The following is a 57,457-nucleotide window of genomic DNA, read 5'->3' as shown; positions in this document are numbered from 1 at the left end:
ACCAAAGACGATCACGCGCGCGCCTTTACCGCCATTCGCGCGCTCGAGCGCGAATTCGGCCGACCCATCGGCGTGCTACAAGATCTGCAAGGCCCGAAGCTGCGCATCGGTTCGCTTGAAGAGGGTGAGCTCACGCTGCAGGCCGGCGAAACGGTCCGCTTTGTTCTGGACGGAGCAAGAGGCGGAAAGCAGGCGATCCCTCTGCCACATCCGGAGATCTTTGTAGCTGCGTATCCAGGTCAAAATCTGCTCATCGATGACGGCCGTGTTCGCCTAAGCCTCGAAAAGCCAGGCGATGGCGACATGATAGCGCGCGTCATTGTCGGTGGAACGATCCGCGATCAAAAAGGCGTAAACGTGCCGGGAGCGTTGCTTGATATCTACCCCCTGACCAAGAAGGATCGTGACGATCTCGTCTTCGGCCTAGAGCTGGGCGTCGACTGGGTTGCCTTGTCCTTTGTTCAGAAGCCTTCAGACCTGATTGAGGCACGAGCTCTAATCGGTGAGGCAGCCGGCCTCGTCGCCAAAATCGAAACGCCAATGGCGCTTGATCACATCGATGATATCATCAAATTGTCCGACGCCCTCATGGTCGCCCGCGGCGATCTTGGGGTCGAGATTCCCCCGGAAAACGTGCCTGGCCGACAAAAAGAGCTCATTCGTGCTTGCCGAATGGCCGCAAAGCCCGTGATCGTCGCAACCCAAATGCTTGATTCCATGGTGGCAGCGCCGACGCCGACGCGCGCGGAAGCCTCCGATGTTGCGACCGCCATCTATGATGGAGCCGATGCTGTGATGCTATCAGCCGAAACGGCAAACGGCGCTTATCCGGCCGAAGCCGTCGCCATGATGGATCGTATCATCCGGAGTACGGAGCAACATCGTCTCTATCGCTCCTTGATCAGGGCTGCGCAAGTCGACGAAGAGATTACCCCTCCACACGCTGTCGCAGCGGCAGGCGCAGATCTTGCCGCCACGATCGAGGCCAAAGCCATCATCGGCTTCACGGCGAGCGGGACGACCGCAGCCCGCATTTCGCGCAAACGACCACCGATCCCCGTTCTTGCTCTGACGCCAGACGACATTGTGGCGCGACGCATGTGCCTGTTGTGGGGCGTCCATAGTGTCGTGGCCAGCGATCCCTCCGGCCATGAAGAAATAACCCGGATCGCGGCCGTGGCAGCGCAACGGGAAGGCTATGTGCGGTCCGGCGACTTGGCCGTCGTGGTCTTTGGCCTCCCATTCGGACAAATAGGCGCGACAAACAACGTACGCGTTGCTGTCTGCTAGAACAGTCCGTTCGCCCTGAAACGTCTGTCGAGCCATCTTGATGTCGATCCGGACTGCGGCGAGGCTCTACGCATGGTCGTGCACGAGATGCTCCAAGCCCGGCTGCAACTCCGGCCAGGAGCTTACATTGCCTGACGACCACGAGGCAGCTCTGCGCGGATGGGCGGTTTCGGTCGAAACCGCACAGCCTTTTTAGTCGAATGCCGCTTGCAGCGAGCAGACGGGCTGTATCGCTGGCATGAGGGCCTCAGCGGCAGGCATCTGCGTGCCGCCCGCGGCCTGTTGAACTGGTCCGTCAAGGAAGTGGCCCAGCGGGTGTGCGTCTCCACGGCGATCATCTGGCGGATCGAGGAGTACAGCGACACACCAATGTCCGACGCGCAGAGGGAAAGCTTGAGAAAGACCTTTGTCGATGCAGGAATCAAAGTTACCCTTCCGGTCGTAGGCAAGCCCCGGTGTTCAGCCGCGATGACGCTCCATCGGCAAATCGAGATGGCTATCAATCGTTATCTTTTTTGCAGCGCAGGAGGGCAGCGCCGGTCTCAAGAATCAACAAAATTGAGCTTCCGGCAGCTTCTCCTCGTGTGAAAGTGCTACTCAGGTGCCCCATGCTGGCAAGTCTCGGTCTTATCCTCCTCTGCCAATTGATCGGAGAGGCCATTACGCGCGGGTTCGGCCTGCTGCTGCCTGGTCCGGTCGTCGGGCTCCTGCTGCTGTTGATTTTGCTGCTCGTCCGTGACCGTTTCGCAATCATCGCTCAAGGACCGCTGCGAAACGGCGGCGTTGAGACTGCCAGCAGGGGGCTGCTCAACAATCTGTCTCTCCTGTTTGTCCCGGCCGGCGTGGGTGTCGTGGAAAAACTCGATCTCATTTATGCTCATGGGATAGCAATTGTGTTGATTCTTGCCCTTTCCGTCGTAGTGACCCTTCTCGCGACCGTGCTAACGTTTCGCCTGGTCAGCCGGCTGTTCGGTCATGAGGCGCCATGAAGGACCATGCATTCTCGCTCTGGGTCTATCTGTCGCAATCGCCTCTGCTTTGGCTGACGATCACCTTACTGGTTTATGCAGTCTCGGAAGCGCTGTCGCTTGCCCTCCACCGACATCCGCTCGCCAATCCTGTTCTCCACGCGGTCTGGATCATCGGCGTGTTTCTGTTCGTGACCAGCACGCCATATCCGGTCTATTTTAGCGGAGCGCAGTTCGTACATTTCTTGCTCGGCCCAGCCACAGTCGCGCTCGCTATCCCGCTCTACGAGAACCGCAGGATCGTCCTTGCCTCGATCGTGCCAATGCTGGCAGCCCTCGTTGTGGGCTCGGTCACAGCGGCCGCGTCGATTGTGCTGCTTGCGAAAGCTGCAGGCTTGCCGCGCGATGTTGTACTGTCCCTTGCGCCTAAGTCCGTGACAGCCGCGGTCGCAATGGGGATCAGCGAAACACTGCACGCCGACCCTTCTCTGACCGCCGTCGCGGTGATCCTCACGGGGATCATGGGAGCGATCATTGTCACGCCATTGATGAATTGGAGTGGTATCATTGATTTTCGTGCGCGTGGTTTTGCCGCGGGCATCGCCGCGCACGGCATTGGTACCGCGCGAGCGTTTCAGGTGGACGAGGTTGCGGGCGTGTTCTCGGGGATTGCGATGAGCCTGAACGCGCTGGTTACGTCTTTGCTCGTCCCTCTCGCAGTCACACAATTGTTGCGATAAGCCACCGCGCATGGCCGTTCTGACGAGGCCCATCCTCACTTTTTCGGATAGCCAAACCATCGCGGCAACGAGCGATACTTACTGGGAGGAAAGGCTAGCTTCGCCTCCGAGCTGGGCGACGATCCAATCGGCAAAAGCGCGCACCGCCGAGCGTTGCCGGCTGGCGCGCGGATAAATTAGCCTGTGACCGACGTATCGAATATCGGTTGCGCGGCCGGCCAATGGAGCAACCAGTCGTCCGCTAGCCAATTCGCGCTCCGCTAGAAGCGTTGATTCCAAGGCTACTCCCAGTCCTTCGGCGGCGGTTGCAATCGCCAGGAAACTTCGATCGAATCTCATGCCGTGAATCGCTGGAGCTTCCAATCCATTGGCGGCGAACCACTGATGCCATTGAACTTGCTTCACGTCTGAACGGATCAATGTCTGATCCAGGAGGTCGATCGGCTTCTTGATTGATTTTGCAAGCTTCCGGGAGCATAGGGGAGTGACTGTTTCCTCTGGCAGAGGAACAATCTCGACGCCCTCCGCCCTCGGCGGACCGTAAACGATGTCGACATCGAAATCATCGTTACTGAAACGCGCATAGTCTGTGCTGGCAGCCAAGCGAACTTCTAGCTTCGGATGGGCTGCAAGAAACTGCGCCAGTCGTGGCGTTAGCCATTGCGCTGCAAAGCTCGGAGCGGAGTGAACCCGCACCAACTGCGGACCACGAGCAGCGACTTCCTCCAAGCCGCGGCGGAGCTGATCGAATGCAGCGCCGGTATGTCGCATCAGGTTCTCGCCGGCCGGCGTGAGCCGCACCGCGCGTGCACTGCGCTCGAAGAGAACGGTCCGGAGCGTGTCCTCCAGCTTACGGATTGCATGACTGACTGCACTTGGCGTCAGGTGAAGCTCATTCGCCGCATCGCGAAACGATCCGGTGCGGGCCGCCGCCTCAAAGGCGCGAATTGCCGATATCGGAACATTCGAGAGCATCGCATAAGTGAACCAGATTCATCGACCCATGACAACTGTGCGCTTGTCGGCGCGGAGAGCGAGGGTCATTCCTAGCATTGTCAAGGAAAACAATTTGCGGGAGGAACTGATGCTGCTCAGCGGGAAGACAGCCATCATTTCGGGCGCGGCCTCGCCGCGGGGGATCGGGCTCGCCACCGCCCGGCGGTTTGCCTCCGAGGGCGCTCGGGTCGCAATCCTCGATATCGATGCCGGAGCCGCGGCAGGGGCAGCAGCCACTCTTGGCAAGGAACACCTCGGTTTGCGCTGCGACGTCGCTGACAAATCGTCCTGCGAGCGGGCAGTTGCAAGCGCGGTCGAGGCATTCGGTGGTATCGATATACTGATCAACAATGCCGGCATTACCCAGCCGGTGAAGCTCCTGGACATATCAGCCGCCGATTGGGATCGCATTCAAGACGTCAATCTCAAAGGCGTTCTCTTCCTCTCCCAGGCCGTGATCCCGCATATGCGTGCGCGGAAGTCCGGATCGATCGCATGCATGTCGTCGGTGTCGGCCCAGCGTGGCGGCGGAATTTTTGGGGGACCACACTATTCGGCAGCGAAAGCCGGCGTTCTTGGTTTAGCCAAGGCCATGGCTCGCGAGTTCGGTCCTGACAACATCCGCGTCAACTGCGTCACGCCTGGCCTGATCGGCACCGATATCACGGCCGGCAAGCTGACTGATGAAATGCGTGCGAAAATTCTGGAAGGCATTCCACTCAATCGTCTCGGCACCGCAGAAGATGTCGCCGGCATCTACACTTTTCTGGCCTCCGATCTCTCCGCGTACGTCACTGGTGCCGTGATCGACGTCAATGGCGGCATGCTCATCCACTGAGCCAGCAAGAGAAGGTCCAGATCGATGGAAGCGCCGACCAAAACGTTGACCAACACGCCCAAGCTGGCGGACCGCGCCTATAACATTCGCCGCAATGCGCTGCGCATGGGGGAAGTTCAGGGCCAAGGCTATATCGCTCAGGCGCTCGATATCTCCGACGTTCTCGCCGTGGCTTACTTTCACGCGATGCGCTATCGGCCGGAGGATCCGACCTGGGAGGAACGCGATCGCTTCCTGCTCTCAAACGGGCACTACGCTATTGCGCTTTATGCGGCTTTGATAGAAGCGGGGATCGTCCCCGAGGAAGAGCTTGAGACCTATGGCAGTGACGAGAGCCGCTTGCCAATGTCGGGCATGGCCTCCTACACGCCCGGAATGGAAATGTCGGGTGGCTCGCTCGGCCTCGGGCTCAGCATTGCTGTCGGCATGGGCCTTGGCCTCAAACGCAAAAGGTCCGAGGCGCGGGTATACACCTTGTTCTCCGACGGCGAGCTCGACGAGGGCTCCGTGTGGGAGGCCATCCAGTCGGCGGCCCACTACAAGCTGGACAACCTGATCGGCATTGTCGATGTCAACAACCAGCAGGCCGACGGTCCCTCGACGCAAGTCATGGCCTTCGAACCCTTGGTCGACAAGCTCCAGGCATTCGGCTGGTTCGTACAACGTATCGATGGCAATGATCTCGATGCCGTGCTCGCAGCATTCGACCGTGCAAAGTCGCATCCCGAGCCGAAGCCGCGAATGATCGTCGCCGACACCCTCATGGGGAAGGGCGTTCCTTTCCTCGAGCAGCGCGAGAAGAACCATTTCATTCGCGTCGAGCAGCACGAATGGCAACTTGCCCTTGCCGCGCTGGAAGCCGGGAGGCAGGCATGAAGACCGTCAGATCAGCACCGCAAGCGGGCAAGCCGCGCCTAACCACCTCTGCCATGATCGCCTCGATTGCGGCCGAGGGCCAAAAGACGAAGCCAGCGCCGTTCGGACATGCACTCGTCGAACTGGCACGGAGCCGGCCAGAGGTGGTCGGCATGACCGCCGATCTCGGCAAATACACCGACCTGCACATCTTCGCCAAGGAATTTCCAGACCGCTATTACCAGATGGGCATGGCCGAGCAACTTTTGTTCGGAGCAGCCTCCGGACTCGCCGCAGAGGGCTTCATGCCCTTTGCGACGACATATGCCGTGTTCGCATCGCGGCGCGCCTACGATTTCATTCATCAGACCATTGCGGAGGAAGACCGCAACGTGAAAATCGTCTGCGCCTTGCCCGGCCTGACCTCGGGCTATGGCCCAAGTCATCAAGCCGCCGAGGATCTCGCGTTGTTTCGGGCCATGCCAAATATGACGGTGATCGACCCCTGCGATGCCAGTGAAATCGAGCAGGTGGTGCCAGCCATAGCCGCGCATCAAGGTCCAGTCTACATGCGCCTGCTGCGCGGCCAGGTGCCTGTCGTTCTGGATGAATACGACTATAAGTTCGAGCTTGGAAAGGCCAAGCTGATCCGTGATGGCAAGGACGTCCTGATCATCTCGTCCGGCATCATGACCATGCGGGCACTCGAGGCCGTCCAAGCTTTGAAGGATGACCGCGTGGATGCAGCGGTGCTGCATGTTCCAACCATCAAGCCCCTCGACGCAGAGACTATCCTGCGTGAGGCCAGCAAGCCGGCACGGCTTGTCGTCGTTGCCGAAAATCACACGACCATTGGTGGCCTCGGCGAAGCAATTGCCGCACTCCTCTTGCGTTCTGGGGCACATCCGCCTTTCCGCCAGATCGCATTGCCGGACGAATTTCTCGACGCCGGCGCGCTTCCAACGCTGCACGACCGTTACGGGATTTCCACCGCAGAGGTCGCAAGGCAAATCAAACAGTGGCTTTAGCGCCGCTGGGCTGAGGTCCAACAAGCTGTACTCAACGTTGCCCGCCGCACCTTGCAGCGGCGAACGCTGGCTTTTGCCCAAATGCCGGCACTCAAGACGCGGGCACACGAATGAGCGGAACGGCTGCGCCGCCTGCGCTGAGATCGCCACCGCTAGGTAAATAGAACGAGGAGGAAGACATGAGCGTATCGAAACGCAGAGATATCAGCCGGCGTTCCCTGTTGAAAGCTGCAACGGCCGTACCTCTCTGCGCAATTCTCACTCGACCGGCATCTGCGGCCGAATTCGTTTATAAATTTGCAACCGGCCAGGATCCGACGCATCCGGTGAACGTCCGCGCGCAGGAAGCCATCCAACGCATTCTAGAGGCTACCAGTGGCCGGCTCGAGATCAGGCTGTTTCCGGCCAACCAGCTCGGGTCCGACACCGAGCTCATGACCCAGGTCCGCAGCGGCGGCGTCGAATTCTTTAATCAGTCCTCTTCGATCCTCGCCACCCTGGTCCCAAGTGCGGGCCTGGTGAACACCGGCTTCGCGTTTACTGACTACGATAGCGTTTGGAAAGCTATGGACGGAGATCTCGGAACCTACATCCGGACGCAGATTGCCAAAACTCCGATCATGGCGGTTTCCAAAGCGTGGGATAACGGCTTTCGTCAGGTGACTTCTTCCGGACGTGAGATCCGCAGCCCTGACGATCTAAAGAATTTCCAGATCCGCGTCCCCCCGGCGCCGCTTTTGACCTCGCTTTTCAAGGCGCTTGGAGCCGGCCCGACGCCTATTAACTTCAACGAGGTCTACTCCGCGTTACAGACCAAAGTCGTGGACGGCCAGGAGAATCCGTTGCCGATCATTGCAACCGCCCGCCTCTACGAAGTGCAAAGCACGTGCAGCCTGACCGGGCACGTTTGGGACGGATACTGGATCCTCGCCAACAAGCGCGCATTCGAGCGCTTACCGAAGGATGTTCAGGAGGTCGTGACCCGCGAACTAGATCGCTCCGCCGTCGATCAGCGGGCTGATATCGCAAAGCTCAGCCAGTCCTTGCGCACCGATCTGTCGGCCAAAGGTCTCAAATTTATCGAAGTCGATCGCGCCGCCTTCCGACAAGCCTTGTCCAAGACTAGCTTCTACTCCGACTGGAAGGGCAAATTCGGCGAGGAGGCGTGGTCGCAGCTCGAAAAAGCGGCGGGTCAGCTGTCATGAGCAGCGTGAGCCACGCTCCACATGCTGATGACGGTGGAGCGACCGCCTCGACTGAACGGGGTCCCCGACATTGGGCGGTAACAGCGAACACGATGTTGGGCCACCTCGTCGCGGTCCCAGCCGCGCTACTCGTCCTGGCCGAAGTCGCAATCCTGGCCGCAGGAATCGTAGGCAGATACGTATTCCGCTCCCCCATCGTCTGGTCCGACGAACTCGCCGGTATTCTCTTCCTTTGGCTTGCCATGCTCGGCTCCGTCATTGCTTTCCAGCGCGGCGAGCACATGCGTATGACAGCCATCGTCGGCGTGCTCAGTGCCCAGGTGCGTGCGTTTTTGGACGTGGTGGCGGCCGCAGCCTCGCTGGCGTTTCTTTTGCTCGTCGTTTGGCCGGCCTATGAATTTGCCGCCGACGAGGCCTTCGTCACCACGCCGGCGCTGGAGATCATCAACACTTGGCGTGCGGCGGCGCTACCGATCGGAATTGGGCTGATGCTGATCGCCGCGGCCCTCCGGCTCTGCCGAATTGCCAATCTACGCAGCTTGTTGGCCTCTCTAGCGATCGTCGCCGGTCTCATCCTTGCGTTCGTGCTGCTCGCGCCGGTTTTTAAGCCGCTCGGCAATCTGAACCTTCTGATCTTCTTCGTCTTTGTTGTCGGTGCGATGGTCTTTGCCGCCGTTCCGATTGCCTTTGCATTCGGTCTCGCCACCGTGGGTTATCTCACGCTTACGACGAGCACGCCGGACGTAGTGATGATCGGGCGGATGGATGAAGGGATGAGCCATCTGATCCTGCTCGCCGTGCCTCTTTTCGTCTTCCTGGGCCTGCTGATCGAGATGACGGGCATGGCTCGCGCAATGGTCGGTTTCCTCGCAAGTCTCCTCGGCCACGTCCGCGGCGGGCTGCACTACGTCCTGGTCGGGGCTATGTATCTGGTCTCCGGTATCTCAGGGTCCAAGGCGGCAGATATGGCGGCCGTGGCCCCTGTGCTGTTTCCCGAGATGCGGCAGCGTGGCGCCAAACCCGGCGACCTCGTTGCGTTGCTGGCCGCCACGGGGGCGCAAACCGAAACGATTCCGCCGTCGCTGGTTCTGATCACGATCGGCTCGGTGACGGGCGTGTCGATCTCCGCGCTATTCACCGGCGGATTGCTCCCGGGCGTGGTGCTCGCAGTTATGCTCGGGGCGATCGTGTGGTGGCGCTACCGGCGCGAGGACCTCTCTCACGTCAAAAGGGCGACTGGGCGGGAGATCGGCCGAGCCTTTGTCATTGCTCTTCCTGCGATCGCCTTGCCTTTCGTGATCCGGACCGCCGTCGTCGAAGGCGTTGCAACGGCAACGGAGGTCTCGACCATCGGCATCTTGTACTCGGCCTGCGCCGGTCTCCTCATTTACCGCCAGTTCGACTGGCGACGCATCTATCCTATGCTGGTCGAGACGGCCTCCCTGTCGGGCGCGATTCTGCTCATCATCGGCGCCGCGACAGGAATGGCCTGGGCGCTGACCCAGTCGGGATTTTCAGCCTCGCTTGCCAAGTTCATGACCAGCCTTCCCGGCGGTGTCCCCGTCTTCCTAGCGGTGACGATCGTAACTTTCGTGATTCTAGGCAGCGTGCTGGAGGGGATCCCAGCCATCGTCTTGTTCGGTCCGCTCCTGTTCCCGATCGCGCGGCAGGTTGGGGTCCACGATGTCCATTACGCAATGGTCGTGGTTCTCGCGATGGGCATCGGCCTGTTCGCACCGCCGTTTGGGGTCGGCTACTACGCGGCCTGCGCTATCAGCCGCATTAACCCGGACGACGGTATGAGACCAATCGTGGGATACATGATTGCGCTGCTCATTGGCACGCTGATCGTCGCCGCGGTGCCCTGGCTGTCTATCGGCTTCCTGAAATAAGACTATCCGGTCCCGTGACCGGACCGCGATCGGCTGCCACCTTAAGTGACGCGAGCGGATAGAACTTGCTGGCACCGGCAGCAGTTTATAACGCTGGCGAAGCGAAGCGCCCCGATCAGCGTGTGAACTGGTTCATATGCGCGGCGTGCAGCCTTGGATAACCAACAGAGCGAAGCAGGCTCCGGCTCGGCTGAGGCGGTACGTCAGCCGTTCGTCTTCTGATGAACGCTTGGCCCGCGCTTTGCAGGTGATTCATTGCGCCTAAAGCAGCAAAGTAGGCTGCCATGACGTGGATAGAAGCTTGTGGCTATCTGGCCTCTTCGCTCGTCCTCGTGACATTCTGCATGCACACCATGCTGACTCTGCGGGCCGTCGCCATCTGCAGCAATCTCGCATTCATCGTCTATGCCACTGGCGCCGGTATCTACCCTGTGCTGATTCTGCACTTTATTTTGCTTCCACTAAACGCTGCCTACTTCGTCCGCATGGTCTTGGTACTACGCCGCGCCAAGCTCGCCGCTAATACAGATCTTTCTCCGAACTGGCTTCAGCCGTTCATGCACACACAGCGGATCAAGGCTGGAGAGACAATCTTCGAGAAAGGGGATCACGCCGATGCACTCTATCTCATCGGATCAGGACAAGTCGAGCTTCCCGAAATAGACAAGCTCTTGTATCCAGGAGAGGTTTTTGGTGAGGTTGGGCTGTTCGCCGTGGATCGACGCCGCCGCACGCAATCTGCTCGAGCGGCCAGCGATTTGGAGCTTTTCTGGATCAAGGCCGACGCATTAAAGAGGATTTGCGAACGGAACCCTGGCCTCTCGCTGTACTTTCTTCGTCCTGTAGCCACTCGGCTTAGCTCAAATGCTTCCGAGCGAACAGAGCCCCGGCAAGCCCCGTCCGCGCGTTGCGCTGGGGACATTAGATGAACCGCATACGCTCTCGCTGACACCGCGGTGGCGGGCGTTGCGTAGCTTCTTTGATCTCTACGCTTTGTGGTGAGCGATATTGTAATCTCCCGGCATGCATTTGTGCCGCTGAATATGCCAAGTATCTGAGCGGTAAATTGGATGCGCTTCTTTCCACTGGGCCAGCCCTGTCTGGCCGTTCATAACGCAGCCCTGGAAAGTAAGCGTGCTGTCGAATGCAGAGCTCGTCACGATCTTATCAACGCAATCGGCGGATGCAAATTGGCAAAGCACGGCAACCATCGTCACGAACAAATCGTCCTCGAAATGAAACTCTTCAAAAACAAACTATGGACCTATGGACTGCAATTACCACAAGAGCTGCTCTCGTGCTAGCTGATGGTGGCTTTTTGACCAGCTCATAAAGCAAAGACGGGAAGCGGAGTCAGCAAATCGGCCAACTGGTGGAGGAGCATCGAATATCCAGGCTCAAAGTCTTTTGGGTACGTATGCATCCCTGGGGCTGATAATCGATCGGAATGCAGCGACACTTCCAGCTCCATCCTCCTCCTTGTTGATTGTCTCCTTGGTTTGAGATTTGATGCGAAATCATTTCAGATGAGGTCCTATGAGCGTCAAGGCCGTGATGGCAACAATCCTGCAGCACGAGCTCGCCTCCCGTGGCGTGAACTCACTCACGCGTTCTGATTACGAGGCGGTTATTGAGCAGCTGATCAAAAAGCTGACAGAGCTAGAGTTTGAGCTCCGCTCGCGATCAACTAACGGCTCGCAAGGAGTTCCGACCTAACCAATCACTCAACTCGCGTCGTAGCCGGACGAGTAATTGCCCAACTTCCGTTCGCGGCTCCGCGACATAGGCCGTCCTGGTGGGCGACGATCACGGCACTTCAACTGGCGGCACCGCCATGCTGACCAAAACAAAACATAACATCACCTCGCGCCCTGCCATTTACGTTAACTGCAGCCGAGATTTGCGGAGGAGCCGCCGCCGGGCCATCTCGTGCCTGTCAGCTATCGCTACTGCACCTGGGGCAGGGCAATTTCAAGTAGCTGACGCCGGGGCCGGTGGCCATAATCCTCGGCAAGCCAGCGGCCCCACTTGTCTTAGCTCCTGTTTTGAACTGTTCATGCTCGTATGTATCCGCCCCAGGCGCGCCGTCGCGAAATGCTAAGACCGCGAGCTGCCGCCAACTCATCTGCGGCCTGCACCAGCTAGTTGCTCTGTGCCAAGTGCCGCGTGCCGACCGGAAACGAGTTTCCAACCTTAACCGAATTTAGGCAGATGTAGAGGCACCCCTTCGCAGGGCACATCGAGCTCTTCAACCTGGCCCTTGCCGACCTCTGTCACGCGCAACTTCTTGCCTTCAATCGTGAAGGCGCAATTTGTCGGTTGCGGCCCATCCAGCATGAGCCGGTCCACGACGTTGCCGCCGCGGTCGAGCACAGTGACGTTCTTCTGATTATAGACTGTGCAATAGAGCCGGCCGTCGGTGCCAAAAGCCATCCCGTCGGGCCCCTTGAAGTCAGGATTGGAGTCGGGCTGCAGCACATTGCCGAAAACAACACGTTCAGGCATTGGCTTGCCGAGTACGTCATAGCGGTAGATTTCGCCTGTGAACGATGCGTTGGCATAGAGATGGTCGTCGGGCCCGAAAGCAATCCCGTTGGTGAATCGGATCTTGCGATCGAGGACGCGAAGGACCTTCATGGCCGCGGGATCGATTTCGTAGACGCGGCCGTCCCAATCAAGGTCCATATAGCCCTCGACGAAGGCCTGCCCGTTGATGAAATCCTCAGCCGCCATGCCTGAATCAGTCATGTAGAGTAGTCCGTTGGGGCCGAAGCAGAGGTCATTCGGAAATAGAAAGCGATCGGCGCCTTCGCCCTGCATGCGCCGGATCTCGTTTCCGGCTTGGTCGATGCAAATCAGCGCCCGCAGGCCCGCTTCCGCGATCCAGATGCGGCCGTGGCCGTCCGTCGTCAGTCCGTTCGGGCGGCCGCCCGTCGCGCGAACCACTCTGCGATTGCCTCGCTGATCGAGCCGCGTGATGCACAACGTCGATGCGGACATCTCCGTGACATACATCGATCCGTCGGGGAGGCAGATTGGCCCCTCGGGCGCTCCGATTCCGCTAGCAAAAAGTCTCGATGCCATGCTTTTCCCCCTGCATCCCGTTGTTGGGTTTGCGAACTCTTGCGCTTAGGCGATGACCGAGCCTGTGGCCGGATCGATCAGCACCATCCGATTGAGGTCGATGGCGAGCTGGATTCGCTCGCCATGGCTCTGAACATCATGTGCTTGCAGCTCCGCGACTGCGTCTACTCCGCCGATCTTGATGGTCGTGAAGGTACGAGTACCTGTAGGCTGGATGAGATCGGCGACCGCTGAATAGGGCACCACCCCATCGCGCAATGGTCCGTCGCCGGCTCGGCCGAAATGCTGAGGCCGAATGCCGACAATGACCTCACGTCCCGCCACGCTAGAAAGGGCAGTGGCCTTCGCAGGCGGCACAGTCAGGGACTCTCCGGAACCGAAAACGACAGAAAGCCCGCCATTCATCGCCGTCAGGGTTGCCGGTATGAGATTGATCGAAGGAGAGCCGAGGAAGCCCGCCACGAAGCCCGTTCGCGGCCGCTCGAACAGTTCGAGTGGAGCTCCCTGCTGCTCTATTTTTCCATCGCGTAGCAGCACGATACGATCCGCCAGCGTCATCGCCTCGACCTGATCGTGTGTAACGTAGATCATTGTGGTGGTGATCTCGTGATGCAGACGCTTGATCTCGGTTCGCATTTCGTCACGCAATTGGGCGTCCAGATTCGAGAGCGGCTCGTCAAACAAGAAAAGATCCGCCTTGCGAACGATGGCCCGTCCGATCGCGACGCGTTGACGCTGTCCACCGGAGAGCTGACGTGGATAACGCTGGAGGAGATTGCCGATGCCGAGCATCTCGGCGGCTTCGCTGACCCGCTTCCTGATCTCGATTTCTGGCGTCTTGCGGGCGCGCAGGCCGAACGCGATATTCTCATTGACGGTTAAATAGGGATAGAGTGCGTAGTTCTGAAAGACCATCGCAATGTTGCGTTCGCGCGGACGCAGATCGTTGACGATAGCGCCGCCAATCGCGATCGTGCCGTCGTCCGGATCTTCGAGACCGGCGATCGTCCGCAAAAGCGTGCTCTTGCCGCAGCCTGACGGACCCACGAGCACAGCGAATTCGCCATCGCTGATGGTTAAGTCTAGTCCCCGAACGGCATGCACGTTACCGTAGTATTTGTGCACTCCGGTCAACTTGACGTCGGCCACTCTAATCTCCTCAACCTTTGACGGCGCCGAGCGAGATGCCGCGCACGAGATAGCGCTGCATTACCGTAACTGCGACGAAGATCGGCAAAGTCCCCAGGACGGACATCGCCGCGATTTTGGCCCAGAAGTTCGACTGGCCACCGAAATAGTGCGTCAGCATGACCGGAAAAGTGATCACTTCGGTACGCGTGAGCACCAGCGCGAAGAGGAAGTCGTTCCAGGCGAACACGAAAGTAAAGACCGAAGTCGCCATGAGCCCCGGGCGCACCATCGGGAAGACGACTTTCCAGATGACCTGCCATCGGTTCAGTCCGTCGACGAGGGCGCTTTCCTCCAGCTCGAGCGGAACATCAACGATATAACCCCGCATCATCCAGATGACATAGGGCAGATTGAACGCGGTATAGAGCACGATCAGGCCGAAGTAGCCGTCAACCAAACCGAAATAGACGTAGATGAGGAAGATCGGGAAGACGACCGCAATCGGCGGGATCATGCGCTGGGAAATGATCCACATCGCAAGGTTCTCGCCACCCGTGCCGAAGCGGGCGAGGCTGTAGGCGCATAGGGTACCAAGAATGATGGCAATGGCGGAGCTAACGCCGGCGACGATCAGGCTGTTCAGGATGGCCATGACGTCACCATCCTTGAATAGGACATAATAATTCGAGAACTGGATCTGCCCAGGCATCCACAATGGCGGCACGTGATAGATCTCGTCCGGCGTCTTGAACGAAATCATAAACAGCCAATAAACCGGAAATAGAAACAGCAAAGTGACGACGCCGGCGCCGATATAGCGTAGCACCAGAACGCGCCCCTTCCTGGTGGGCAGCTTCATCAGCCTCATCGCGCAATCTCCATGCGCTTGAGGACAAGCGTGGTAATGAGAGTGAGCAGCGCAATCACCAGGAAGGAGATCGCGGCGGTGTAGCTGGTTTCGAATTGCGAGAAGCCCTGCACATAGGTGTAGAGTGAAATCGTCTCGGTCATCGAGCCCGGCCCGCCTTCGGTGAGGGCCCAGATGATGTCGAAGATGCGCACGAGGTCGAGGCCGCGGATAAGGCATGCAACAGCTATCACGGGCGCGATCGCCGGCAGAATGATCGCGCGAAGCACGCGCAGATACGATGCCCCATCGATCTCAGCAGCCTCCAGTTGAGACTGATCGACATTGGACAACGCAGCGAGCAGCAGCAGAAACATGAACGGCGACCACTGCCAAACTTCGCAGATGATGATCGCCGGATAGACGTAAGCAGGGTTGACGGTCCACAGGATCCGGATCGGTTCGCCGGCGAAAAAGCTGAGTATCTCACCGATGGGACCAAAGCGGACGTCGAACAACAGGCGCCAGGTCGCACCAGCAACAATCGGAGAGATCACCGTCGGCAGCACCAAGAGCGCGACGAAGAGCTGGCGCCCGGGCATGCGGTCGATGAAGAGCTGCGCCATCAGGAAGCCGATCAGTAGCTCGAGAGGCAGGGCGATTGCTGTGATGATCGCGGTGTGGCCGAGCGATGCCCACAAACGGGTATCTCTGAACAACTCCGCATAGTTCAGCAAGCCGGCGAAAGACGTATCATTGTCCGTCATCGTGATGCGCTGGAAGCTCACGATCAACGAGTAGATGAGGGGAAAGAGGCCGACGAGGAGAAGAACCAATATTGCGGGCGCAACGATGAGATAGGGTAGGCGGTCCTCGAGCACACGCCCGAGCCGGCTCGGGCGGCGATGTTCAGTGCCATTAAAGCTTAAAGAGAACGTCATCATCAATCCAGGAATCGCGCCGCACGGGAGGCGGTGCCTCCCGCGCGCCCTCCAAGCCAACTATTGCGGATAAGCGCCTGGTTTTGCTGCCCAGACCTTATAAACCGCCTTCTGGTTTTCAATGCCCACCTTCTCGGTGATGGCATCAAACTGCTGCGCCATGCGGTCGAGAATGGTCTTCGGATCTTCGCCGGCCCAGAGGCTCGAAATGGCCTTGGTCATCGCCTCGTCGTACTTGTCCTGCTGCAGCAGGGAGAGATCGAGCAGGCCCTTCTCGCCAGATGTCTTGATCGTGTCGAGATAGGCAGGAGCATCAGGCCAGAGCGCACGGTATTTCTCGCTCGCGTAGTGCGACAGGCGGAAGGGATCGCGGAGCGTATAGGGGAGCTGCACGCGCTCAAGGCTGGTCTTCTTGCTGTTCAGCCATTGGATGAAGAGATAAGCGGCCTCCTTGTTCTTGCTCGTGGCCGAGACGGACAGGTCGAAACCGACGCCAAGCTCCGGGCGACCGAGGGGCGTGAGCGCATACCCGACCTTGCCGGCGACTTGCGATTTGGGTACCCATTTCAGCGCTTCCTCGCCCGAGCCGTAGCCGGCGGCCCAACGCCCATAAGGGGGCCAGGAGATCGTCATGGCGGTGGTGCCCTGGAGGAACGCGGCCAAGTTGTCGACGAAATTCCATTGCTCCACGCCTGGTGGCATGAACTTGTTCTCGGCCAACATCTGCTTGAAGACCTTCAGGCCGACATCGCTGTTCACCGTCGATTTCATCGTATCGGCATTGAAGAACTTGCCGCCCTCCATGCGGAAACGTTCCTGGAACATGTATTGCGGATAAGGCGCAGTTCGGAAGAAGCCGGCGCCATAGACCTTGGGCGCCATCTTGTCAGTGATGAACTGTCCGATGTCGTCAAGCTGCTTCCAATCCTTGGGCGGAGCGAGCTCGTAGCCGAACTTGGCCTTGAACCCCTCCTTCATCTTCGGATCCTCGAAAATGTCTTTGCGGTAGTAGAGCAGCATCACATCGCCGTCGTCCGGGAAGCCGAAGATCTTGCCGTCATACTGCATCTGGTTGTCGCGATAGGCTGCGGCGATGTCCTGCAACTCGTCGCGATAGCCGAACTTGTCGACATATTTGTCCAGGGGCTCGAGCGCTCCGGCCCGGGCCAGGTCGGGCATCCAGGATGGAATGACGTTCAGTGCGTCATAGGCCCCGGCGCCCGACTTGAAATCCTGCATGATCTTGGTGAACATCTGGTCGGTCGGCACCTCGACCACCTTCACCTTGATGCCAGTGAGCTTCTCCCATTTCGGACCCGAATAGTTGAGCGGGTCGAGCGATTGAAGGCCCGCCTCCCAGACGATACTGATCGTCGTGCCCGCATATTTCTTTGCTGCTTCGACAGCAATGTCGGCGGCATCCTTATCAGCGGCAGGAGCCGATACACCTGTGAGCGCAAGGATAGCGGCCACGCCCAACAATGTCCTGAACTTCATGCCTTCCTCCTCTTCATTTGAGCAATCCTAAGCCGCCAAGGTGGCCCCGGAGCTTTTGCCTCGGCGCGTCGACCGGTTACCCATGCTGGACGTCGACTGCCGCACCGTCGGAGGGCTGTCGAACGAACAGATGAGTGTCTTCTGGGGATGGCCATCCGCGCTCAGGCCGCGCTGCCCGATAGGCACGAACGCGATTTCGCCTTGGTAAAACACGCCTTCCCCCCAAAAGCTCTCGATGTATTTGCTTTTGGCGTCACTCTGCTGTGAGGCGGAAGCGGCCGGCAAATGAGAACTTTGCAACCACCGATGAGCCACATTCACCTGTCAGCAGTCTCTGCTGCGGCCCGCTCAAGCCTCAAAGCTGAAGAAAATCCGGTCAAAGCACGGCGGACCATTGGCCAAGCCAGTTGCGCCCTTGCGAGCCTTTGCTGAACTACGAATACGTTTCTTCAGGGATGGGAAGTACCTTGCCGAATATGGTTAGTTAGTTTGCGAGCGGCATCGCCTATTTTAAGGCGTAACTCGCTATCGACAGGGATTCTTTTGCAAGTGCAATCGCTTGGCGCCCTTTTACGCCATGGTCTTACTTGGCCTGAATATTGCTCAGGGTATGAGAGTTCGACAAAAAGATCATACCAGGGGAGTGGCGCCGCATGGGGCAGGTCACGTCACGAAGTGGCCTCTTGAAAGGCCTTAAGTTGAGAACTGTCTTGTTGCTGGCAGGGCTGACGCTGACCAACATTGCAGCCTGGGGCTGGGCCGTTGCGCTGTTCGCCGGTCAGCCGTCGGTAATGGCAACCGCGCTGCTCGCTTGGGTGTTCGGTCTGCGCCATGCCGTGGATGCCGATCATATTGCGGCAATCGACAATGTCGTGCGGAAGCTGATGCATGCCGGCCGCGCCTCCGAAACTGCAGGTCTCTACTTTGCGCTCGGCCATTCCACGATCGTTCTCGCTTCAATGATCCTGCTTGCCGCCGGCGTCATGACCCTCGGCGGAGAGGGTTTGCTCAAAAACTTGGGCGGCCTTCTCGGAACCTCGGTTTCAGCCGTCTTCCTGCTCGGCGTGGCCGCCGTCAACTTTGCGATCTTCGCAAACTTGTGGCGCACAATGCGTGCAGCGCAGGCCAGCGGCGTCTACGGTGCACAATTACTCGATGCGCCCCTAGCCGGAAGCGGTCTTCTTTCGCATTTGCTCGGCCCGATCTTCCGAATTGTGACGCAAAGCTGGCACATGTATCCGCTCGGATTCCTGTTCGGATTAAGTTTCGACACGGCGACCGAAATTGGCCTGCTCTCCCTCTCTGCCTCTGAGACTGCGCGCGGCCTGTCGCTCTGGCAGGCCATAGTCTTTCCTGCACTTTTCGCTGCCGGAATGTCCCTGGTTGATACCTTGGATTCAGCATTTATGGCCAGCGCTTATCGCTGGGCTTTCGTCGATCCGGCCCGAAAGCTTTGGTACAATCTGACAATCACAGGTGCCTCAGTCGCGATTGCGCTGTTCATCGGCAGCGTGGAAACGCTTGGCCTGATCAGCGATCAGCTTGAGCTCACGGGTGCCCTTTCGAGCCTCGTCGATCGCCTCAAGGGATCACAAGCCATCTTAGGCTTCGGCGTGATGTCATTGTTCGCTCTCGCCTGGCTAGCATCTCTCCTGCTGTATCGCGTTGCATGGAAGGGAAAGACCACTCGAACCGCCTTGCCGACATCACGCGCGACTTAGCGGCTGCAGCGATGCTGTCGAGCCGCTCGAAGCCTGCCGTCTTTGCCCGCTGGACGAGCATTGCAGCACTAAGCATCTGCGCCCTCATGATCGACGCTGAACCTAGCTCTGGAGACAATATCCAGACTAGCTACACCTTGCCTGCAGTCATAGTCACTCGTGAGGAGATCCCACGGCGACCGCGAAGAGCTCCAACGCCACGCTCGGATCGAGCGCTCGGCATAGGGTCCAGTAGCCAGCTGGGCGGGCAAGCCTCAGCGGTATCGGCCAAGAGCAGCGCGGCCTTGGCTCCCGCGTCGAGCATGGCAAGCCAGATCACAGTATCAGGCGAAGACGTCAACGCGCGGCCCGTGATGCGCCCGGGCGAAGTGCTCGAAGCTGTACCGGGGCTCATTGTGACGCAGCATTCCGGCGAGGGCAAAGCGAACCAGTACTTCTTGCGCGGCTATAATCTCGATCATGGCACGGATCTCGCGATCTATGTTGATGATGTGCCTGCCAACATGCGCACTCACGCCCACGGCCAGGGCTATGCCGACCTCAATTGGCTGATTCCTGAAGCGATCGCCGCCATGGAGGTAAAGAAGGGGCCTTACTTCGCCGATGAAGGCGACTTCTCCTCGGCCGGCGCCGTGCATATCGGCCTGATCGACCGCACGGTGAAGGGGCTAGCGCAGATGACCGCCGGCAGCTTTGGATATCGCCGCTTCCTCGGCATGGATTCGACGAGGCTCGGCGATGGGACATTGCTCCTCGCCGGCGAGGCTGGGACCTACAACGGCCCCTGGGACAACCCGGACAACCTCCGCAAGCTCAATGGGCTCTTGCGCTACAGTCAGGGCACGGCCACCGACGGCGTGTCGGTCACGGGCATGGCTTACGCCAACAGATGGAATTCGACCGATCAGGTGCCGCAGCGCGCCATGACGGACGGATTGATGGATCGGTTTGGATCTGAAGACCCGACTGACGGCGGCAACGCAAACCGTTTTGCCCTGTCGGCGCGCGTGGCGCAGAGCGATAATTCCGGGGCCTGGAAGGCGAACGCTTATGTCGTCAAGAGCGAGCTCGATCTCTACAATAACTTCACTTATTTCCTGGCCAATCCCGTTGTCGGCGACCAATTTCACCAGCACGACGGCCGCCTAATGGCCGGCGCTAACATCGCACGGACGATGGATGGCTCATTCGCTGGGCTGCCGATGCAGACGACCTTCGGCCTGCAGTCCCGTTACGACGCCATCGATCTCGCGCTCACCGACACCCACCGGCGCAGTTTCCTGTCCAACGTACGCAGCGATAAGGTCGGGGAAGGCAGCATCGGCGCTTACGCCGAGAGTACGTTGCACTTTTCGGACTGGCTGAGGACCACGGTCGGTTGGCGCGGGGACTATTACGCGGCCGACGTGACGTCGCTGTTCGATGCGAACAACTCAGGCCATGCCAACGCTACGATCGGAAGTCCCAAGCTTCGCATCGTGGTCGGTCCCTTTAACAAGACCGAGTTCTTTTTCGGCGCCGGCTATGGCATGCACTCGAACGACGCGCGGGGTGCGACGACGACGGAAGATCCGAGCGATCCCGGGACAAAGCTGCCGCGCTCGCCGCTGCTGGTCCGCACCAGGGGCGCGGAGGTCGGCGTGCGTTCGAGGATCGTCCCGGATCTCGACACCTCGCTCAGCCTCTTCGTCCTCGACCAGGATTCCGAGATCCTGTTCTCAGGCGATGCCGGCGATACCACGACGGCGCGCGCGAGCCGCCGCTATGGATTCGAATGGACCAACCATTACCGCCCACGGTCTTGGATTGACGTCGACGCCGATCTCGCGATGACCCATGCGCGCTTTCGCGGTTACGACAGCGACCAGGCGGAGGTTTATGCCTCACTCGCCGGCTATCCCGCCGCGCAGATCGGCAACGCGCCCGGCAACTATATCCCTAACGCACCGACCATGATGGCGTCCGCCGGCATCTCGCTCGGCGCGAAGACGGGCTGGTTCGGCGCCCTGCGTTGGCGCTATCTCGCCTCCAGTCCGCTGACGGAAGACAACGCCTTCCGATCGCAACCTACCGGCATCTTCAACGCGCGGATCGGCTACCGCACCGACAAGGGCTGGCGCCTCCAGCTCGATTTGCTCAACCTCCTCAACAGCAAGGCGAACCAGATCACCTATGCCTATGGCTCCCTGCTGAAGACGGACAAACTTTACAATCTCTGTGCCGCCAATGCCGCCCCTGCGCCAGTCTGTGCCATTGGTGTGATGGACTATGTGCTTCACCCGGTCGAACCCTTGACCGTCCGAGTGACCCTAGCGGGCACATTCTGATATCAGTCAGGTCGCGAGTCGCGAAACGTCCGTTCGCCGGTAATAATGGCCGATAGCATGCTCTGACGCGACACGATGTCCTCGCGCACGGCAGCATATACATGCAGGATGACGAAAGTCACAATGAACCAGAGGCCGAGATGGTGCACTGTATGCACGTCTTGACTGTTTGGGAAGATCGAGAACCACCAGCCGAACAGCGCATACCATAAGCTGTCGCGACCTTCGCCCTCAGCGTAAAGTGCAAATCCGGTCAGCATCATCAGGATCATCACAATCACGAACAAGAACATCGCAGTATTGGCCAAAGGATTGTGGCCGACGTATTTTTTCGGGTAGCGCACTAGGAACAGGTACCATCGCAGCTCGTACAAAAGGCCCCAGCGCCAGATCCGGTTGTAGATCGGAAACGCGAACAACTGGCGGGCATACTGGTTGCCGACGAACGCCCAGTAGACGCGATAAAGGAACGCGAAGGCGAGCACCTGTCCCGACGCGAAGTGAACAAATCGGATGTAGCCCATCGTGTACCAATTGCTAGCTTCACCAGGCATCGAGGGAAGCGGCGAGGCGATTAGATAACCGGTAACGGCCAGAAGAGAGATCGTTAGCGCATTTAACCAGTGCCAGATCCGTACCGGTGCCTCATAGACATAGATTGATTGGCGATCCGTGCCGACGGCGCCGACGGCGTCCAGCGTACCCGGAATCTCCGAGATTTTCGTCATCGCATGCTCCTGCATTGAGAGTGATTCGACGCAGCGAACAAACGAATCAGCGCATGCCATCGAGAATATCGCGCGCATGCCGGCGCGAAATCACCGCCCTGCAATTTTTTTCTTCACGCTTCAGCGGCCCTACGCAACGAAGAATTGGAAACCCGCTTTAACCGCAGGTGGAAATCCTGCTTTCATATCTTTATTGAACCTCTTTGCTATTTTCCGCTGCATCCACGTGGGTTCGCGGTCTTTTTCCCTGCATGAGCAGCGAGCTTCCTTACCCGGCGCACGACACTTGCTGCGCGGCAGCTCGCTGCAATTTACCGATGATTAGGAGAGACGGCACATCGTTTGCTCATTTCCAGCTCCAGCGAACCGGGTATTTGCGATATGGATTTGAGCTTCATTCGGCGCGGCGGCGCATCGCGCCGGGCAGGCGTCTTCCAGACACAGGGCCGGATGAATGCAGCGGCCATGAGCTTGCCGAAAAGCGAGCCAGTCATCGCCAACCTGTCAATTCGCCTGAAAATCATGATGGGATTTGCTATCGTTCTGCTGCTGTCGGCGGGCACCATGGCGGGCGCCTGGTTTGGCTATGAGGCGATCCTCGACGGCTTCGACGTTTATCGTATCAGCATGTCGGAATCGGATTATGCGCGCGAAATCGACAGCTCGCTCTCGGCATACCAGAGCAACGCGCGCTATTACGCCCTGACGGGCATAAAGGAGGCGGAAGCTGCCGCGGAAGAGGCGCGACGCTTGCTCGAGCGAACGATCACGGCAGCCAAAACCGAGACTGCAACTCTCAGCTGGCAGCAGTCGATAAAGGAACTGTTCGAAGCCTACCGCGCCTATACCGATTCCTTCAACAAAGTGTTGGCGCTGCGCGCCGGGATCGATCGCTCGGCAGCCACGATGGGCGGACAGGCGCACGTCATCCGGACCGCGCTCGATCAGGTGAAGGCGCCGGGCGCTCAAGCAGAAAATATCATTGAGCGTTTCGATACGATCGATCGCCTCGTAACGACAGAATTGAAGCTCCACGATGAAGTCCTCGCGAGGGACGTCTTACAGAGAATAGAAGGGTTTAAAGGTGCGATCGTGCGAGAGCGTCGCTCGCCGGACGTCGGCGGACAGGCGCTCGACGAGCTCGTCGCGTCTTACCGAGATGGGTTCGCCCGAGTGGAGGCCGCAGGCCAAGAGATCGATCGTTTGATGGCGGACATGTGGAAGCTGCGTCACGGACTATCCGGGGCGGCCGCCTCTCTGAAGCGAGTGGCTTTGGCGGAGCAGGCTGATGCCGAGAAAAAGACCGCGGTGCAAATCATCCACGGTCAATCGGTAGTGGTTGCCCTTGCGCTCGCCTCGATTGCAATTGGCCTCGTGCTCTCCTTTGCGATCGGACGCGGTATCGCAAAACCTGTCATCGCGATGTGCAGCTCGATGATCGAGCTGGCAAACGGCCGCTATGAGATCGTGCTGCCGGGGCTCGGTCGGCACGACGAGGTCGGCAAGATGGCTGGCGCGGTCGAGAGCTTCAAGCGGCAAGCCATTGAGCGCGCCGAACGCGAAGCTGCGGAGATCGAAGAGCGTAACAGGTCGGCGGCCGAGCTGCGGCGCGCTGAGCTCGCTAAATTCGCTGGCGGCTTTGAGGCCGCGGTGGGTGACATCGTCAACGGCATTTCGGGTTCTGCTCAGCAACTCGAAGCAGCAGCATCAACGCTGTCACGCAATGCGGAGGCGACAGGGGGCCTGACCAACGCGGTGGTCGGCGCCGCGCGAGAATCGTCGAGCAGCATTGGTTTGGTCGCCTCGGCGGCCGAGGAGCTGTCGCTGTCGATCAATGATATTCGCACCCAGGTCCGCAACTCGAATGCGATCTCCGGTAATGCGGTAGCCCAGGCCAAGAGCACGGACGCCCGCATCGCGACGCTCGCGCAAGCCTCGCACCGGATTGGTGATGTCGTGAAGCTGATTACAGCGGTCGCAGAGCAGACCAATCTGCTCGCGCTCAATGCCACCATTGAGGCAGCCCGCGCCGGAGAGGCGGGCCGCGGCTTTGCCGTCGTCGCAGCCGAGGTGAAGTCGCTTGCAAGCCAAACCGCCCGTGCGACGGAGGAGATCGGCTCTCACGTCGAAGGTATGCAGCAAGCGACCGGAGATTCGATTGCCGCGATCAAGTCGATCGCCGGCATCATTGGCGATATCTCCGCCATCTCGGGTTCGATCGCGTCCGCCGTCGACCAGCAGACCGCGACGACACAGGCGATCGCACAGAGCGCGCAGCAGGCGGCCTCTGGCACCGCGCAGGTGTCATCCAATCTCGAGCAGGTCAATCGCGAAGCAAGCGAGACCGGCTCGGCGGCTTCCGCCGTGCTGCAATCAGCGCGCGGACTAACCGAGGCGAGCCACCGCCTGCGCGCGGAGCTTGACCGTTTCATGGCCAACGTCGTCGCGGCGTAGTCTGGCTCGCAATGCGAGACGCCTGCGACTACCATTGCGCAAGTGCCAGAGACCTGCGCTAGTCAACGGACAAGCCGGCACCCTCGCGTGGGCAAACCGGTATCCTAGGGATCGTCGATGGAGCATGGTCTGGATCTGGCCGGATTCGCGTTGCACCCGCAACGCGGTGCAGTGTTGGGTGAGGTGCATGCGCGTCCGTTCACGCGGCTCTCCGCGCCTCTCGCAGTGCTGCGATTTGCTTTTTTGGGCCAGGGAGAAGCGGCGGCCGCCGACCGGCAGGCCTTTGTAGGCTTTTGCACCGCGCAGGGCTTGGCGGCACCCGAGGTGTCGGCTAAGCACCACCAGGTGTCAATCGGAGCAGTTTCGCTACGCTGGGAACAGCATTCCGAATTCACGACTTTCACCTGGATCTGGAGTAATGAGGCATCCGCGCTGGCGTTCGCTCCCATCGGTGACGAACTTACCGCATTGATCCGGGCACTGCCGCAAACGGGACAGCTGCTTGTGGCGGTGAGGCTCGAGGTGGAGCAGACCGAAGCGGCCGTCGCGCGCGCTGAGGAGCTGTTTGATAAGAGCAGCCTCGCAATGGCGACAGTCCGCAGCGGCCCTGCGGTCGTCGCTTCCGACTTTCGTGCGGATGCGCAGGGCTTTGTCCGCATTCTCATCTGCAACGACGGCCTGTCGCCGGGCCGGCTTGGCGCTCTTGTGCAGCGCGTGCTGGAGATCGAGACCTATCGCACGCTGGCGCTGCTCGGCCTGCCGGCCGCGCTCGAGCTCGCGCCCTCGGTCGATCACATTGGGCGGCGGCTGGTCGAAGTGCTCCAGGAGATGCAGGGCGCCGAGGACCTCAAGCTCAACAATCACCTCCTCACGGAGCTGACCGCATTGGCCGCCTCATTGGAGCGCGGCGCAGCGGGTAGCCTGTTCCGCTTCGGCGCGAGCCGGGCTTATTACGACATCGTGCAGGCCCGCCTTGGCGTGATCGAAGGAAGCGAGATCGGAGGGCGACCGACCTGGTCGTCCTTCCTTGCCCGGCGGATGGCGCCGGCGATGCGCACCTGCGCCGCGATGGAGGACCGCCAGGCCAACTTATCGATCAAGCTAGCGCGCGCCGCCGATCTCCTGCGCACGCGGGTGGACGTGGAACTGGAGGAGCAGAATCGTGACCTGCTGCGCTCAATGAACGAGCGCACCAAGCTGCAATTGCGCCTGCAGAGCACCGTCGAAGGCCTCTCCGTGGCGGCGATCGGCTATTACGTCGTCAGCCTGTTCGGCTACCTCGCTAAGGGCGCACATGACGGCGGCTTGCATGTCGAGCCGTCACTCGCGACAGCATTGTTCGTACCATTTGCCGTCGGTCTAATTTGGATCATCACGCACCGGATCCGCCAGAGGCACCTTAAACATGAAGGCGCGCCGGGCGATCATGACTGAGTTCCTTCGCGCCGAGGGCTTGCCATTCGAGCCGGGTCGGCCGAAGCTGGTGGAGCTGGAGGGCAAGTGATGAGCCAATCGAACGGAATGACCAACCTGCTCTGGCTGCAAGGCGCGAGCTGCGGCGGTTGCACCATGTCGATCCTCGAAAGCGGCTCTTCCGGCTGGTTCGACGAACTGAGGCAGTTCGGCATCAACCTGCTGTGGCATCCCTCGGTCAGCGAGGAGACAGGCGAGGAAGCGGCCGAGGTGCTCAACTCCGTGCGCGAGGGCAGGGTGCCGCTCGACCTACTGCTCCTCGAAGGCTCCGTTGCCCGCGGCCCGAACGATAGCGGCCGCTTCAACATGCTCGCGGGCACGGGCCGCTCGATCTACCACTGGATGCTAGATCTCGCGCCGCGGGCGGACTATGTCGTTGCGGTCGGAAGCTGTGCCGCCTATGGCGGGGTGCCAGCCGCCGGCGCCAATCCAACCGACGCGGTCGGGCTGCAATTCGAGGGCGCCGATGCTGGCGGCGCGCTCGGCGCAGGCTTCCGCTCCCGGCTCGGCTTGCCGGTGATCAATGTGGCTGGCTGTGCGCCGCATCCGGGCTGGATGATGGAAACCATTTTGGCACTGACGTCCAAGGACTTGTCAGCGACTGACCTCGACACCTATGGCCGACCGAAATTCGTTGCCAACCATCTTGCTCATCACGGCTGCTCCCGCAACGAGTTCTATGAGTTCAAGGCCAGCGCCGAAACCATGTCCGAGCGCGGCTGCCTCATGGAGCATCTCGGCTGCAAGGCGACTCAGGCTGTCGGCGATTGCAACCAGCGCTCCTGGAACGGCGGCGGTTCCTGCACGAAGGGCGGTTATGCCTGCATCGCCTGCACGTCACCTGGCTTCGAAGACGCGCAGAATTTCCTGGAGACCGCCAAGCTTGCCGGCATCCCAGTCGGCTTGCCGACCGACATGCCAAAAGCCTGGTTCGTCGCGCTCGCGGCGTTGTCGAAATCGGCGACTCCGCGGCGCGTGAGGCTGAATGCGACCGCTGATCATGTGGTGGTGCCGCCCGGCCGCACCACGGCCAAGCGCACGCCATGACGAGGATTACGATCGGCCCGTTCAACCGCGTCGAGGGCGATCTCGAAGTCCGCCTCGACGTCGAAAGCGGCCGGGTCCAGCGCGCCGAAGTGACGGCGCCGCTCTATCGCGGGTTCGAGCAAATTCTGGAGGGGCGGCCACCGCTTGATGCGCTGGTGTTGGCGCCGCGCATCTGCGGCATCTGCTCGGTCTCGCAGTCGGTCGCCGCCGCTGCCGCGCTTCGCCATGCGATGGGAACCGAGGCGGCGCCGAACGGTCTGCTCGCCACTAATATCGCGCACGCGGCAGAGAATGCCGCCGATCATCTTACGCATTTCTACATCTTCTTCATGCCTGACTTCGCCCGTGAAGCCTACGCTTCGCAGGATTGGTACCAGGAGACTCGCGAGCGCTTTGCGGCCACCCGCGGCAGTGCGGCGCGCGATGCGCTGCCGGCGCGGGCGCGGCTGCTCGAGACTATGGGAATCATTGCTGGCAAATGGCCACACAGCCTTGCCTTCCAGCCGGGCGGCGCGACGCGCGCGATCGAACTCGGCGAGCGCGTACGGCTGTTGTCGATCGTGACCTCATTTCGCACGTTCCTTGAACGTACAGTGTTCGCCGATACTCTAGAGAACATGCTGTCGCTCTCGACCGCAGACGAGCTCGACCGCTGGCGCGCGGGGCGCAGCGGTGATTTCGCTCATTTCCTCAGGCTTGCCGACAGCCTCGCGCTCAGTGAGCTCGGCAAGGGACCGGGCGTGTTGATGAGCTATGGCGCCTATCAAGGCGCCGATTGCGGACTGTTCCCGCGCGGCATTGTTGGTCCAGACATGGTTGTGGAGCCGTTGCCGCTGAGTCAGATCAGCGAGGACGTTTCCCATGCATGGATGCGGGATTGCTCCTCCGATCCTGCGCACAGCAACACCGTACCTGATCCCGACAAGGCAGGCGCCTATAGCTGGTGCAAGGCGCCGCGGCTTTCGGGCCAGCCGGTCGAGGTCGGGGCGATTGCGCGCCAGACCGTGGCCGGGCAAGCGCTGATAGCCGATCTCGTCGCCCCAAGCGGCACCAATGTCCGCAACCGTGTGATCGCCCGGCTGATCGAGACTGCGCGCATCGCACTTGCGATGGAGCAGTGGACCCGCGCGCTACGACTTTCGGAACCGTTCTGTGCTCCCTCGCAGGAGATGCCCGACGGGGCATATGTCGGTCTCGTCGAGGCCGCGCGCGGCAGCCTCGGGCATTGGGTGGCGGTGCGCGGTGGAAAGATCGAGCGCTACCAGATCATCGCGCCGACCACCTGGAATTTTTCACCGCGCGATTCCCTCGGCGTGGCAGGCCCTCTGGAACAGGCGCTGGTCGGCACCGATGTGGGCGAGGCTGGCGCACGTTCCGTTGCGGTTCAGCATGTCGTGCGCTCGTTCGATCCTTGCATGGTGTGCACTGCGCATTGAAACGGGCTCGGCGGCGTAAACCTCGTTACCGCCTGCAAATCGAATTGTTTCCGCTTCTTTCGTGCAGTGCCGCTCGATCTTCGCGTCTTGCACAATTCAGATCTCGCAACCTTTTGACATTCCTCTAATTTCATTTTGCGCCACGCAGTTGGCCTGCTTCTTGCTGTCCCTAAGCGTCATTGAAAGCCAAAGCTGACGGCGGGAGGATTTATGGGCACGGCGACGGAAACATTTTACAGCGTGATCAGGCGGCAAGGCATCACGCGTCGAAGCTTTCACAAGTTCTGCAGCCTGACCGCGACGAGCCTCGGCCTCGGCCCGCTGGCGGCGAGCCGCATCGCCAATGCGCTCGAGACCAAGCCGCGTGTGCCCGTGATCTGGATGCACGGTCTCGAATGCACCTGCTGCTCCGAGAGCTTCATCCGCTCCGCGCATCCCCTGGTGAAGGATGCGGTGCTGTCGATGATCTCGCTAGACTACGATGACACGATCATGGCGGCCGCGGGCCATCAGGCGGAAGCGATCCTCGAGGAGACCCGTGCCAAGCATAAAGGTCAGTACATTCTGGCCGTTGAAGGTAATCCGCCGCTCAACGAGGGCGGCATGTTCTGTATCGACGGCGGCAAACCATTCGTCGAAAAGCTGAAGATGATGGCCGAGGACGCGATGGCGATCATCGCTTGGGGCGCTTGCGCGTCCTGGGGCTGCGTACAGGCGGCAAAGCCCAATCCGACCCAGGCCACACCGATCGACAAGGTCATCACCAACAAGCCGATCATCAAGGTGCCGGGATGCCCCCCGATCGCCGAAGTGATGACCGGCGTCGTCACCTTCATCACCACCTTCGGCAAGCTGCCCGAGCTCGACCGCCAGGGCCGGCCTAAGATGTTCTACTCGCAGCGCATCCACGACAAGTGTTACCGGCGCCCGCATTTCGACGCCGGCCAGTTTGTCGAGGAGTGGGACGATGAGGCGGCGCGCAAAGGCTACTGCCTCTACAAGATGGGCTGCAAGGGGCCAACGACCTATAACGCCTGCTCAACCGTGCGCTGGAACGGGGGGGTCTCATTCCCCATCCAATCGGGACACGGCTGCATCGGCTGCTCAGAGGACGGCTTTTGGGACAAGGGCTCGTTCTACGATCGCCTCACCAACATCAAGCAGTTCGGCATCGAGAAAAACGCCGATCAGATCGGCATGGCGGCAGCGGGCGCCGTGGGTGCGGCGGTGGCCGCGCACGCCGCCGTCACTGCGGTAAAGCGGCTTGCCAGCAAGCGCGAAGACGCCGGCCACAACAGCTGATCAAAAGACACATTAGGGTAGAAACGATCATGGGTATCCAGACTCCCAACGGCTTCAATCTCGACAATTCCGGCAAACGCATCGTCGTCGATCCCGTGACCCGCATCGAGGGACACATGCGGGTCGAGGTCAATGTCGACGCCGACAACGTGATCCGCAATGCCGTATCGACCGGCACGATGTGGCGCGGGATCGAGGTGATCCTGAAGAACCGCGACCCGCGCGATGCGTGGGCATTTACCGAGCGGATCTGCGGCGTCTGCACCGGCACGCACGCGCTGACCTCGGTGCGCGCGGTCGAGAACGCGCTTGGGATCACCATCCCCGAAAACGCAAACTCGATTCGCAACCTGATGCAGCTCGCACTTCAGGTGCACGACCACGTCGTCCATTTCTATCACCTGCATGCGCTCGATTGGGTCGACGTCGTCTCCGCACTCTCGGCCGATCCGCGCGCGACATCAACGCTAGCCCAGTCGATCTCGAGCTGGCCGCTGTCCTCGCCGGGATACTTCAAGGATCTGCAGACCCGGCTCAAGAAGTTCGTCGAGTCCGGACAGCTCGGTCCGTTCAAGAACGGCTATTGGGGCAGCAAAGCCTACAGATTGCCGCCCGAGGCCAATCTGATGGCGGTCGCGCATTATCTGGAGGCGCTCGATTTCCAGAAGGAGATCGTCAAGATCCACACCATCTTCGGCGGCAAGAATCCGCATCCAAACTGGCTCGTCGGCGGCGTGCCCTGTCCGATCAACGTAGATGGGACAGGTGCTGTCGGTGCCATCAACATGGAGCGGTTGAACCTGATCTCCTCGATCATCGACCGCATCATGGAATTCAACGAAATGGTCTACCTGCCTGACGTGGCCGCGATCGGTTCGTTCTACAAGGACTGGCTCTATGGTGGAGGCATTTCGGGTCAGAACGTGCTCGCCTATGGCGACGTGCCAGAACATGCCAACGACTATTCAGCCAAGAACCTGAAGCTGCCACGAGGCGCCATCATCAACGGCAATCTCTCCGAGGTGCTTCCGGTCGATCACGCCAATCCCGACGAGATCCAGGAGTTCGTGGTCCACTCCTGGTACAAGTATCCCGACGAAACCAAGGGCCTTCATCCTTGGGATGGCATCACGGAGCCGAACTACGAACTCGGACCCAATGCAAAGGGTACCAAGACCGCGATCGAACAGCTCGACGAAGGCGGCAAATATTCTTGGATCAAGGCGCCGCGCTGGAAGGGACATGCCATGGAGGTCGGCCCGCTCGCGCGCTGGGTCGTCGGCTATGCGCAGAACAAGGCGGAGTTCAAGGATCCCGTCGACAAATTCCTGAAGGATCTCGATCTACCAATGTCGGCGCTGTTCTCGACGCTCGGCCGCACCGCGGCGCGCGCGCTCGAATCTGTTTGGGCCGGACGCCAGATGCGCTATTTCCAGGACAAGCTCGTTGCCAATATCAAAGCCGGCGACAGCTCGACCGCGAATGTCGACAAGTGGAAACCGGAGAGCTGGCCGAAGGAAGCCAAGGGCTTTGGCTTCACCGAGGCCCCGCGCGGCGCGCTCGCGCACTGGATCAAGATCAAGGAAACCAAGATCGACAACTACCAGTGCGTGGTACCGACGACCTGGAACGGCTCGCCGCGCGATCCGCAAGGCAACATCGGCGCGTTCGAAGCCTCGCTCATGAACACGCCGATGGTTAATCCCGAGCAGCCGCTCGAGATCCTGCGCACGATCCATTCCTTCGATCCGTGCCTTGCCTGTTCGACGCACGTCATGAGCCCGGACGGCCAGGAACTCGCCAAGGTCAAGGTCAGGTAGGAGGCGGCCATGATGGATGCAATTGCTCCCCCGGTGGAAAGCGAGCCGGACCTGACGGCGATCGCGGCCGATGCTGCTGGCGAGCATGCGGTGGGCCGGCCCACCGTCTATGTCTACGAAGCGCCGGTGCGCATCTGCCATTGGGTGAACGCGTTCTCGATCATCATCCTGATGGTCACCGGGTTTCTGATCGGGACGCCGCTGCCGGCGGTCGAGGGGGAGGCGTCGGCCAACTTCGTGATGGGCTATATGCGCTTCGCCCATTTCGCGGCGGGGCAGGTGCTCGCGGTGTTCTTCCTCGCGCGTATCCTGTGGGCCTTCACCGGCAACCACCATTCCCGGCAGATCTTCTATCTGCCGGTGCATCGCCGGCAATTCTGGAAGGAAGTCTGGCACGAGATCCGCTGGTACGCCTTCCTGGAACGTCAGCCGAAGATGTATGTCGGGCACAACCCGCTGGCGCAGACCGCGATGTTCACGGGCTTCACGTTGTTCGTGACCTTCATGATCGTGACCGGCTTTGCGCTCTATTCGGAAGGAGAAGGCATCGATAGCTGGCAGCACAAACTGTTCGGCTGGGTGTTCTCGATCTGGCCGAACAGCCAGGACGTTCACACCTGGCATCATCTGGGCATGTGGGCGCTGGTCGTGTTCGTGATGGTACACATCTACGCTGCGATCCGCGAGGACATCATGTCACGCCAGAGTATCATCTCCTCGATGATCTCGGGCGAACGGCAATTCCGTGACTGAAACTGGAACGATCTCGATGTTGAACGCCCCAAACGACGACCACATCTTGGTGCTCGGCATCGGCAACATCCTGTGGGCCGATGAAGGCTTTGGCGTGCGCGCGGTGGAGGACTTCCACCGCCGCTACGCCGTGCCTGATAATGTCACGATTCTCGATGGCGGAACGCAGGGGCTCTATCTCGTCAACTATCTGGAGGACGCTGATCGCTTGCTCGTGTTCGATGCCATCGATTATGGTCTGCCGCCAGGCAAGCTGAAGCTCGTGCGCGGCGACGAGGTGCCACGCTTCACCGGCGCGAAGAAGATGAGTCTGCATCAAACCGGCTTCCAGGAGGTGATCAGCGCAGCCGACCTGCTCGGCCGCTGCCCGAAGCACCTCGTCCTGATCGGCTGCCAACCGCTCGATCTCGAAGACTGGGGAGGTCCATTGACGGCGTCCGTACGCGATCAGATCGCACCGGCCATCGAGCTTGCCTGCAAAGTTCTGGCCGAGTGGGGCATCGAGGTGAAGCTGCGCGATACGCCGTTGGCAGACTCCGAGCGCCTGCTCGCCAACGACATCGACCATGCGAGTTACGAGATGCGGCCGGCCTGACCGCCGGAGCGTGCCGGAGAAGACGGATGTGCCTTGGACTGCCGATGACTATCGTCGAGACCGATGGAATTTCGGCTTTGTGCGAGTTTCGCGGCGAGCAACGCCGCGTCTCCGTGCTTCTGCTCTCGCATCCTCCGGCCGGTGCCCACGTGCTGGTCTACATCGACACGGCGATCCGCCTACTTGAGAAAGAAGAAGCGTGCCTGATTGCGGCTGCCATCGACGGTCTCGGTGCAGCGCTCGACGGCAACGATTTCGACTGCTTCTTCGCCGATCTGATCGACCGCGAACCGCAATTGCCTGCGCACCTCCTGACTGATTAAGCGGGTTGTCATCCTAGAATGACTTGGCCGGCTGACCTCAGCCGCTGGCCGAGGTGCTCGCCGGAAGACAAGTTTCTAGTCTGGAAAGAAGGCTTTCGTTTGTAGTGGAAAGTAGCTTATCATTCGCATCCACTCGGCTTGATGGCGTTGAAAATAGATCAGTGAATTCAACTACATAAATCCTGACTGTCCCTGGCACGCAGCTTGCTAACACTATCCCGATCAGAAAGATAAGTCTGTTTTGGGAGGTCAAATGGAATTCCAGGTAGGACGGCATGATCTCAGTCGGCATGGCCTCAATGAGGTCGATGTCGCGACCGTCGATCATTTTCTTAAACATGCCGACCAAGCCGGTGCTGTCGCCGTGCTGCTATCGGCGGGTAATCCCAACCGTTTTCCGGAGGCCATTGATGTCGCCGTAGTGCTGCCTGAGCTGGTTACGGCGTTCGGAGGCCGCCTGCGCGCCGCGATCATTGCACCCCATGCCGAAGAGGCGCTTGGCGAACGTTTCGGGGTGCGAGTGCAGCCGACCCTTATCTTCGTGGCCAAGGGCGAGACGCTGGGGCTGATCGCCAAGATCCAGGATTGGTCAGTCTATGTCGACCGCATCACTAAGCTGATCGACCGCCCGCGCGGGCAAAGCGCAGCCATTGCCGTTACCATTGTTCCCCAGCATCGCGCAAAAGGTGTCGAGCTATGAAGGTCGGATTCTGGGATGCGCCGGAAGGCGCCGAGCAACCCGTCAGCGTGTTCCCTATCGGAGAAGAGAGTCTCAATGCCTCAAGTGGCAGCCTGACGGCGGCCGGCGCACTCGCAAGACTCGCAACATTAGACAGTGTCGAGCTCGCTAAGAACTGCCCCAAAGCCGTCACGCTGCTCTCCAACATCGCGGAGGCCATTGCAGGTCAAAGGGCGGACGCACCCTCGCAACTGTTCCGGCTCGGCAATCTCAACGATCTCGAAAGCAAGCTCGTCGCCGATGTTCTCGGCGAGGGGGAGGTCGGCGGCGTCGTAGCGCTGCCGGACGGATCGCTGGCGCAGATTCAAGAATCGGTGCTCGCAGGGATCTGGCGTGTCAGGATCGAAACTGACGCGGCTTCCGAATATATTGAAGTAGGCGCTGTTCCCGAGATCGTCAGACGCGCAGCAGCCGATCTGACAGCCGCCGATTTCGAAATCGGACAGGCCCCTGAAGGCGCCATGAACGTCCTACCGGTGCTCGCCGAGATCCGCGAGCGGGCGCTAGCCTGGCGTCCTGGCATCCGCTCGCAGATCATCAATTTCACTCTGTTGCCGATGAGCCCGGTGGATATGAGCTTTTTGCAGGAGACTATTCGGAACGGGCCGATCCAGCTTGTCTCGCGCGGCTATGGCACCTGTCGGGTGCTGTCGACTGGCATTCGCAATGTCTGGTCGGTGCAGTTTTTCAACGCCATGGACACCATCATCCTCGACACGCTGGAAGTTGGCGGGGTACCCACGGTTGCGCTTGCTGCAGACGAAGATTTCGAGGATTCCGCCGAACGGCTCCAAGAAATCATTGAGGCATATTTCAAATGAGCGCCTTTGAGAACTTTGGCGTGCGCCAAGACGTCACTGAGGCTGCGCGGCTTGAATGCGGCATCTGTTGGACCGTCTATGATCCGGCCGATGGTGATGCGGTGGCGCAGATCGCACCCGGCACACCGTTCTCACTTCTGCCGGAGGAGTGGCGATGCCCCAACTGCGACGCCCCGAAATCGAAGTTCATGGCGATCGAAACATGACTGCCAGCGCGCCAAGCTCTCCCAGCGACGCCGACGCGGTGACATGGGGCGAGCTATTGGCAGGAATGTATCGCCAGATCGGCGAGCGCGCGATGCGCGATTTGCCAATCTACAACGAGGCCCTCGATGTTGAGGCCATTGGTTTCCGTCGCTTCGAGGGAACGTTTGTCGGCATCATGGTCACTCCTTGGTTCATGAACGTGGTGATGCCGGCGAGCGCCGCTGGGGATAGGTCGGGCGCGACCGTGCGTATTCGCTTTCCAGCCGGTGATATCGAATTTACCCTCAGCGAGGTGCAAATGGGCCGCATCGCTAGCTGCTCGCTGTTCTCGCCAATGTTCCAATTTGCGGACATGGCATCGGCGCGAGCAACGGCTGACGCCGCTCTTGCCGAGCTGATGCTGCCGGCCGACAGCGAGGAGGCGGTCCGCCGGCGCGAACCACCGACGACCCCGATTGATCGTCGGAGCTTCCTGCGCGGTACCTTGACGGAGCGGCCGGGATGAGTCGCCCCTTTCGAAACGAAATTGACATAATGGTGTGGCTCACTGGTACCACAATTTCGGACGTTGCTATCCGGCCACGGAGCCGGCCTCCCCTGACGAGGCTGTTTGCCGGAAAGCCGGCAAGCGCGCTCATCCCTGTGCTGCCGCGCCTGTTCTCCTTATGCTCGGTCGCCCACCAAGTGGCCTTCCTTTCAGCAATCGAGGCGGCGCAGGGGCTGGAGACGATCAAGCCGATAGCGATGCATCGTCTCACGGCCGTTGTCGCCGAGCGCTTAACTGAATTGATACGCGGCCTGTTCGTCGCAGGCCTCGAACTCGATCAGGAGAGCGCACCCGCAGTGCGAAGCATGATACAGGCGAGCACCACTCTCAGTGGTGCGGTTGAAACCGTGCCAGATACCGTGCGCCGCGATGTCATTGCACACGTCAAGGCTGCGCTCCGCGCGCTCGGAGTTTCGGGTGAACACCAGCCTCCGGCGCCAGGCAGCGTACTTTCCACCTATCTGACGCGCTGCGATCGTGAGGTGATGTCATTGCCGGCGGCCGACCAATTCTTTCTGACCCCCGCTGACGATCTTGAGATCGTGACGCGCCTCATGGCTGAAGGGACGGCTTATTCCGAAGCGCCGGAACTCTGCGGGAAGGTTCCGGAAACGGGCGTCTGGGCGCGGCGGGCGCAGCGCGAACAGATTTTGTCCTTAAGTGCTAGCGGCGCCGCGCGCGTGAGAGCGCGCATCGACGAGATCGCCCGGCTCACCTGTTGGCTGGACGCCAGGCGGGACGCTCCCGATAATGGCGTCGTTGCGAGCTATCGGCTCGGCGAGCGCCGGGGCGCAGCGGCAGTGGAATGCGCCCGAGGCCGGCTCCATCACGCGGTTAAGCTCGATGAGGAAGGACGTATCGTCGGCTTCGAATATATCGCTCCGACCGAGTGGAATTTTCACGAACGCGGACCGCTGGTGCGAAGCCTCAAGGGCGCGCTCCTCTCCGCCGGCCGGCAGGGCCAAGACGCGGTGCGGACACTTGTCGGGGCGTTCGACCCCTGCGTCGGATTCAGCGTCAGCTTCCGCGAGGCCAGCCATGCATGAGATGGCCTTGTGCGAGGGCATCATCGGGATCGTCGAGGAAGAGGCGCGCAAGCGCTCGTTCTTGCGAGTGAAGGCGGTGTGTTTAGAGATCGGTGCGCTCAGCCATGTCGCGCCGGACGCAATGCAATTCTGCTTCGAGGCCGTCGCGGCGCGGACCATCGCGCAAGGCGCAAGACTCGAGATCATCGCGACGCCGGGCACGGCCTGGTGCATGGCCTGCTCGCAAAACGTCGAGATCAAGCAGCGCTACGAGCCGTGTCCATCCTGCGGCAGCTATCAATTGCAGGTCACCGGCGGCGAAGAGATGCGTGTGAAGGAACTGGAGGTCGACTGATGTGTACGGTCTGCGGCTGCAGCGACGGCAAAGCGTCCAACGAACATACGCATGATCATAATCAGGATCACGAGCACGCTCATGGAGGTCATCATCACCACCATGGCCCCGGTCACCATCACCACCACCATCACGACGGAAGCCACGATCATGGGCCTGGCGATACGGGCCTGCTCGACTGCAGTGCAGACGCCGCCGGCCAACAGATCGCGGGCATGAGCAGCGATCGCATCATCCAGATCGAACGCGATATTCTCGGCAAGAACGACAGACTCGCCGCCGACAACCGCGCTCGCTTCCGTGCCGACGGCGTGCTCGCCTTCAACTTGGTTTCGAGCCCCGGAGCCGGCAAAACCTCGCTGCTAGTCCGCACCGTCAGTGAGCTGAAGGACAGTTTCCCGATCGGCGTGATCGAGGGTGACCAGCAAACCTCCAACGATGCCGAGCGCATCCGCGCAACCGGCGTGCCGGCGATCCAGGTCAACACCGGAAAGGGCTGCCATCTCGACGCGGCCATGGTCGGTGAAGCCTATGACCGGCTGCCCTGGCTGAACGGTGGGGTCGTGTTCATCGAGAATGTCGGTAATCTCGTCTGTCCGGCGGCATTCGACCTCGGTGAAGCCTGCAAGATCGTGGTGTTCTCGACCACCGAAGGCGAGGACAAGCCGCTGAAATATCCGGACATGTTCGCTGCCTCCGCGCTTATGCTGATCAACAAGATCGATCTTGCGCCCGTGCTCGATTTCGACCTCGCCAGGACCATCGAATATGCGCGGCGGGTCAATCCCAGGATCGAGGTGCTGACGGTGTCGGCGCGCACCGGCGAAGGCTTCCTGGCCTTCTATGCCTGGCTCCGCAAGCGGGCTTCGAAGGCGAAGCCGGCCGAGATGACGGCAGCGGAGTGAGGATGAGCGACAAGGCCACAGCGCGGGACGGACAGCGGCTGCGCCTGCATGTGCGTGGCGCCGTGCAGGGCGTCGGCTTTCGTCCCTACGTCTATGGTCTCGCCACCCGCTATCGCCTCGGCGGCTTCGTCGCCAACGATCCGAACGGCGTTCTTATCGAAGTCGAAGGCGAGCGGGCGTCCGATTTCGTCGCCGCGCTGCCACTGGAAAAGCCGCCGCTTGCCAGGATCGACGAGATCTCGGTTCAGCCGATCGGCGCCGCCGCCACCGAGGAGTTCTCGATTCGCACCAGCGAGCAGGGTAGGGTGTCGACGCGCATCGTCGCGGACGCCGCGACTTGCCGGGAATGCCTGAGCGAGCTGTTCGATCCGGCAAGCCGATTCCACCGCTATCCCTTCATCAACTGCACGCATTGCGGTCCGCGCTACACCATCGCCGAGCGGCTGCCCTATGATCGTCCGGCCACCGCAATGAAGCGCTTTGCGATGTGCGCAGCCTGTGCCGCTGATTATGCTGACCCCGGCAGTCGCCGCTTCCATACCGAGGCGATTGCGTGCCCGCGATGCGGGCCGCGGCTCAGCCATGGCATCGCCGAGATCGCCGCCGCCGTCGCGGGCGGCAAGATTGTCGCGATCAAGGGCCTCGGCGGTTATCAGCTCATCTGCGATGCTCACAATGATGCGGCCGTGCGGCAACTGCGCCTGCGCAAGCAGCGCGATCAGAAGCCCTTCGCCGTCATGGTCGGTACGCTGGAGGCAGTCGCCGAGTTCGCCGAGGCCGACGCTGTCGAACTTGCGCTGCTCGAGTCACGGCCGCGGCCGATCGTGTTGCTGACGTCGCGCGGGCGCCTTGTGCAGTCAATCGCGCCGGAGCTGGCGCGCATCGGCATCATGCTGCCGGTCGCACCGCTTCACCACCTGATTTTCGATGCGCTGAATGCGGCGCATGCGCCGGTCGGCGAGAGCTGGGCGATTGTCGCGACCAGCGCCAATCTCAGCGGCGAGCCGCTGCTGATCGATAATCGCGAAGCGGAGCAACGACTTGCCGGCATCGCCGATCTCATCGTCACGCATGACCGCGACATCGTCACCCGCGCCGATGATTCCTTGGCTGCGGTGGTCGCCGGACGGCCCCAGTTCATTCGGCGTGCGCGAGGCTATGTCCCGGAGCCTGTCCGGCTTGCGCGCTCGGTGGCGCCCCTGCTTGCCGTCGGCGGAGCGCTGAAGTCGACGGTGGCGGTGACGCGCGGCAACGAGGCCTTTGTCTCCCAGCACATCGGCGACCTCGACACCGCAGAAGGCATCCGATTCTTCGAGGAAACTGTGGACCATCTGCTGTCTACCCTCGACGTCGAGCCTGTCGCCCTGATCCACGACTTGCATCCGAACATGGCATCGACCCGTTTCGCCGAGGCACGCGGGACCAGGCTGATCGCGGTCCAGCACCATCACGCCCATGCGGCCTCGGTGATGGCGGAGCATGGCATCGCAGGTCCGGTGCTTGCCTTAGTGCTTGACGGGTTCGGCTACGGCAGCGACGGCGGCAATTGGGGGGGCGAACTGCTTGCCTGTGAAGGCGCGCGGTTCCGGCGGCTCGGGCATCTGGCGCCGCTGAAGATGCCGGGCGGCGATCGGGTCGCGCGCGAGCCGTGGCGGATGGCCGCCAGCGTGCTGCACGCGCTTCGGCGCGGCGATGCGATTGCGTCTCGCTTTGCGGCACAGCCGCAGGCCGCGCGCCTATCGGCTCTGCTCGAACAACCCGGTATGCCCACGACGACCAGCGCCGGCCGGCTGTTCGATGCGGCCGCAGGGCTGCTCGGGGTCTGCACCGTACAAACCTACGAAGGCGAGGCTGCCATGAAGCTAGAGGCGCGGGTCCGCGAGCCGCGCGTTGTGTCCGGCGGCTGGGTGATCGAGAATGGCGTGCTGTCGCTGCTCCCATTGCTCGACCGTCTGGTGGTCGATGCGCCGGATCCCACCGACGGGGCCGGGCTGTTTCACGGCACCTTCGCTGCCGCTTGCGTCGATTGGATCTCCCAAGCGGCTCGTGAGACCGGACTTGAGACCGTCGCCTTGAGCGGCGGCTGCTTCCTGAACGCCCGCCTCAGCACCGGGATTTCGCGCGGTTGCATCGCTGCCGGGCTCACCCCGCTCTTGCCGCGCCAACTGCCGCCGAATGATGGCGGCCTAAGCCTGGGTCAGGCCTGGATCGCGGGGCTGCAACTTCTCGAACACCAAGGCTTAGAAGGAACCGCCTGATGTGTCTTGCCATACCCGCCGAGGTGACAAAGCTCCTGCCTGACGACATGGCCATTGTGTCCATCGACGGCGTCAGCAAGGAGATCTCCGTCGCGCTCATCGAGGATCTCGCCATCGGCGACTACGTGATCATCCATGTCGGCTACGCGCTTACCAAAATCGATCCGGAAGAGGCGCAACGGACGCTGGAATTGCTGCACGAGCTTAGCGCCGAGGCCCTGGGAGCCATGCCATGAAGTATGCCGACGAGTTCCGCGACAAGGAGATCGCGCTCGGGCTTGCGAACGCGATCCAGTCCGAAGCAGATCCGCAGCGCCCCTATCGCTTCATGGAATTCTGCGGCGGCCACACGCATGCGATCTCGCGTTATGGCCTGGAGGACATGCTGCCTAAAAACGTGCGGATGATCCACGGTCCGGGTTGCCCGGTTTGCGTACTGCCGGCGGGGCGCATCGACATGGCGATCCGACTGGCCGAACGGCCCGAAATCATCTTCTGCGTCTATGGCGATCTGATGCGCGTGCCGGGCTCGCAAGGCGCCTCGTTGCTGAAGGCAAAGGCGAAAGGCGCCGACATCCGCATGGTCTATTCCACCATCGATGCGCTCAGGATCGCCGAGGAGAATCCGCAGCGCCAGATCGTATTCTTCGCCATCGGCTTCGAAACGACGACGCCGCCCACTGCGGTCATGATCCGTTTGGCCGAAAAGAAGCAGCTCGCCAATTTCAGCGTCTTCTGCAACCACGTGCTGACGCCGCCGGCGATGCAGAACATCTTGGAGAGCCCGGATATTCGCAACATCGGCCGGGTCGAGATCGACGGCTTTGTCGGACCTGCGCATGTCTCGACTATTATCGGGACGGCTCCTTACGAGTTCTTCGCGGAAGAATTCGGCAAGCCGGTCGTGATCTCGGGCTTCGAGCCTCTCGACATGATGCAGGCGATCCTGATGCTGGTGCGGCAGGTCAATGAGAACCGGCACGAGGTCGAGAACCAGTACAGCCGCGCTGTAAAGCGTGACGGCAATCTGCGCGCCAAGGAGGAGGTCTCCGACATTTTCGAGCTGCGCGACCAGTTCGAATGGCGCGGGCTCGGGCAGGTACCCTATAGCGGCCTGAAGCTGAAGCGCGCTTTCGCGAAATACGATGCCGAAGCGCGCTTCGACATGAAGGAGCTCCGCGTTGCCGACAATCCGGCCTGTGAATGCGGCGCCATCCTGCGCGGCGTGAAGAAACCGGTCGATTGCAAGCTGTTCGGCACGGTCTGCACGCCGGAAACGCCGATAGGGTCTTGCATGGTCTCGTCCGAGGGCGCCTGCGCTGCGCACTGGACCTATGGCCGCTTCCGCGACCATCAGCAGAGGCGGGCATCATGAAGGCCCATCAACGCAAGCTCGACATCAAGAACGGCTGCGTAGACCTGTCCCACGGCTCTGGCGGCCGCGCGATGGCACAGCTGATCTCGGGTCTTTTCCACTCGGCCTTCGGCAACGAATGGCTGGCGCGCGGCAATGACCAGTCGGCCTTCGATGTCGCAGCCGGACGCATGGTCATGACGACCGACGGTTACGTGGTCTCGCCGCTATTCTTCCCGGGCGGCAATATCGGCTCGCTCGCCGTGCACGGCACGGTCAACGACATCGCCATGGCCGGCGCGCGGCCGCTCTACCTCTCGGCGAGCTTCATCATCGAGGAGGGCTTTCGCTTCTCCGACCTGAAGATGATCGCGGAATCTATGGGCGAGGCGGCGCGCGCGGCCGGCGTCCATATCATCACGGGCGATACCAAGGTGGTCGAGCGCGGCAAGGCCGACGGCCTCTTCATCTCGACCGCCGGCGTCGGCGTCGTACCCGATGGCCTCGATCTATCCGCCGAGAAGGCTCGCGTCGGCGATCGCGTCCTGATCTCCGGCACGCTCGGGGACCACGGCGTCGCTATCATGTCGAAGCGGCAGAACCTCGCCTTCGAGACCGAGATCGTCTCGGACTCAGCCTCGCTGCATGATCTCGTGGCAAAGATGGTCACCGCAGGCGGAGAGGGCATCCGCCTGATGCGCGATCCGACCCGCGGCGGGCTAGCCGCCGCGCTCAACGAGATCGCCCAGCAGTCTGGCCTCGGCTTCCGTGTGCAGGAGGAGGCGATCCCAGTGAAGCCGGGCGTGGCCGCGGCCTGCGAACTGCTGGGCCTCGACCCGCTCTATGTGGCCAACGAAGGCAAGCTGGTTGCAATTGTGGCCCCGGAGGCGGCCGCTGCCGTGCTCGCGACGATGCGCGCGCATCCGCTCGGCTGTGATGCGGCCGACATCGGCGAGGCCGTGGCCGACGATCACCATTTCGTGCAGATGGCGACGAGCTTTGGCGGTGGCCGGATCGTCGACTGGCTGTCGGGCGAACAACTGCCGAGGATCTGCTGAGGCCGGTCATGCGCATCCTGCTTCTCACGCACTCCTTCAACAGCCTGACGCAACGGCTCCACGTCGAGCTCAGGGAGGGCGGCCACGAGGTCTCGGTCGAGCTGGATATCCACCCCGACGTTACGCGCGAAAGCGTGGCGCTGTATCAGCCAGATCTGGTGATCGCGCCGTTCCTCAAGCGCGCAATCCCCGAAGATGTCTGGCGTAGCGTGCGCTGCCTGATCGTCCATCCCGGTCCGCCCGGCGACCGCGGTCCGGCGGCGCTCGACTGGGCGATTCTGGAAGGTGTTTCCAATTGGGGCGTGACTGTGCTTCAGGCCGACGGCGGGTTCGACGCTGGTCCGATCTGGGCTTTCAGAACCTTCCCGATGCGGTGCGCGGCTAAATCCAGCATCTACCGCAACGAGGTCACGACGTGCGCGGTCGCGGCGGTGCTCGAAGCCATTGCAGCAATCGAAGCCGGACAGCCGACACCGTCGCCGATGCCTGCCGATGATCCCCGCATTCGGGTGCGCGGGCCCTGCCGGCAGGCCGACCGGATGATCGATTGGCAGCACGACACGAGCGAGACCGTCCTGCGCAAGATCCACAGTGCAGACGGAATGCCGGGCTTGGTCGACAGCTTGTTCTTCAAAGATGTCAGGCTGTTCGACGCCCACGAGGCGCGCGGCATCTCCGGTGTGCCCGGAACCATTGTGGCGCATTGCGATGGAGCCTTGGCCCGGGCCACGGTCGATGGTGCCGTCTGGATCGGCCATGTGCGGCAGCTTGTACCGAAAAGCCTGAAACGATCCGCAGCAAAGGTCTTTGCGGAGCAGGCGATGCGCCTGCCGTACCGACCCGATTGCGGCTATGCGCCCATACGATATCGCGAGCAGGGCGAGGTCGGCGAGTTGCAGTTTTCCTTTTACAATGGCGCCATGGCGACCTCTGACTGCGAAGCGTTGTTGAACGCCTACCGAGCTGCGCTGGCCCGCCCAACCAAGGTGCTTCTCCTGACCGGTGGACGTGATTACTGGTCCAACGGCATTCACCTCGCCGAGATCGAGGCGGCTGACAGCGCTGCGGACGAGTCTTGGCGCAACATCAATGCGATCGACGATCTTGCGCACACTGTCATCGAGACCACCGATCGGCTCGTCGTTTCCGTCATTCGCGGCAACGCCGGGGCGGGAGGGGTATTTTTAAGTCTCGCTGCCGACGAGGTCTGGGCGAGCGATCAGGTCGTCCTGAATCCACATTATAAGGACATAGGCAATCTCTTCGGCTCGGAATACTGGACTTATCTGCTGCCGCGCCGCGCGGGTGCAGCGAACGCCACCCGGATCACGCAATGCCGCCTGCCGATGGGCGTGGCAGAGGCGGGGCGCCTTGGCATCATCGATCGTGCTCTGTCGGGCGGGGAGCTGGCGGAGGGCCGCCTCATGAGCCTTGCCGCGAGCATGGCGGCGGATGAACGCTTTGCGACGCGTCTTGCTGACAAGCAGCGACGTCGCGCAGCGGACGAAGCCCACAAGCCCTTGCAGGCCTATCGCGACGAGGAGCTGCGGCGGATGCGGCTTAATTTCTACGGATTCGATCCGAGTTACCACGTCGCCCGCTACAACTTCATTCACAAGGTGCCGAAGTCGCGCACGCCACTCACAATCGCACCCCATAGGTCGCCTCGCGCGCTCGACAAATCTACCCGCATGGCGGTGCGCATATGAGCTTCCAGGGTACTATTTTGGTAGTCGACGACGAGGTCAGGTCACAGGAGGCGCTACGCCGCGTCCTCAACGAGGATTTTGAGGTACTCTGCGCCGGCAGCGCAGCAGACGCTGAAAAGCTGCTCGAAGGGGAGATCGTCCACGCCATCATCTGCGATCAGCGCATGCCGCACGAATCCGGCGTCAGTTTCCTCAAGCGGGTGCGCGAGCTCTGGCCCGATCCGGTTCGCATGATCATCTCCGGCTATTCGGAATCGGACGACATCATCGCAGGGCTCAATGAGGCGGGCATCTATCAATACATCACGAAGCCCTGGCAGCCGGACCGGCTGATCGACATTGTCAAGGAGGCGGTCCAGCTCTATCGGCTTCAGAAGGAGACAGAGACCGCAGGGGTCGACGTCAAAGCAACGCCCGAGCACATCAAGAGGGTCGTTTCGGTCAAGCGCGGCGCAGCTAAGCATCTCTATGACTTCAACCGAATTGTGCACGCCCCGGACAGCCCGATGCATGCGGTCATTGAACTCGGCCGGCGGGCGGCCGAATACGACATCTCCGTGCTGATCACGGGCGAATCCGGAACCGGCAAAGAGCTGCTGGCACGCGCGATCCACTACGGCTCAGCCCGAGCCGGTAAGGCTTTCGTCGTTGAGAACTGTGGGGCGCTGCCTGACGAGCTCCTCGAAAGCGAGTTGTTCGGGTGTAAGAAGGGCGCTTTCACAGGCGCCTACCAGGATCGCATCGGTCTGTTCGAAGTTGCCGATGGCGGTACCATCTTCCTTGATGAAATCGGAGAGACCTCGCCGGCGTTTCAGGTGAAGCTGCTCCGCGTGCTGCAGGAGAGCGAGATCCGTCCGCTGGGCGCGCAACGTGTAAGGAAAGTCGACGTCCGTGTGGTGGCAGCCACCAATCGGGATCTTGAGGCCGAGGTGGAGGCGGGCCGCTTCCGCCGTGATCTCTATTACCGGCTGGCGGCGTTCCCGGTTCACATGCCGGCGCTTTGGGAGCGGCCGATGGATATACCCTTGATCGCAGAAGGAGTACTGTCTCAAGTCAAGACTTCCTTCAACCGGCCAGGTCTGCGCTTTGCCTCCGCTGCTCTTGAGGGCTTCGTCAAATACCTTTGGCCAGGGAACGTGCGCGAACTGCAGAACGAGATCCAGCGTATGGCCGTGCTGGCTGACTCGGACGAATTGCAGGCTCCCACGCTGCTCGGCCGGCGCAACGGCAGGCGGACCGCCACGGGGGTCATACAGAACCTGAACGGCGCAGCGAGCCTGAAGGACAGGGTGGAGGATCTGGAGAAGTCGGTTATCATCAACTCCCTGGAGAAGTATGAGGGCAATATCAGCCGGGTTGCCAGCGAGCTCGGCCTGTCCCGGGTAGGCCTGCGGAACAAGCTGTCCAGGTATGATTTGAGAAAAAATGGCAAAGGCGACGCATTCTCCTGACGGATCCGACTCGCTGCTCAAGTTGATCAGCGATCGCGGTGCTATCGAGTTCGACCACGAGCGTGAGGGCGCTTGGATCGAAGTCATCCGCAAGATGGATGAGGTTTATTCCGACCTATTGCGTTATGAGGTCGATCTGGAACACAAGAATGCCGAGCTCGAGGAAGCTCAAGCATTTGTCACCAACGTCATCGAATCTGTCTCTGATATCCTCATCGTTTGCGACGCGAAAGGCCAGATCCAGCAAGTCAATTCCGCTTTACAGCGCACGCTTGACCGCGCCAATGACGAAATCGTCGGCTGGAGGATGGCAGACATCATTGACGCTGCCGATGGCGCCAAGCTCATGTCGCTCCTCAAGCCTCGGAGCCCGTCCGAGGTTGTGGATGGCGAACTCCGTTTCTTGACCGAAGGCGGCAGCTCAGACCTGTTCGCAATCAACAGCTCGCCCCGACACGACCATCGGGGCCGCTTCATTGGCGTGGTTCTGACTGGAAGGCCTATCGGCGAGCTTCGCCGAGCCTATGAAGCATTGCACACGGCTCATCAGGAGCTACAGCGAGTGCAGCGTCAATTGGTAGAACAGGAGAAAATGGCAAGTCTCGGCCGACTGGTGGCCGGTGTCGCTCACGAACTTAATAATCCCATCAGCTTCGTCTATGGAAACGTGCACACCTTGATGCGCTATCGCACGGCGCTGACATCCTACCTTGATGCCGTCCACGGCACATCGATAAGCTCCGAAGCTGCAGCCTTGAAGAAAAGCCTCCGCATTGACGCCATTCTAGAGGATCTCGGCCCGCTCCTGGACGGGACAATGGAAGGCGCCGTGCGCATTAGCGAAATTGTAAAAAACTTACGCCGGCTTTCCCTCAGCAAGCTCGGGGAGTTTGATCGCGTCAACATCGAGCCTCTGATCAACACCGCCGTGCTCTGGGCAGTCCGCACGAAGCAGGTTCGCCTCGACATTCACATGGACATCGAGGCGGATCTTTGGACTTGCGGGAATGAAGGGCAGCTCCACCAGGTTATCGTAAATCTCGTCGAAAACGCAATTGACGCGACGCGCGGCACTCAGGAGCCACGGCTAAAGATATCGGCTCGCCGCAATCAGAACGAGATCCTGATTCGTTTGTCCGATAACGGGCCCGGGATCGAACAGCACAACATAGGTCGCATATTTGAGCCGTTCTTTACGACCAAGCGCGTTGGAGAGGGCACCGGGCTCGGCCTTTGGATCAGCTACGGAATCGTGCGCGAACATGGTGCCGAACTGACTGTTGTCAACGCACCAGAGGGAGGGGCAATATTCTCCTTCGCTCTCCCGGCGGCGTAGAGTTAGTCAGGGCTGCGACGGTTCGGCGCCGCTTCCGCCCTCAGGGCTTCTAATTTACTCGCTAGCGCGAGGTTCGGCCGCTGGCCAGGCTGTCGGCCAAGCCGGATGCGGAGGCTGTCGGCGCGAGATTAACGATCTCGACGTCCTGGAGCGCTAGCGCGTACGACCACATTCGACGTTCTCGTCAACAAGGCCGGTCAGTCGCAGCGTAGCAACATCCTAGACCTTGCGTCTGACGAAATCCACGCGCTGCTCGACGTCAATCTGCGCGCGGCACTGCACGTGAAACGGCTGATCGTGACAAGAATGCCGATGCGCGCCGCTACGTGGTTGACGTCTGGTCGGTCGCTGGCCACTACGCCTTTCCAGAACGCCCTGGCTTTCTTCATCCCTAGCCATCATGCCACCAAGGCCAGCGTATTGCGCGTTCGCGGGCTGAGCCCCGTTCTTTACTGATCTCGCGCTCGCGTCACCGAGATCTCGCCCGGTCGTGTGGCGACAAGCATCTTTAAGTGCGTTCGATACACTTCAACTCCGAGGACATCGCCCATGCCGTTGCCATCGCGCAGGTGTCACGGAAAGAGCACCTCCCTTTCCCGCTCCGGAGCTCTAATAATGGAGACCGCCATCGAGACTGCCGCTCAGCGGTTCGCGAGGCCCCGCAACGCACAATCAATGGATGGCGCGTTTTGTCCTAGCATGGGCCATTTTTTGTGCTGAGGGTCGGCCTATGCCTTGGATGCATACTGACCTTGATAGAATGAATTTGATCCAAAATAGCCCGCCCCTTAGCGTTGCTAATTAGCACCGTCGAGCTGTGGCGGCAGGAAAGCAACACTTTACGAGTTGCGAAACTGCCGCCCAGCTTCCCGTGTCGAGCCCAAGCACGCTTCGCGGTTTGCCGTGCTGGCCAATGGAAGACGTCGGTGCCGCGTCATTGAGGTCTAATTTCCTACCCTCAACAGCACGCGGCCGAGTGAAACACGTGCCCCTGAAGGCAAGGGCTACCAATAGGGAGGAGAAATAGATGGGACCGTGGCGAGTAAACGGGTTCACCAGTCAAATCGCGAAAGTTGTTGCCCTATCAGCAATTGTAGGGCTTTCCATTGCCTCCTGGAGGGTAGTGAGTGCAGCAGAGATCCAGGTGCCCGACGCAGTCAAAACGGCGGGAGTCCTGCGCATGGGTCTCAGCAATGCATTGCCACCGCTGCAGTTCAAGGATCCGGAGACGGGCGAATTCAGAGGGATGAATGTAGATATTGGCCGGGAAATCGCAGCACGTTTGGGCGTCAAGGCCGAATTCAATGAAATGCTATTTGCGCAGTACATCCCGTCACTGCAGACCGGTCGGATCGATATCATCATGGGTGGACTTAGCGACCTCCCTGAACGTCATTCCATTATGGAGATGGTCGATTACTTCAGGGATTTCTATCAGGTCTACGCACTTTCCAATTCTCAGCTAAAGGAGTTGTCCGATCTTTGCGGTAAGCGGGCCGGCGCCATTCGGTCCACTGTTTGGTACAAAGTGATGCTTGCAAAGAGCGAGTCGGACTGCGTTCAGAAGGGAATGCCGGCTGTGAAGTTGATTGGCACCGAATCAACGCCAGATACGCGGCTGCAGCTAACGCAAGGCCGAATTGATGCAGCACTGCAGGGCTTCGTCGAGGTTCCTTACATGATTGCGGAGTCCAAAGGCCTTTACAAGACGATCGGCGAGCCCTTCGCGCCAGAATTCAAGGCAATTGGTGTGCGTAAGGGCGATGTCGCGCTGCGTGACGCGATCGCCGACGCTCTGGATGCGATGATTAAGGACGGCACTTATGCAAAGATCCTGGCTAGATATCAGTTGAGCAAACTCGCTATTTCGGAAGTATATCTAAATTCGGAACCGCGAAAATGAGCGCGGTGTCAAACAAGCCTGTACGATCGAGCAGCGGTTCCTCCACTCTCTTTTCACGGCCCGATCTGTCGTTGGTCGAGATCGTGCCGCCGCGTTACGTCGGCCGCTGGATAATGGGCGTACTAGTTCTTGGTCTGTTGGTCCTTATTGTAAGGGCCTTCGCTAACGCGCAGATCGAATGGAACGTTGTTGCCAAATACTTAGCGGCGCCTACAATTCTCGCGGGCTTCTGGCATACGATGATCTTGTCCGTGCTGGCGATGATTGTCGGTGTCGCGCTCGGCTTGGCTATCTCGATTATGCGAATGTCGGATAATCCGCTCCTAGTCATCGTCGCATTTGGCTACCAATGGTTCTTTCGCGGGACGCCGGTAATCCTCCAGCTTCTGATTTGGTATAATCTAGCCTTAATCATCCCAGTCATCGGCATTCCCGGTCTGTGGACGGCCCCGACTGTCGATGTCATCACGCCCTTTTGGGCCGCGCTGCTTGGCCTTGGCATCAATCAGGGTGCCTATACCTCGGAGGTCATTCGCGCCGGAATCCTCTCGGTTGATGCGGGCCAGCACGAAGCGGCACAGTCGATTGGCATGACCCGTCTACACGCGCTCTGGAGAATCGTCCTACCTCAAGCAATGCGCGTGATAGTTCCGCCGATTGGTAACGAGTTTATTGGAATGGTAAAAATGACGTCACTCGCCAGCGTGATCCAGTACACCGATTTACTTTACAGCGCACAGAACGTGTACTTCGTCAATCAGCGCGTGATTGAGCTACTGATCGTAGCAGGCGCTTGGTATCTCCTCGCTGTCTCCATTCTCACGCCGCTTCAGTTGCTGCTCGAATGGCGGTTCGCGCGGGGAACATCTGTCGTGAGGGTCCGATGACCAAGCCTTTGCTCTCAATGAGAAGAGTTAAGAAGCGGTATGGAAATCTACAAGTTCTGGACGGCGTCTCCCTCGACGTCATGCCCAATGAAGTAGTGTGTTTGATCGGCTCATCAGGCTCAGGCAAAACGACGCTCTTGAGATGTATTAATCAACTGGTTTCCGTCGACTCAGGACATATCTGGATAGACGACGAAATCGTGGGCTATCGCCAAGTGGGGTCGCAATTGCGGCCACTAGGCGGTGCGGAACTCGCCCGCCAGCGGACGAAGACCGCGATGGTGTTTCAACGATTTAATCTCTTTCCCCATATGACTGCTCTTGACAATGTCATTGAGGGACCCGTGCGTGTCTTAAAGCGCAATAAGGCTGACGTCGTTTGTGAGGCGGAAGCCCTCCTAGCACGCGTAGGCTTATCCGAGAAGCGTAACGCGTACCCTTCCAGCCTGTCTGGCGGCCAGCAACAACGTGTGGCCATCGCGCGGGCTATGGCTATGCACCCGCGCCTTATGCTCTTCGACGAGCCGACATCTGCACTCGATCCTGAACTCGTTGCCGAAGTCCTCGCGGCGATGAAGGAATTGGCACGCACCGGCATGACTATGGTGGTCGTTACGCACGAACTTGGATTTGCGAGCGAGGTCGCAGATCGCGTGATCTTTATGGAACAAGGCCAAATCGCAGAAGAAGGCACTGCCCGAGAGGTTCTTATGCACCCCAAGGGCGCAAGGACCAAAGAGTTCATTTCGGCGGTGCTCGATTAACACGCAGCATCTCTACATACGACCAGAGAGGAATTGAGGAACGAAATGGCAAAGGAAATCGCTTTCGCCGCACTCATACATGCAGCCGGTAGCGCAAGTGCCGCGTGGCGCCATCCAGATACGGATCCAAAGAAGGCGTTGAGTCTTCAGTACTACACAGAGCTCGCAAAGCTATGTGAAGCAGGCCGCTTCGATCTGATGTTTCTAGCGGACAGTCCGGGCGTTGATGTCGACAATCTCCACGCAATGGCGCAATGGCCACGCGGGCAAAACGTACTTGAGCCCTTGACGCTTCTCTCTGCGCTAGCTGCGAGCACAGAAGAGCTTGGCCTCGGCGCCACGGTATCTGCGAGCTTCACTGAGCCGTTTAATATCGCCCGGCAATTCGCATCGCTCGATCACCTTTCGGGAGGGCGAGCAGCGTGGAACGTTGTGACGACTGCAAACCAGTATTCATGCCGCAACTATGGCTATAAGACGATGCCGCCACACGACGAGCGCTATGCCAGAGCCAGAGAAGCCCTGGAGGTGGTCCGAGCTTACTGGGATACTTGGGACGATGATGCCTTCATCTTCGACAAGGCAAGAGCTATGAACTTCGATCCGAACCGATTTCACCACGTTCGATACGAAGGGAAACATTTCAAGGTACAAGGCGGACTCAATATTGCACGTGCTCCGCAGGGGCAACCCGTCATTATCCAGGCGGGCGCGTCCTCGGTGGGTAGGGAATTTGCCGCAGAAACCGCTGAGGTCGTCTTCGGAACGGGCGCAACTCTTGAGGAGGCTGCGTCCCTCTACAAGGATATCAAAAGCAGGATGGCGAAGTACCGCCGTGATCCTTCCGAACTTAAGGTACTCGCCGGCTTCCGCGCGATGGTCGGTTCAACCGAAGCAGAAGCGAAGGAAAAGCTTCGCCTACTAAACAGTGTGATGCCGATTGAAGCCAAGGTCGCGTATGTCAGTACGGACCTTGAAGTCGACCTGTCGAAGCTGCCACTGGACGAACTCGTTCCCGAACAGATGATCCCGACTTCCTCAAACCTTCATCAGGGTTATTTCAATATACTTGCGGACATGATCCGATCGCGTAAATTCACGCTAAGGGAGATTGCACAGCGCTACGAACGCGGATTCGAGATTTTCTGTGGCACTCCAAGCCAGATCGCCGACGAGATGGAACGTTGGATCGACAATGAAGCTGGAGATGGGTTTATGATAACGTTCCCTTACATGCCGACCTGCCTGGAAGATTTTGTGTCGATGGTAGTCCCCGTGCTCCAGGAACGCGGACTTATGCGCAAAAGCTACCGCGGCAAGACACTTCGCGAAAACCTCGGGTTACGCTATCCCAAAAACGTCAATACGAAACGTCCAGCTACAGGCGTTCCATAAGAGATCTCGTGGCGCGCCGCCTTTGTCGAGCCTTTCAATGCGCATACAAAAGGGCCGCGGTGCAACAAAGCGCCGCGGCCTTTCTTATTGTGGGAGCTGAAGTTCATCCGTCGAACGACTTGACGCATGGCCGAGAATACCATTTGATTTATTCGAATCGGGCTTATGCATCTAAAATGTAAATTTGTTTGGGCGGCATATGGCTAGAGCGCTCAGTTCCCGCGAGATCGATGCGTTTCGGGCTATGATGCAATGTGGGACAACGCTTGCCGCAGCCGAAATTCTAAATACAACGCAACCGTCGGTGAGCCGGCTGTTGGCGCAAGCGCAAGACGCTGTGAAATTTCGACTGTTCGATTATCGACGGGGCCGTTTGGTTCCAACCCCTGAAGCCAAAATGCTCTTTGAAATCGTCCAAAAGCACTATCTTGGCTTGGAAACGATACAGCAAGCCGCTGAAAGTATCAGGTCATCCGGCACCGGCCTATTGCGCATCGCTGCCACTCCGTCCCTGGCTATGGGCGTTATTCCAACGATCATGAAGGCATTCCGGCAGTCTAGCCCCGGTGTGAGCATCAACCTTCAGACGGGAGGGTCGCTGCAGATCAGAGACGGGCTCCTCAATGGCATTTATGATGTTGGCCTGACGACGAGCGGAGCTCATTTCCGAACAGGAGAGTTCGAAATCGAGGTGTGTGACGAATCTGAGGCCCTATGTGCGGTCTGCGCAAACAGCCCGCTTGCTTCGAAGAAGGAGGTTGCGGTCTCTGATTTTCAAGAGGCAACGCTGCTCACTCTCAATCGTGGAGACGATCTAAGTGATTTGTGGCGTCAGACACTCGCGCAGCACGGCGTGAAACCCTCGTCCGAGATCGAGGTCACCTATTCGGCGATCCTCTGTTCGCTCGCCGCCGCCGACCTTGGCATCGGCGTCGTAAGTCCCTACATCAAACCGCTTATTTCCGATAACGTTCGATTTGTTCGTATTTCGCCGAGAATCTCGGTTAAGATGTTCGCAATCTTTCCGGGACATCTTGTGAAGTCATCGCTGTCGCAGCGTTTCACGCGTAGCTTGAAGGAAACGTTCCTGCACAACGACCCCCATGTCGTGAAGTGCGGCGACTGCACGGAGTAAGCCCCCTAGCGGGATTTCGGATCGAGCTAGGCAACTCTCGCGGGCCGACGTGCCCGCCAAACAATCCCAATGCTATATCACCCGCGTATAGAGCGTGCAGCAAGAAGAATTGGCTGACGCGTTTAGCCTGACTTAATGTCCCGCAGAATGCCCGAGCTGGTGCGACTGTCGCGCAGCGCTTCGTGGGCGAGTGCAAGACCGTAGGGCAAGGCCGCGGGCGCTCCAAGGAGACTGACACGTGCTTGATGCAATCCAGCTTGAATTGATTTGGCGAAGGCTGATTTCTCTGACTGAAGAGGCCGCTACGACGCTGCTGCGTACCTCCTTCTCATCCGTCGTTCGCGAGTCTAATGATTTTGCGTGCGTTCTCATGGATGCCGAAGGACGCTCGTTAGCGCAACCCGCTAACAGCATTCCATCCTTTATCGGTACCGTTCCGCGGACGGTTCGTGGCTTTCTCAAACAGTTTCCACATGAGACCCTCTCCGAGGGCGATATCCTGATCACCAACGATGTCTGGCTTGGCACCGGCCATCTGCCCGATATCACGGTAGCCAAGCCCATTTTCTTGAATGGCAATATTGTTGCGTTCGCTGGGTCGGTCACGCACGCTCCTGACATTGGTGGACGCATCCGTTCTGCCGATGCACGCGAGGTGTACGAGGAGGGATTCCAAATCCCAATGATGAAGGTGGTTGAGGCGGGTCGAATGAACCGCACATTTGAAAGCCTGCTTCGCCAGAACGTTCGTACGCCAGATCAGACGGTAGGCGACCTTTATGCGCAGTTTTCTGCACTGCATCTGATGGAGGTGCGCCTCATTTCTTTGCTAAAGGAGTGGGAGCTCCGTTCATTCTCCGAAGTGTCTCAACAGATCCGCGGTCGGACGGAAGCCGCGATGCGGCGTGCGATTTCCGCAATACCGGATGGCGTCTATCATGCCACCGCCGTCAGCGATGGATTTGAAAATAGCATCGTGTTGCGGATGGCGCTTAAAGTTCATGGTGATGAAATCGAGGTTGATTACCGAGGTACAGATCCTCAAGTGCAGCGCTCCATCAACGTCTGCGCTGCTTATACGACGGCATACACTGCCTATGGAATCAAAGCCGTTCTTACGCCCGACACGCCAAACAATGACGGTGCGTTGGAACCGCTCAATATTCATGCACCTCTTGGCTCAATTCTTAATTCAAAGCCGCCCGCAGCGGGCGGGGCACGCGCACTTATCGGACATTTCCTGCCGGCGATGGTCTTGCGTGCGCTGTCACAAGTCGTGCCGGAGAGAGTCATCTCCGACGTCGGCTCACCTCTCTGGTGCGTAAACCTGGCCGGCGTCAAAGAGGATGGAAAGACTTTCGCTAACTTATTCTTCCTGAACGGAGGCTATGGGGCCAGCGCGGCCTCGGACGGCGCAAGCGTGTTGTCTTGGCCGAGCAACATTTCCTCCACGCCCGTCGAGGTGCTGGAACGAACCGCGCCGATCAGAATTTGCCACCGCCGAATCCGATCGCGGACAGCGGGCAGCGGTCGGTTCACAGGGGGGGCTGGGCAGGAGTTTCTCTTCGAGAATCTAAATAAAGGGCCTACCATAATTTCCTTTATGGCTGAACGAACTAAGCCAGAAGCTGTGGCGAATGGCTTAGCAGGCGGCGATCCCGGCGCTGCCGGTGAGATCCAGATCAACACCGTTCGGGTTGATCCCAAGATACAACACACTATCGACTTTGGTGCCCGCGTTCTGCTGCGCACACCTGGCGCTGGCGGATTTGGTGTTCCGATCCGCGCTCAGGAAGCGCTGGCCGAAGCCGATGGCGCCAAAGATTTTGTATAAGAAGGGTTAGATCCGATATGTACTCGCTTGGTATCGATATTGGCGGCACGTTCACCGACATTGTCCTCTATTGCACTGATGATGGTCGCGTTGTCGCACACAAGGAGCTGACGACGCCCCATGATCCAACAATTGGAGCCCTCGCCGGCGTAAAGCAGGTCGTTAACGCCAGCGGCACCGATCCCGATCAGATTGGTCGCGTGGTCCATGCGACAACGTTGTTCACTAACGCTCTCATCGAGCGTCGTGGCGCAAGGACCGGATTGATCACAACGAGCGGCTTTAGGGATACGCTCGACTTACAGCGGGAGTTTAAATACGATCTGTATGATCTATTTCTGAAATTGCCAAAACCATTGATTGAGCAGGATGATCGCGTTGAAGTTAATGAACGCACCTTGTTCAACGGGCACATCCAGCATCCACTCAACGAAGACGAACTTCTAATAAAAACACGCCGGCTGCTCGACAGGGGCGTCACTTCGCTGGCAGTTTCATTCTTGCATTCATATGCCAATGGGACAAATGAACTGCGAGCCAAGAGCCTAATCGAGCGGCATTTCCCACAAGTCCAACTGTCGATCTCGTCCGAGGTCTGCCCACAAATCCGGGAGTACGAACGAACGTCAACGACCGCCGCGAACGCGTATATCAAGCCCATTGCAGACAAATATTTGCGTGAACTCGAGGTGCAGCTAAAGGCCTTTGGAATACCAGGAGCACTTTTCATGATGCTCTCAAACGGCGGATTGACGCATATCGAGGAAGCGCGCCGTACGCCGATCGAACTGTTGGAGTCGGGGCCGGCTGCTGGCACATTGGTGGCCGCGTATTTCGGCAAACGCTCCGGATTTGACAATGTGCTTGCCTTCGACATGGGCGGGACAACTGCAAAGCTTGGCGTGATTGAGAACGGCGAGCCCCTGATCGCGTATCAGTTTGAAGCGGCTCGCCAGAAGCGGTTCGCCCCAGGAAGCGGATTGCCGGTGAACATCTCGACTGTTGAGCTTATCGAAATCGGTGCGGGCGGCGGGAGCATCGCACATGTTGATGAGCTAGGAATGCTCAAGGTGGGGCCGCAAAGTGCGGGATCGCGACCTGGCCCCGCCTGCTACCCGAACGGCGGAACTGCGCCAACGGTTACCGATGCAAACGTTGTTTCGGGGGCGATTGACGTTGATAACTTTGCCGGTGGCACTATGGTTTTGCGCCGCGGAGCTGCAGAGGCGGCGCTCACAGGCGTCGGGCACGCCATAGAGATGCCATTCATCAAAGTGGCGAATGGCATTCAGGCCATTGTTAACGAGACGATGGCAGCCGCCGCGCGTGTCCATGTTGCTGAGCGAGGCCACGATATAACTAAGTACAAGCTCATCGTGACGGGCGGTGGCGGCCCGATGCACGGTTGTGACGTCGCCAGACGTCTCGGCATCAAACAGGTTATCTGTCCGCCGAATGCTGGCGTCGCGTCGGCACTCGGCTTGTTGATTGCACCCGCGCGTGTTGATCGCTCGAGAACGCTTGGCGCCCTGCTGGGATCGATGGAAATCGAGAAACTCGAAGCAGCCTTCAGGCGCCTGGAAGACGACACAAGGCGCGTGATTGCGCAGGCCAGATCTCCGCACAGTACACTTCAGATGGAGCGCCGCGCCGACATTCGCTTTGTGGGCCAAGGGTCGGAGCTGGTAACAGGACTGCCCGTTGGACCCTACAGCGAGAGCGAACGTGAAACTATTCGCGCTGCGTTCATCCAGACCTATAAAGGTATCTTCGGCGATATCATACCCGATCTTGATCTTGAGATTATGAACATCCGTGTAACCCTGAAAGAAGTACGAGAACCCGCGAAACTTGGTCGGATGGAAGACCCTCCTCGCTCGGAGGGATCTCGCTATCGACCCGTGTATGATGATGCAACTCGCGCTTGGGTTAAAGTCCCAGTTCTTCGACGATCGGAACTCGGGATTGCAGGATCGATCGAAGGCCCGGCCCTTTTGGATGAGCAATCATCAACACTAGTTGTGCCGCGCGGGAGCCGCATGACGTTGGACGCCTCTGGCAATGTCATTGTTCAGCTCAGGGATGATGGTGACAGTGTTACCGTTCCAGTAGCAGAGCACGCCACCGAAATCGGGGCGTAGGGCTCTAATATGCAGGCCTGTCACGTCACGGCAGTCGCGTGGCGCCGCAGGATGTCATGCCGGGAGGCCTTCGGATCTCGAAGTCAACCAAGGCGCGAGGCAAGCTCTCGGATGGAAACGATCATACTCGCCCCCTCAGTCGCGTTCGTATGCATGCTCTAGCGACACCACCGGGCGGCAACGCGCGAGCCAGGAGGTGTCGAGCACGATCCGCCGATCGATCGGCGGTGTTGTGCGGTAGAACGGTTTTCTACCGTTGCCCTTCTGTAACCGGCATGAGCCCCCCACCTGGGCATCGCGCGAATGAGCTGCGATACAGCCTGGCATGAACTGTTTTTTGGA

At 59.8% G+C, this 57,457-nt stretch carries 52 protein-coding genes and 1 pseudogene (1 of these 53 cut by a window edge); 44 read left to right on the top strand and 9 right to left on the bottom strand.

The window, feature by feature from the left end:
* From pyk to L6639_RS28745, 4 genes are all read left to right on the top strand, one after another.
* On the top strand, positions 1 to 1,290 hold the 3' portion of the coding sequence (gene pyk, locus L6639_RS28760; protein ID WP_128929489.1) for a pyruvate kinase. The gene continues 123 nt to the left of window position 1, outside the view; only the last 1,290 of its 1,413 coding nucleotides appear in the window; its start codon lies off the left edge, out of view; it ends in the stop codon at positions 1,288 to 1,290.
* A 159-nt stretch (positions 1,291 to 1,449) separates the two neighbouring features.
* Positions 1,450 to 1,878: a helix-turn-helix domain-containing protein gene (locus L6639_RS28755; RefSeq protein ID WP_128969535.1), complete on the top strand. Its 429-nt coding sequence runs from the start codon at positions 1,450 to 1,452 to the stop codon at positions 1,876 to 1,878.
* A gap of 20 nt (positions 1,879 to 1,898) precedes the next feature.
* Positions 1,899 to 2,279, top strand: a complete 381-nt coding sequence (locus tag L6639_RS28750; protein ID WP_128929491.1) for a CidA/LrgA family protein — start codon at positions 1,899 to 1,901, stop codon at positions 2,277 to 2,279.
* Positions 2,276 to 2,998, top strand: a complete 723-nt coding sequence (locus tag L6639_RS28745; RefSeq protein WP_128929492.1) for an LrgB family protein — start codon at positions 2,276 to 2,278, stop codon at positions 2,996 to 2,998. The genes L6639_RS28750 and L6639_RS28745 overlap by 4 nt, the downstream gene beginning before the upstream one ends.
* A gap of 78 nt (positions 2,999 to 3,076) precedes the next feature.
* Here the strand turns inward: L6639_RS28745 and L6639_RS28740 are convergent, their stop codons facing one another.
* Entirely contained in the window at positions 3,077 to 3,973 is an 897-nt protein-coding gene (locus L6639_RS28740; protein WP_128929493.1) for a LysR substrate-binding domain-containing protein, read from the bottom strand.
* Positions 3,974 to 4,082: 109 nt separating this feature from the next.
* On the opposite strand from L6639_RS28740, the gene L6639_RS28735 reads away from it, so the two are divergent.
* The 6 genes from L6639_RS28735 (at position 4,083) to L6639_RS28710 (ending at position 10,741) form a co-directional block, all read left to right on the top strand.
* Entirely contained in the window at positions 4,083 to 4,832 is a 750-nt protein-coding gene (locus tag L6639_RS28735) for an SDR family NAD(P)-dependent oxidoreductase (RefSeq protein WP_128955190.1), read from the top strand.
* Between the two features lie 24 nt (positions 4,833 to 4,856).
* A complete protein-coding gene (locus L6639_RS28730; RefSeq protein ID WP_128929495.1) occupies positions 4,857 to 5,708 on the top strand; it encodes a transketolase in 852 nt (283 codons plus the stop codon).
* The gene (locus L6639_RS28725; protein WP_188637396.1) at positions 5,705 to 6,715 is read left to right on the top strand and encodes a transketolase family protein; all 1,011 of its coding nucleotides are present in this window, start codon (positions 5,705 to 5,707) and stop codon (positions 6,713 to 6,715) included. The genes L6639_RS28730 and L6639_RS28725 overlap by 4 nt, the downstream gene beginning before the upstream one ends.
* Positions 6,716 to 6,894: 179 nt before the next feature.
* The gene (locus L6639_RS28720; RefSeq protein ID WP_128929497.1) at positions 6,895 to 7,920 is read left to right on the top strand and encodes a TRAP transporter substrate-binding protein; all 1,026 of its coding nucleotides are present in this window, start codon (positions 6,895 to 6,897) and stop codon (positions 7,918 to 7,920) included.
* On the top strand, positions 7,917 to 9,812 hold the full coding sequence (locus L6639_RS28715) for a TRAP transporter large permease (RefSeq protein ID WP_128929498.1): 1,896 nt from the start codon (positions 7,917 to 7,919) through the stop codon (positions 9,810 to 9,812). The genes L6639_RS28720 and L6639_RS28715 overlap by 4 nt, the downstream gene beginning before the upstream one ends.
* Positions 9,813 to 10,156: 344 nt before the next feature.
* A complete protein-coding gene (locus L6639_RS28710) occupies positions 10,157 to 10,741 on the top strand; it encodes a cyclic nucleotide-binding domain-containing protein (RefSeq protein WP_237864935.1) in 585 nt (194 codons plus the stop codon).
* A 57-nt stretch (positions 10,742 to 10,798) separates the two neighbouring features.
* Here the strand turns inward: L6639_RS28710 and L6639_RS28705 are convergent, their stop codons facing one another.
* Entirely contained in the window at positions 10,799 to 11,029 is a 231-nt protein-coding gene (locus L6639_RS28705; protein ID WP_128929500.1) for a hypothetical protein, read from the bottom strand.
* Between the two features lie 319 nt (positions 11,030 to 11,348).
* Between L6639_RS28705 and L6639_RS28700 the strand changes: the two genes are divergently transcribed.
* Positions 11,349 to 11,528 carry a hypothetical protein gene (locus L6639_RS28700; RefSeq protein WP_128929501.1) on the top strand — a complete coding sequence of 60 codons (180 nt, stop codon included), beginning with the start codon at positions 11,349 to 11,351 and terminating at the stop codon, positions 11,526 to 11,528.
* Positions 11,529 to 12,005: 477 nt separating this feature from the next.
* Here L6639_RS28700 and L6639_RS28695 read toward each other — a convergent pair whose 3' ends face one another.
* The 5 genes from L6639_RS28695 to L6639_RS28675 form a co-directional block, all read right to left on the bottom strand.
* Positions 12,006 to 12,758 (bottom strand): SMP-30/gluconolactonase/LRE family protein, encoded by a 753-nt coding sequence (locus L6639_RS28695; RefSeq protein ID WP_338076562.1) that lies wholly within the window; start codon positions 12,756 to 12,758, stop codon positions 12,006 to 12,008.
* A 183-nt stretch (positions 12,759 to 12,941) separates the two neighbouring features.
* The gene (locus L6639_RS28690; protein ID WP_128929503.1) at positions 12,942 to 14,045 is read right to left on the bottom strand and encodes an ABC transporter ATP-binding protein; all 1,104 of its coding nucleotides are present in this window, start codon (positions 14,043 to 14,045) and stop codon (positions 12,942 to 12,944) included.
* A gap of 10 nt (positions 14,046 to 14,055) precedes the next feature.
* Positions 14,056 to 14,886 (bottom strand): carbohydrate ABC transporter permease, encoded by an 831-nt coding sequence (locus tag L6639_RS28685; protein ID WP_164939082.1) that lies wholly within the window; start codon positions 14,884 to 14,886, stop codon positions 14,056 to 14,058.
* A 5-nt stretch (positions 14,887 to 14,891) separates the two neighbouring features.
* Entirely contained in the window at positions 14,892 to 15,815 is a 924-nt protein-coding gene (locus L6639_RS28680) for a carbohydrate ABC transporter permease (RefSeq protein ID WP_210326183.1), read from the bottom strand.
* A 60-nt stretch (positions 15,816 to 15,875) separates the two neighbouring features.
* Complete coding sequence (locus L6639_RS28675; RefSeq protein ID WP_128955162.1) at positions 15,876 to 17,312, bottom strand: ABC transporter substrate-binding protein; 1,437 nt, start codon at positions 17,310 to 17,312, stop codon at positions 15,876 to 15,878.
* 653 nt (positions 17,313 to 17,965) lie between these two features.
* On the opposite strand from L6639_RS28675, the gene L6639_RS28670 reads away from it, so the two are divergent.
* On the top strand, positions 17,966 to 19,033 hold the full coding sequence (locus L6639_RS28670) for a HoxN/HupN/NixA family nickel/cobalt transporter (protein ID WP_128929507.1): 1,068 nt from the start codon (positions 17,966 to 17,968) through the stop codon (positions 19,031 to 19,033).
* 302 nt (positions 19,034 to 19,335) lie between these two features.
* Positions 19,336 to 21,360 (top strand): TonB-dependent receptor, encoded by a 2,025-nt coding sequence (locus L6639_RS28665; protein ID WP_128930141.1) that lies wholly within the window; start codon positions 19,336 to 19,338, stop codon positions 21,358 to 21,360.
* 2 nt (positions 21,361 to 21,362) lie between these two features.
* On the opposite strand, the gene cybH (L6639_RS28660) is transcribed toward L6639_RS28665, so the two are convergent.
* A complete protein-coding gene (gene cybH, locus L6639_RS28660) occupies positions 21,363 to 22,088 on the bottom strand; it encodes a Ni/Fe-hydrogenase, b-type cytochrome subunit (protein ID WP_128929508.1) in 726 nt (241 codons plus the stop codon).
* Positions 22,089 to 22,553: 465 nt separating this feature from the next.
* Here cybH (L6639_RS28660) and L6639_RS28655 point away from each other — a divergent pair, with 465 nt between their 5' ends.
* The 31 genes and pseudogenes from L6639_RS28655 (at position 22,554) to L6639_RS28510 (ending at position 57,115) form a co-directional block, all read left to right on the top strand.
* Complete coding sequence (locus tag L6639_RS28655) at positions 22,554 to 24,542, top strand: methyl-accepting chemotaxis protein (RefSeq protein ID WP_164939083.1); 1,989 nt, start codon at positions 22,554 to 22,556, stop codon at positions 24,540 to 24,542.
* 117 nt (positions 24,543 to 24,659) lie between these two features.
* Entirely contained in the window at positions 24,660 to 25,976 is a 1,317-nt protein-coding gene (locus L6639_RS28650; RefSeq protein WP_128929509.1) for a DUF3422 domain-containing protein, read from the top strand.
* A 69-nt stretch (positions 25,977 to 26,045) separates the two neighbouring features.
* Positions 26,046 to 27,062 (top strand): NADH-quinone oxidoreductase subunit B family protein, encoded by a 1,017-nt coding sequence (locus tag L6639_RS28645; protein WP_128929510.1) that lies wholly within the window; start codon positions 26,046 to 26,048, stop codon positions 27,060 to 27,062.
* Complete coding sequence (locus tag L6639_RS28640) at positions 27,059 to 28,498, top strand: nickel-dependent hydrogenase large subunit (RefSeq protein WP_128929511.1); 1,440 nt, start codon at positions 27,059 to 27,061, stop codon at positions 28,496 to 28,498. Before L6639_RS28645 ends, L6639_RS28640 begins: the two co-directional genes overlap by 4 nt.
* 210 nt (positions 28,499 to 28,708) lie before the next feature.
* Positions 28,709 to 29,800, top strand: coding sequence for a hydrogenase small subunit (locus L6639_RS28635; RefSeq protein ID WP_128929512.1), 1,092 nt, complete (start codon positions 28,709 to 28,711; stop codon positions 29,798 to 29,800).
* 29 nt (positions 29,801 to 29,829) lie between these two features.
* Positions 29,830 to 31,620 (top strand): nickel-dependent hydrogenase large subunit, encoded by a 1,791-nt coding sequence (locus L6639_RS28630; protein WP_128929513.1) that lies wholly within the window; start codon positions 29,830 to 29,832, stop codon positions 31,618 to 31,620.
* Positions 31,621 to 31,629: 9 nt separating this feature from the next.
* A complete protein-coding gene (cybH, locus tag L6639_RS28625) occupies positions 31,630 to 32,373 on the top strand; it encodes a Ni/Fe-hydrogenase, b-type cytochrome subunit (RefSeq protein ID WP_128929514.1) in 744 nt (247 codons plus the stop codon).
* A 16-nt stretch (positions 32,374 to 32,389) separates the two neighbouring features.
* Positions 32,390 to 32,968 (top strand): HyaD/HybD family hydrogenase maturation endopeptidase, encoded by a 579-nt coding sequence (locus L6639_RS28620; protein ID WP_128955163.1) that lies wholly within the window; start codon positions 32,390 to 32,392, stop codon positions 32,966 to 32,968.
* Positions 32,969 to 32,994: 26 nt separating this feature from the next.
* Positions 32,995 to 33,291 (top strand): HypC/HybG/HupF family hydrogenase formation chaperone, encoded by a 297-nt coding sequence (locus L6639_RS28615; RefSeq protein WP_128929516.1) that lies wholly within the window; start codon positions 32,995 to 32,997, stop codon positions 33,289 to 33,291.
* A gap of 253 nt (positions 33,292 to 33,544) precedes the next feature.
* The gene (locus L6639_RS28610; protein WP_128929517.1) at positions 33,545 to 33,991 is read left to right on the top strand and encodes a thioredoxin domain-containing protein; all 447 of its coding nucleotides are present in this window, start codon (positions 33,545 to 33,547) and stop codon (positions 33,989 to 33,991) included.
* Positions 33,988 to 34,851, top strand: a complete 864-nt coding sequence (locus L6639_RS28605) for a hydrogenase expression/formation protein (protein ID WP_128955164.1) — start codon at positions 33,988 to 33,990, stop codon at positions 34,849 to 34,851. Before L6639_RS28610 ends, L6639_RS28605 begins: the two co-directional genes overlap by 4 nt.
* The gene (locus L6639_RS28600; protein WP_128929519.1) at positions 34,848 to 35,057 is read left to right on the top strand and encodes a rubredoxin; all 210 of its coding nucleotides are present in this window, start codon (positions 34,848 to 34,850) and stop codon (positions 35,055 to 35,057) included. The genes L6639_RS28605 and L6639_RS28600 overlap by 4 nt, the downstream gene beginning before the upstream one ends.
* Complete coding sequence (gene hybE, locus L6639_RS28595; protein WP_128929520.1) at positions 35,054 to 35,563, top strand: [NiFe]-hydrogenase assembly chaperone HybE; 510 nt, start codon at positions 35,054 to 35,056, stop codon at positions 35,561 to 35,563. Before L6639_RS28600 ends, hybE begins: the two co-directional genes overlap by 4 nt.
* Positions 35,560 to 36,651, top strand: coding sequence for a nickel-dependent hydrogenase large subunit (locus L6639_RS28590; RefSeq protein WP_128929521.1), 1,092 nt, complete (start codon positions 35,560 to 35,562; stop codon positions 36,649 to 36,651). The genes hybE and L6639_RS28590 overlap by 4 nt, the downstream gene beginning before the upstream one ends.
* Positions 36,644 to 36,985: a hydrogenase maturation nickel metallochaperone HypA gene (hypA, locus tag L6639_RS28585; protein WP_128929522.1), complete on the top strand. Its 342-nt coding sequence runs from the start codon at positions 36,644 to 36,646 to the stop codon at positions 36,983 to 36,985. Before L6639_RS28590 ends, hypA begins: the two co-directional genes overlap by 8 nt.
* The gene (gene hypB, locus L6639_RS28580; protein WP_128955165.1) at positions 36,985 to 37,890 is read left to right on the top strand and encodes a hydrogenase nickel incorporation protein HypB; all 906 of its coding nucleotides are present in this window, start codon (positions 36,985 to 36,987) and stop codon (positions 37,888 to 37,890) included. Before hypA ends, hypB begins: the two co-directional genes overlap by 1 nt.
* A gap of 2 nt (positions 37,891 to 37,892) precedes the next feature.
* Positions 37,893 to 40,148 (top strand): carbamoyltransferase HypF, encoded by a 2,256-nt coding sequence (gene hypF / locus L6639_RS28575; protein WP_164933597.1) that lies wholly within the window; start codon positions 37,893 to 37,895, stop codon positions 40,146 to 40,148.
* Positions 40,148 to 40,384 (top strand): HypC/HybG/HupF family hydrogenase formation chaperone, encoded by a 237-nt coding sequence (locus L6639_RS28570; protein WP_128929525.1) that lies wholly within the window; start codon positions 40,148 to 40,150, stop codon positions 40,382 to 40,384. Before hypF ends, L6639_RS28570 begins: the two co-directional genes overlap by 1 nt.
* Positions 40,381 to 41,523 (top strand): hydrogenase formation protein HypD, encoded by a 1,143-nt coding sequence (gene hypD, locus L6639_RS28565; RefSeq protein WP_128955166.1) that lies wholly within the window; start codon positions 40,381 to 40,383, stop codon positions 41,521 to 41,523. Before L6639_RS28570 ends, hypD begins: the two co-directional genes overlap by 4 nt.
* On the top strand, positions 41,520 to 42,560 hold the full coding sequence (hypE, locus tag L6639_RS28560; protein WP_128929527.1) for a hydrogenase expression/formation protein HypE: 1,041 nt from the start codon (positions 41,520 to 41,522) through the stop codon (positions 42,558 to 42,560). The genes hypD and hypE overlap by 4 nt, the downstream gene beginning before the upstream one ends.
* Before the next feature lie 8 nt (positions 42,561 to 42,568).
* Positions 42,569 to 44,269, top strand: a complete 1,701-nt coding sequence (locus L6639_RS28555) for a hydrogenase maturation protein (RefSeq protein WP_128955167.1) — start codon at positions 42,569 to 42,571, stop codon at positions 44,267 to 44,269.
* Complete coding sequence (locus tag L6639_RS28550; protein WP_128929529.1) at positions 44,266 to 45,720, top strand: sigma-54-dependent transcriptional regulator; 1,455 nt, start codon at positions 44,266 to 44,268, stop codon at positions 45,718 to 45,720. The genes L6639_RS28555 and L6639_RS28550 overlap by 4 nt, the downstream gene beginning before the upstream one ends.
* Positions 45,695 to 47,056: a sensor histidine kinase gene (locus L6639_RS28545; RefSeq protein WP_128929530.1), complete on the top strand. Its 1,362-nt coding sequence runs from the start codon at positions 45,695 to 45,697 to the stop codon at positions 47,054 to 47,056. Before L6639_RS28550 ends, L6639_RS28545 begins: the two co-directional genes overlap by 26 nt.
* 165 nt (positions 47,057 to 47,221) lie before the next feature.
* A pseudogene (locus tag L6639_RS43520) lies at positions 47,222 to 47,512 on the top strand (hypothetical protein); the annotation flags it as partial.
* Positions 47,513 to 48,083: 571 nt separating this feature from the next.
* The gene (locus L6639_RS28540; protein ID WP_128929531.1) at positions 48,084 to 48,959 is read left to right on the top strand and encodes an ABC transporter substrate-binding protein; all 876 of its coding nucleotides are present in this window, start codon (positions 48,084 to 48,086) and stop codon (positions 48,957 to 48,959) included.
* A complete protein-coding gene (locus L6639_RS28535) occupies positions 48,956 to 49,846 on the top strand; it encodes an amino acid ABC transporter permease (RefSeq protein WP_128955168.1) in 891 nt (296 codons plus the stop codon). Before L6639_RS28540 ends, L6639_RS28535 begins: the two co-directional genes overlap by 4 nt.
* Positions 49,843 to 50,610 carry an amino acid ABC transporter ATP-binding protein gene (locus tag L6639_RS28530; RefSeq protein WP_128929533.1) on the top strand — a complete coding sequence of 256 codons (768 nt, stop codon included), beginning with the start codon at positions 49,843 to 49,845 and terminating at the stop codon, positions 50,608 to 50,610. The genes L6639_RS28535 and L6639_RS28530 overlap by 4 nt, the downstream gene beginning before the upstream one ends.
* Before the next feature lie 45 nt (positions 50,611 to 50,655).
* Positions 50,656 to 52,005, top strand: coding sequence for an LLM class flavin-dependent oxidoreductase (locus L6639_RS28525; RefSeq protein ID WP_128929534.1), 1,350 nt, complete (start codon positions 50,656 to 50,658; stop codon positions 52,003 to 52,005).
* 199 nt (positions 52,006 to 52,204) lie between these two features.
* Entirely contained in the window at positions 52,205 to 53,140 is a 936-nt protein-coding gene (locus L6639_RS28520) for a LysR substrate-binding domain-containing protein (RefSeq protein WP_128929535.1), read from the top strand.
* A gap of 238 nt (positions 53,141 to 53,378) precedes the next feature.
* Positions 53,379 to 54,974 (top strand): hydantoinase B/oxoprolinase family protein, encoded by a 1,596-nt coding sequence (locus L6639_RS28515; RefSeq protein WP_128929536.1) that lies wholly within the window; start codon positions 53,379 to 53,381, stop codon positions 54,972 to 54,974.
* A 17-nt stretch (positions 54,975 to 54,991) separates the two neighbouring features.
* Positions 54,992 to 57,115: a hydantoinase/oxoprolinase family protein gene (locus L6639_RS28510; protein WP_128929537.1), complete on the top strand. Its 2,124-nt coding sequence runs from the start codon at positions 54,992 to 54,994 to the stop codon at positions 57,113 to 57,115.
* A 135-nt stretch (positions 57,116 to 57,250) separates the two neighbouring features.
* On the opposite strand, the gene L6639_RS28505 is transcribed toward L6639_RS28510, so the two are convergent.
* The coding region (locus L6639_RS28505; protein ID WP_237864934.1) for a hypothetical protein at positions 57,251 to 57,457 on the bottom strand (207 nt) is incomplete at its 5' end.

The sequence above is a fragment of the Bradyrhizobium zhengyangense genome (assembly GCF_022012555.1).
GTDB lineage: Bacteria > Pseudomonadota > Alphaproteobacteria > Rhizobiales > Xanthobacteraceae > Bradyrhizobium > Bradyrhizobium zhengyangense.
Note: the sequence above shows the minus strand (reverse complement) of the source record. Positions and strands in the feature narration are given on the sequence as shown.

Excerpts from the sequence above, each read along its gene's own strand:
- L6639_RS28755 (WP_128969535.1), top strand. The coding sequence starts at position 1,450 with ATGGGCGGTTTCGGTCGAAACCGCACAGCCTTTTTAGTCGAATGCCGC.
- L6639_RS28750 (WP_128929491.1), top strand. The coding sequence starts at position 1,899 with ATGCTGGCAAGTCTCGGTCTTATCCTCCTCTGCCAATTGATCGGAGAG.
- L6639_RS28745 (WP_128929492.1), top strand. The coding sequence starts at position 2,276 with ATGAAGGACCATGCATTCTCGCTCTGGGTCTATCTGTCGCAATCGCCT.
- L6639_RS28740 (WP_128929493.1), bottom strand. The coding sequence starts at position 3,973 with ATGCTCTCGAATGTTCCGATATCGGCAATTCGCGCCTTTGAGGCGGCG.
- L6639_RS28735 (WP_128955190.1), top strand. The coding sequence starts at position 4,083 with ATGCTGCTCAGCGGGAAGACAGCCATCATTTCGGGCGCGGCCTCGCCG.
- L6639_RS28730 (WP_128929495.1), top strand. The coding sequence starts at position 4,857 with ATGGAAGCGCCGACCAAAACGTTGACCAACACGCCCAAGCTGGCGGAC.
- L6639_RS28725 (WP_188637396.1), top strand. The coding sequence starts at position 5,705 with ATGAAGACCGTCAGATCAGCACCGCAAGCGGGCAAGCCGCGCCTAACC.
- L6639_RS28720 (WP_128929497.1), top strand. The coding sequence starts at position 6,895 with ATGAGCGTATCGAAACGCAGAGATATCAGCCGGCGTTCCCTGTTGAAA.
- L6639_RS28715 (WP_128929498.1), top strand. The coding sequence starts at position 7,917 with ATGAGCAGCGTGAGCCACGCTCCACATGCTGATGACGGTGGAGCGACC.
- L6639_RS28710 (WP_237864935.1), top strand. The coding sequence starts at position 10,157 with ATGCACACCATGCTGACTCTGCGGGCCGTCGCCATCTGCAGCAATCTC.
- L6639_RS28700 (WP_128929501.1), top strand. The coding sequence starts at position 11,349 with ATGAGCGTCAAGGCCGTGATGGCAACAATCCTGCAGCACGAGCTCGCC.
- L6639_RS28685 (WP_164939082.1), bottom strand. The coding sequence starts at position 14,886 with ATGAAGCTGCCCACCAGGAAGGGGCGCGTTCTGGTGCTACGCTATATC.
- L6639_RS28680 (WP_210326183.1), bottom strand. The coding sequence starts at position 15,815 with ATGACGTTCTCTTTAAGCTTTAATGGCACTGAACATCGCCGCCCGAGC.
- L6639_RS28675 (WP_128955162.1), bottom strand. The coding sequence starts at position 17,312 with ATGAAGTTCAGGACATTGTTGGGCGTGGCCGCTATCCTTGCGCTCACA.
- L6639_RS28670 (WP_128929507.1), top strand. The coding sequence starts at position 17,966 with ATGGGGCAGGTCACGTCACGAAGTGGCCTCTTGAAAGGCCTTAAGTTG.
- L6639_RS28665 (WP_128930141.1), top strand. The coding sequence starts at position 19,336 with ATGGCAAGCCAGATCACAGTATCAGGCGAAGACGTCAACGCGCGGCCC.
- cybH (WP_128929508.1), bottom strand. The coding sequence starts at position 22,088 with ATGACGAAAATCTCGGAGATTCCGGGTACGCTGGACGCCGTCGGCGCC.
- L6639_RS28655 (WP_164939083.1), top strand. The coding sequence starts at position 22,554 with ATGAGCTTGCCGAAAAGCGAGCCAGTCATCGCCAACCTGTCAATTCGC.
- L6639_RS28650 (WP_128929509.1), top strand. The coding sequence starts at position 24,660 with ATGGAGCATGGTCTGGATCTGGCCGGATTCGCGTTGCACCCGCAACGC.
- L6639_RS28645 (WP_128929510.1), top strand. The coding sequence starts at position 26,046 with ATGAGCCAATCGAACGGAATGACCAACCTGCTCTGGCTGCAAGGCGCG.
- L6639_RS28640 (WP_128929511.1), top strand. The coding sequence starts at position 27,059 with ATGACGAGGATTACGATCGGCCCGTTCAACCGCGTCGAGGGCGATCTC.
- L6639_RS28635 (WP_128929512.1), top strand. The coding sequence starts at position 28,709 with ATGGGCACGGCGACGGAAACATTTTACAGCGTGATCAGGCGGCAAGGC.
- L6639_RS28630 (WP_128929513.1), top strand. The coding sequence starts at position 29,830 with ATGGGTATCCAGACTCCCAACGGCTTCAATCTCGACAATTCCGGCAAA.
- cybH (WP_128929514.1), top strand. The coding sequence starts at position 31,630 with ATGATGGATGCAATTGCTCCCCCGGTGGAAAGCGAGCCGGACCTGACG.
- L6639_RS28620 (WP_128955163.1), top strand. The coding sequence starts at position 32,390 with ATGTTGAACGCCCCAAACGACGACCACATCTTGGTGCTCGGCATCGGC.
- L6639_RS28615 (WP_128929516.1), top strand. The coding sequence starts at position 32,995 with ATGTGCCTTGGACTGCCGATGACTATCGTCGAGACCGATGGAATTTCG.
- L6639_RS28610 (WP_128929517.1), top strand. The coding sequence starts at position 33,545 with ATGGAATTCCAGGTAGGACGGCATGATCTCAGTCGGCATGGCCTCAAT.
- L6639_RS28605 (WP_128955164.1), top strand. The coding sequence starts at position 33,988 with ATGAAGGTCGGATTCTGGGATGCGCCGGAAGGCGCCGAGCAACCCGTC.
- L6639_RS28600 (WP_128929519.1), top strand. The coding sequence starts at position 34,848 with ATGAGCGCCTTTGAGAACTTTGGCGTGCGCCAAGACGTCACTGAGGCT.
- hybE (WP_128929520.1), top strand. The coding sequence starts at position 35,054 with ATGACTGCCAGCGCGCCAAGCTCTCCCAGCGACGCCGACGCGGTGACA.
- L6639_RS28590 (WP_128929521.1), top strand. The coding sequence starts at position 35,560 with ATGAGTCGCCCCTTTCGAAACGAAATTGACATAATGGTGTGGCTCACT.
- hypA (WP_128929522.1), top strand. The coding sequence starts at position 36,644 with ATGCATGAGATGGCCTTGTGCGAGGGCATCATCGGGATCGTCGAGGAA.
- hypB (WP_128955165.1), top strand. The coding sequence starts at position 36,985 with ATGTGTACGGTCTGCGGCTGCAGCGACGGCAAAGCGTCCAACGAACAT.
- hypF (WP_164933597.1), top strand. The coding sequence starts at position 37,893 with ATGAGCGACAAGGCCACAGCGCGGGACGGACAGCGGCTGCGCCTGCAT.
- L6639_RS28570 (WP_128929525.1), top strand. The coding sequence starts at position 40,148 with ATGTGTCTTGCCATACCCGCCGAGGTGACAAAGCTCCTGCCTGACGAC.
- hypD (WP_128955166.1), top strand. The coding sequence starts at position 40,381 with ATGAAGTATGCCGACGAGTTCCGCGACAAGGAGATCGCGCTCGGGCTT.
- hypE (WP_128929527.1), top strand. The coding sequence starts at position 41,520 with ATGAAGGCCCATCAACGCAAGCTCGACATCAAGAACGGCTGCGTAGAC.
- L6639_RS28555 (WP_128955167.1), top strand. The coding sequence starts at position 42,569 with ATGCGCATCCTGCTTCTCACGCACTCCTTCAACAGCCTGACGCAACGG.
- L6639_RS28550 (WP_128929529.1), top strand. The coding sequence starts at position 44,266 with ATGAGCTTCCAGGGTACTATTTTGGTAGTCGACGACGAGGTCAGGTCA.
- L6639_RS28545 (WP_128929530.1), top strand. The coding sequence starts at position 45,695 with ATGGCAAAGGCGACGCATTCTCCTGACGGATCCGACTCGCTGCTCAAG.
- L6639_RS28540 (WP_128929531.1), top strand. The coding sequence starts at position 48,084 with ATGGGACCGTGGCGAGTAAACGGGTTCACCAGTCAAATCGCGAAAGTT.
- L6639_RS28535 (WP_128955168.1), top strand. The coding sequence starts at position 48,956 with ATGAGCGCGGTGTCAAACAAGCCTGTACGATCGAGCAGCGGTTCCTCC.
- L6639_RS28530 (WP_128929533.1), top strand. The coding sequence starts at position 49,843 with ATGACCAAGCCTTTGCTCTCAATGAGAAGAGTTAAGAAGCGGTATGGA.
- L6639_RS28525 (WP_128929534.1), top strand. The coding sequence starts at position 50,656 with ATGGCAAAGGAAATCGCTTTCGCCGCACTCATACATGCAGCCGGTAGC.
- L6639_RS28520 (WP_128929535.1), top strand. The coding sequence starts at position 52,205 with ATGGCTAGAGCGCTCAGTTCCCGCGAGATCGATGCGTTTCGGGCTATG.
- L6639_RS28510 (WP_128929537.1), top strand. The coding sequence starts at position 54,992 with ATGTACTCGCTTGGTATCGATATTGGCGGCACGTTCACCGACATTGTC.